This is a genomic window from Variovorax beijingensis (assembly GCF_007828835.1).
Taxonomy (GTDB): domain Bacteria; phylum Pseudomonadota; class Gammaproteobacteria; order Burkholderiales; family Burkholderiaceae_C; genus Variovorax; species Variovorax beijingensis_A.
This window is the reverse complement of sequence record NZ_VIVL01000021.1, coordinates 1-57,059: the sequence shown is the minus strand read 5'-3', so window position 1 is coordinate 57,059 and position 57,059 is coordinate 1. Positions and strand designations below refer to the sequence as shown.

Annotated in this window: 51 protein-coding genes and 1 pseudogene (1 of these 52 running past the window's edge); 16 read left to right on the top strand and 36 right to left on the bottom strand. The window is 64.7% G+C overall.

The features are described from left to right. Together FB547_RS32040 and FB547_RS32035 are read right to left on the bottom strand one after the other, a co-directional pair. Positions 1-717, bottom strand: the 5' portion of a protein-coding gene (locus FB547_RS32040) for an SDR family oxidoreductase (RefSeq protein ID WP_145747636.1). The gene continues 39 nt to the left of window position 1, outside the view; the window shows 717 of its 756 coding nt (coding positions 1-717); the start codon lies at positions 715-717; its stop codon lies beyond the left edge, outside the window. Between the two features lie 66 nt (positions 718-783). After that, positions 784-1,263, bottom strand: a complete 480-nt coding sequence (locus FB547_RS32035) for a carboxymuconolactone decarboxylase family protein (protein ID WP_145747635.1) — start codon at positions 1,261-1,263, stop codon at positions 784-786. A gap of 288 nt (positions 1,264-1,551) precedes the next feature. On the opposite strand from FB547_RS32035, the gene FB547_RS32030 reads away from it, so the two are divergent. Further along, positions 1,552-1,848 (top strand): hypothetical protein, encoded by a 297-nt coding sequence (locus FB547_RS32030; protein ID WP_145747634.1) that lies wholly within the window; start codon positions 1,552-1,554, stop codon positions 1,846-1,848. Between the two features lie 73 nt (positions 1,849-1,921). Here FB547_RS32030 and FB547_RS32025 read toward each other — a convergent pair whose 3' ends face one another. The 11 genes from FB547_RS32025 to FB547_RS31975 form a co-directional block, all read right to left on the bottom strand. After that, entirely contained in the window at positions 1,922-2,554 is a 633-nt protein-coding gene (locus FB547_RS32025) for a peroxiredoxin-like family protein (RefSeq protein WP_145747633.1), read from the bottom strand. Positions 2,555-2,617: 63 nt separating this feature from the next. Continuing rightward, a complete protein-coding gene (locus tag FB547_RS32020; protein WP_145747632.1) occupies positions 2,618-2,875 on the bottom strand; it encodes a ubiquitin carboxyl-terminal hydrolase 14 in 258 nt (85 codons plus the stop codon). A 98-nt stretch (positions 2,876-2,973) separates the two neighbouring features. After that, positions 2,974-4,656, bottom strand: coding sequence for an electron transfer flavoprotein-ubiquinone oxidoreductase (locus FB547_RS32015; RefSeq protein WP_145747631.1), 1,683 nt, complete (start codon positions 4,654-4,656; stop codon positions 2,974-2,976). 12 nt (positions 4,657-4,668) lie between these two features. Further along, positions 4,669-5,568: a glutathione S-transferase family protein gene (locus tag FB547_RS32010; protein WP_145747630.1), complete on the bottom strand. Its 900-nt coding sequence runs from the start codon at positions 5,566-5,568 to the stop codon at positions 4,669-4,671. A gap of 222 nt (positions 5,569-5,790) precedes the next feature. Beyond that, on the bottom strand, positions 5,791-6,210 hold the full coding sequence (locus FB547_RS32005) for a cupin domain-containing protein (protein ID WP_145747629.1): 420 nt from the start codon (positions 6,208-6,210) through the stop codon (positions 5,791-5,793). 137 nt (positions 6,211-6,347) lie between these two features. Beyond that, the gene (locus FB547_RS32000; protein WP_145747628.1) at positions 6,348-7,541 is read right to left on the bottom strand and encodes a bifunctional alpha/beta hydrolase/OsmC family protein; all 1,194 of its coding nucleotides are present in this window, start codon (positions 7,539-7,541) and stop codon (positions 6,348-6,350) included. 16 nt (positions 7,542-7,557) lie between these two features. Next, a complete protein-coding gene (locus tag FB547_RS31995; protein ID WP_145747627.1) occupies positions 7,558-7,944 on the bottom strand; it encodes an OsmC family protein in 387 nt (128 codons plus the stop codon). Between the two features lie 16 nt (positions 7,945-7,960). Next, the gene (locus tag FB547_RS31990) at positions 7,961-8,932 is read right to left on the bottom strand and encodes a pirin family protein (RefSeq protein ID WP_145747626.1); all 972 of its coding nucleotides are present in this window, start codon (positions 8,930-8,932) and stop codon (positions 7,961-7,963) included. Between the two features lie 40 nt (positions 8,933-8,972). Then, positions 8,973-9,332 carry a hypothetical protein gene (locus FB547_RS31985; RefSeq protein ID WP_145747625.1) on the bottom strand — a complete coding sequence of 120 codons (360 nt, stop codon included), beginning with the start codon at positions 9,330-9,332 and terminating at the stop codon, positions 8,973-8,975. A 14-nt stretch (positions 9,333-9,346) separates the two neighbouring features. Continuing rightward, positions 9,347-9,964, bottom strand: coding sequence for a glutathione S-transferase N-terminal domain-containing protein (locus FB547_RS31980; RefSeq protein WP_145747624.1), 618 nt, complete (start codon positions 9,962-9,964; stop codon positions 9,347-9,349). A gap of 319 nt (positions 9,965-10,283) precedes the next feature. Beyond that, positions 10,284-11,486, bottom strand: coding sequence for an MFS transporter (locus FB547_RS31975; protein ID WP_145747623.1), 1,203 nt, complete (start codon positions 11,484-11,486; stop codon positions 10,284-10,286). A gap of 152 nt (positions 11,487-11,638) precedes the next feature. On the opposite strand from FB547_RS31975, the gene FB547_RS31970 reads away from it, so the two are divergent. Further along, positions 11,639-12,379, top strand: a complete 741-nt coding sequence (locus tag FB547_RS31970) for an AraC family transcriptional regulator (protein WP_261380468.1) — start codon at positions 11,639-11,641, stop codon at positions 12,377-12,379. Here FB547_RS31970 and FB547_RS31965 read toward each other — a convergent pair. The 15 genes from FB547_RS31965 to FB547_RS31895 form a co-directional block, all read right to left on the bottom strand. Beyond that, entirely contained in the window at positions 12,376-12,975 is a 600-nt protein-coding gene (locus tag FB547_RS31965) for an acyloxyacyl hydrolase (RefSeq protein ID WP_145747621.1), read from the bottom strand. The two genes, FB547_RS31970 and FB547_RS31965, sit on opposite strands and share 4 nt — an antisense overlap. 87 nt (positions 12,976-13,062) lie before the next feature. Beyond that, positions 13,063-14,190: an iron-containing alcohol dehydrogenase gene (locus tag FB547_RS31960; protein WP_145747620.1), complete on the bottom strand. Its 1,128-nt coding sequence runs from the start codon at positions 14,188-14,190 to the stop codon at positions 13,063-13,065. Between the two features lie 123 nt (positions 14,191-14,313). Continuing rightward, complete coding sequence (locus tag FB547_RS31955; RefSeq protein ID WP_145747651.1) at positions 14,314-15,237, bottom strand: LysR substrate-binding domain-containing protein; 924 nt, start codon at positions 15,235-15,237, stop codon at positions 14,314-14,316. Positions 15,238-15,327: 90 nt separating this feature from the next. Further along, positions 15,328-15,957, bottom strand: coding sequence for an NAD(P)H:quinone oxidoreductase (gene wrbA / locus FB547_RS31950; RefSeq protein WP_145747619.1), 630 nt, complete (start codon positions 15,955-15,957; stop codon positions 15,328-15,330). 50 nt (positions 15,958-16,007) lie between these two features. After that, the gene (locus FB547_RS31945; protein WP_145747618.1) at positions 16,008-16,958 is read right to left on the bottom strand and encodes a ring-cleaving dioxygenase; all 951 of its coding nucleotides are present in this window, start codon (positions 16,956-16,958) and stop codon (positions 16,008-16,010) included. A 34-nt stretch (positions 16,959-16,992) separates the two neighbouring features. Continuing rightward, positions 16,993-17,844 (bottom strand): nitroreductase, encoded by an 852-nt coding sequence (locus FB547_RS31940; RefSeq protein WP_315899351.1) that lies wholly within the window; start codon positions 17,842-17,844, stop codon positions 16,993-16,995. Continuing rightward, positions 17,841-18,728: a tryptophan 2,3-dioxygenase gene (locus tag FB547_RS31935; RefSeq protein ID WP_145747617.1), complete on the bottom strand. Its 888-nt coding sequence runs from the start codon at positions 18,726-18,728 to the stop codon at positions 17,841-17,843. Before FB547_RS31935 ends, FB547_RS31940 begins: the two co-directional genes overlap by 4 nt. Positions 18,729-18,755: 27 nt before the next feature. Further along, positions 18,756-20,123, bottom strand: a complete 1,368-nt coding sequence (locus FB547_RS31930) for an amidase (RefSeq protein WP_186454315.1) — start codon at positions 20,121-20,123, stop codon at positions 18,756-18,758. Then, the gene (locus FB547_RS31925; RefSeq protein WP_261380467.1) at positions 20,120-21,127 is read right to left on the bottom strand and encodes a glutathione S-transferase family protein; all 1,008 of its coding nucleotides are present in this window, start codon (positions 21,125-21,127) and stop codon (positions 20,120-20,122) included. Before FB547_RS31925 ends, FB547_RS31930 begins: the two co-directional genes overlap by 4 nt. A gap of 268 nt (positions 21,128-21,395) precedes the next feature. Next, a complete protein-coding gene (locus FB547_RS31920; protein WP_145747616.1) occupies positions 21,396-22,019 on the bottom strand; it encodes a glutathione S-transferase family protein in 624 nt (207 codons plus the stop codon). A 141-nt stretch (positions 22,020-22,160) separates the two neighbouring features. Beyond that, positions 22,161-22,862 carry a dienelactone hydrolase family protein gene (locus tag FB547_RS31915; RefSeq protein WP_145747615.1) on the bottom strand — a complete coding sequence of 234 codons (702 nt, stop codon included), beginning with the start codon at positions 22,860-22,862 and terminating at the stop codon, positions 22,161-22,163. A gap of 19 nt (positions 22,863-22,881) precedes the next feature. Further along, on the bottom strand, positions 22,882-23,745 hold the full coding sequence (locus tag FB547_RS31910; RefSeq protein WP_145747614.1) for a hypothetical protein: 864 nt from the start codon (positions 23,743-23,745) through the stop codon (positions 22,882-22,884). A gap of 35 nt (positions 23,746-23,780) precedes the next feature. After that, entirely contained in the window at positions 23,781-24,749 is a 969-nt protein-coding gene (locus FB547_RS31905; RefSeq protein ID WP_145747613.1) for an alpha/beta fold hydrolase, read from the bottom strand. A gap of 121 nt (positions 24,750-24,870) precedes the next feature. Next, the gene (locus FB547_RS31900) at positions 24,871-25,914 is read right to left on the bottom strand and encodes a LysR family transcriptional regulator (RefSeq protein WP_145747612.1); all 1,044 of its coding nucleotides are present in this window, start codon (positions 25,912-25,914) and stop codon (positions 24,871-24,873) included. A 164-nt stretch (positions 25,915-26,078) separates the two neighbouring features. Next, positions 26,079-28,949 carry an ATP-binding protein gene (locus tag FB547_RS31895; RefSeq protein WP_145747611.1) on the bottom strand — a complete coding sequence of 957 codons (2,871 nt, stop codon included), beginning with the start codon at positions 28,947-28,949 and terminating at the stop codon, positions 26,079-26,081. 452 nt (positions 28,950-29,401) lie between these two features. On the opposite strand from FB547_RS31895, the gene FB547_RS31890 reads away from it, so the two are divergent. The 7 genes from FB547_RS31890 to FB547_RS31860 all read left to right on the top strand — a co-directional run bounded on the left by FB547_RS31890 (position 29,402) and on the right by FB547_RS31860 (position 35,841). Further along, a complete protein-coding gene (locus FB547_RS31890) occupies positions 29,402-30,175 on the top strand; it encodes a sensor histidine kinase (RefSeq protein ID WP_145747610.1) in 774 nt (257 codons plus the stop codon). A gap of 161 nt (positions 30,176-30,336) precedes the next feature. After that, entirely contained in the window at positions 30,337-30,711 is a 375-nt protein-coding gene (locus FB547_RS31885; RefSeq protein ID WP_145747609.1) for a hypothetical protein, read from the top strand. Continuing rightward, a complete protein-coding gene (locus FB547_RS31880) occupies positions 30,624-31,529 on the top strand; it encodes an alpha/beta fold hydrolase (RefSeq protein WP_261380466.1) in 906 nt (301 codons plus the stop codon). Before FB547_RS31885 ends, FB547_RS31880 begins: the two co-directional genes overlap by 88 nt. 36 nt (positions 31,530-31,565) lie before the next feature. Then, positions 31,566-31,814, top strand: coding sequence for a hypothetical protein (locus FB547_RS31875; protein ID WP_145747607.1), 249 nt, complete (start codon positions 31,566-31,568; stop codon positions 31,812-31,814). Positions 31,815-31,896: 82 nt separating this feature from the next. Further along, positions 31,897-32,526 (top strand): response regulator transcription factor, encoded by a 630-nt coding sequence (locus FB547_RS31870; RefSeq protein WP_145747606.1) that lies wholly within the window; start codon positions 31,897-31,899, stop codon positions 32,524-32,526. Next, the gene (locus tag FB547_RS31865) at positions 32,523-33,143 is read left to right on the top strand and encodes a response regulator transcription factor (RefSeq protein ID WP_145747605.1); all 621 of its coding nucleotides are present in this window, start codon (positions 32,523-32,525) and stop codon (positions 33,141-33,143) included. The genes FB547_RS31870 and FB547_RS31865 overlap by 4 nt, the downstream gene beginning before the upstream one ends. Beyond that, positions 33,136-35,841, top strand: a complete 2,706-nt coding sequence (locus FB547_RS31860; protein ID WP_145747604.1) for an ATP-binding protein — start codon at positions 33,136-33,138, stop codon at positions 35,839-35,841. The genes FB547_RS31865 and FB547_RS31860 overlap by 8 nt, the downstream gene beginning before the upstream one ends. Here FB547_RS31860 and FB547_RS31855 read toward each other — a convergent pair. The 7 genes from FB547_RS31855 to FB547_RS31825 form a co-directional block, all read right to left on the bottom strand. Beyond that, entirely contained in the window at positions 35,832-38,561 is a 2,730-nt protein-coding gene (locus FB547_RS31855; RefSeq protein WP_145747603.1) for an ATP-binding protein, read from the bottom strand. The genes FB547_RS31860 and FB547_RS31855 overlap by 10 nt on opposite strands. Positions 38,562-38,785: 224 nt before the next feature. Further along, entirely contained in the window at positions 38,786-39,142 is a 357-nt protein-coding gene (locus tag FB547_RS31850; RefSeq protein WP_261380465.1) for a c-type cytochrome, read from the bottom strand. Positions 39,143-39,152: 10 nt separating this feature from the next. Beyond that, positions 39,153-40,913 carry a GMC family oxidoreductase gene (locus tag FB547_RS31845; RefSeq protein WP_145747602.1) on the bottom strand — a complete coding sequence of 587 codons (1,761 nt, stop codon included), beginning with the start codon at positions 40,911-40,913 and terminating at the stop codon, positions 39,153-39,155. Positions 40,914-40,926: 13 nt separating this feature from the next. Further along, positions 40,927-41,676: a gluconate 2-dehydrogenase subunit 3 family protein gene (locus tag FB547_RS31840; RefSeq protein ID WP_145747601.1), complete on the bottom strand. Its 750-nt coding sequence runs from the start codon at positions 41,674-41,676 to the stop codon at positions 40,927-40,929. 71 nt (positions 41,677-41,747) lie between these two features. Then, positions 41,748-41,981 (bottom strand): hypothetical protein, encoded by a 234-nt coding sequence (locus FB547_RS31835; RefSeq protein ID WP_145747600.1) that lies wholly within the window; start codon positions 41,979-41,981, stop codon positions 41,748-41,750. A gap of 345 nt (positions 41,982-42,326) precedes the next feature. After that, the gene (locus FB547_RS31830) at positions 42,327-42,806 is read right to left on the bottom strand and encodes a carboxymuconolactone decarboxylase family protein (RefSeq protein WP_145747599.1); all 480 of its coding nucleotides are present in this window, start codon (positions 42,804-42,806) and stop codon (positions 42,327-42,329) included. Positions 42,807-42,931: 125 nt separating this feature from the next. Continuing rightward, positions 42,932-43,849 carry an MBL fold metallo-hydrolase gene (locus tag FB547_RS31825; RefSeq protein WP_145747598.1) on the bottom strand — a complete coding sequence of 306 codons (918 nt, stop codon included), beginning with the start codon at positions 43,847-43,849 and terminating at the stop codon, positions 42,932-42,934. A gap of 493 nt (positions 43,850-44,342) precedes the next feature. On the opposite strand from FB547_RS31825, the pseudogene FB547_RS33755 reads away from it, so the two are divergent. Then, positions 44,343-44,692, top strand: a pseudogene (locus tag FB547_RS33755) (metal-dependent hydrolase); the annotation flags it as partial. 113 nt (positions 44,693-44,805) lie between these two features. Here the strand turns inward: FB547_RS33755 and FB547_RS31815 are convergent. Then, positions 44,806-45,177, bottom strand: coding sequence for a hypothetical protein (locus FB547_RS31815; protein ID WP_145747647.1), 372 nt, complete (start codon positions 45,175-45,177; stop codon positions 44,806-44,808). 298 nt (positions 45,178-45,475) lie between these two features. Here FB547_RS31815 and FB547_RS31810 point away from each other — a divergent pair, with 298 nt between their 5' ends. The 6 genes from FB547_RS31810 to FB547_RS33885 all read left to right on the top strand — a co-directional run bounded on the left by FB547_RS31810 (position 45,476) and on the right by FB547_RS33885 (position 56,608). Continuing rightward, positions 45,476-49,816, top strand: a complete 4,341-nt coding sequence (locus FB547_RS31810) for an RHS repeat-associated core domain-containing protein (protein ID WP_145747597.1) — start codon at positions 45,476-45,478, stop codon at positions 49,814-49,816. Between the two features lie 4 nt (positions 49,817-49,820). After that, positions 49,821-50,393, top strand: a complete 573-nt coding sequence (locus tag FB547_RS31805) for a tetratricopeptide repeat protein (protein WP_145747596.1) — start codon at positions 49,821-49,823, stop codon at positions 50,391-50,393. A gap of 223 nt (positions 50,394-50,616) precedes the next feature. After that, on the top strand, positions 50,617-52,323 hold the full coding sequence (locus tag FB547_RS31800; protein WP_145747595.1) for a phage integrase family protein: 1,707 nt from the start codon (positions 50,617-50,619) through the stop codon (positions 52,321-52,323). Between the two features lie 491 nt (positions 52,324-52,814). Next, on the top strand, positions 52,815-54,830 hold the full coding sequence (gene fusA, locus FB547_RS31795) for an elongation factor G (RefSeq protein ID WP_145747594.1): 2,016 nt from the start codon (positions 52,815-52,817) through the stop codon (positions 54,828-54,830). Positions 54,831-55,029: 199 nt separating this feature from the next. Next, a complete protein-coding gene (locus FB547_RS31790) occupies positions 55,030-56,244 on the top strand; it encodes a DUF4236 domain-containing protein (protein WP_145747593.1) in 1,215 nt (404 codons plus the stop codon). Between the two features lie 238 nt (positions 56,245-56,482). Continuing rightward, positions 56,483-56,608 carry a YHYH domain-containing protein gene (locus tag FB547_RS33885; RefSeq protein WP_145747592.1) on the top strand — a complete coding sequence of 42 codons (126 nt, stop codon included), beginning with the start codon at positions 56,483-56,485 and terminating at the stop codon, positions 56,606-56,608. The last annotated feature ends 451 nt before the right edge of the window (positions 56,609-57,059 follow it).

Genomic DNA, 57,059 nt, shown 5'->3' with positions numbered 1-57,059 from the left:
GCTGAGGGCGCCGATGCGCGGGTTAGCGCCCGGCACCAGCGTGTCGTCCTTTAGCTCCGCTCCGAAATAGCGTGCGTGCACATCCTGGACGACCTTGCGCGGATCGTTGGTCTTGGCGAGAAAGCGCTGCACGAGATCGGAGAGGCGAACGCGCTCGGGTCCCGCAATTTCGACCACGCCGTTCACCGGGCTGCCTAGGGTGTAGTCCGCCACGGCGGCTGCGACATCGTCCGATGCGATCGGCTGTACGTAGGCCGGCGAAAGGTGCACGGTGTCACCGTCGGTGCCCGATTGCGCAATGCCGCCAAGGAACTCGAAGAACTGCGTCGAATGGACAATGGTGTACGGGATCTTCGATTCGCGGATCAGCTTTTCCTGCGCGATCTTGCCGCGGAAGTAGCCGCTTTCGAAAAGGCGGTCGGTGCCGACCACCGACAGTGCCACGTGGTGCTTCACGCCGGCTACGGCTTCCGCGGCCAGCAAGTTGCGCCCCGAGGTTTCGAAGAACTCGAGCACGGCCTTATCCTCAAACGAGGGCGAGTTGGCCACGTCCAGCACCACCTGCGTGCCCTGGAGGGCTTCGGCCAGGCCTTCGCCGGTGATGGTGTTGACGCCCGAGGCGGGGGATGCGGAAACGACCTCGTGGCCGGCGTCGCGCAGCTTGCTGACGACCTTCGAGCCGATGAGGCCCGAGCCGCCGATGACAACGATCTTCATGATGTTTTTTCCTTGTAGCCCGCAAGGGGCCGTGTGGATGACGGAGGGCGATTTGTGCAGCGTGGGTCAGGCGAGCTTGGCCTTGTCCAACCCGAAGACCTTGTCGGAGCTGCCGGGCACGCTCTTGAAAGCAATGTTCAGCCGGCTCCATGCATTGGTCGACATGACGAGGAACGTGAGGTCGGAGATTTCCTTTTCTGACAGCTGCGTGCGCACGCGCTCGTAGATGTCGTCGGGCACGCCTTGCTCGGGCAGCTTAGTCAGCGCTTCGGTCCAGGCCAGTGCCGCGCGCTCGCGCGGAATGAACAGCGTCGACTCGCGCCATGCAGCCAGGTGGTACAGGCGCAGCTCGCGCTCGCCCTGGATCTTGGCCTGCTTGACGTGCATGTCCAGGCAGAAGGTGCAGCCATTGAGCTGCGCCGTGCGGATCGACACGAGGTTGCGGATCGGCTCTTCGATTGCGCCTTCCTTGATGGCGTTAAGGAATTCGACGAACTTCTTGAAGAGTTCGGGCGATTGCTCGACATAGTTGACACGCTGGGTCATGACTAGCTCCTGGAATGGGTGGCGGATGCCTGGACTCAGAATCGGCTGAGTCGTCCGTTTGCGAAGATCGCGTAGACAGGACGTAGCGTAGATTCGGGGAGTCGAGCGCGGTAGCCATGCACGAGGCTTCACGGTGTTGCCCAACGCGCACCAATCGAATCGGGACTCGGCATGTTTCCGAAAGGGCACCAGTCGAAAGTGAAAACCGGCGAGGCCGGGTCCTAGAATTTTTTTGGCCGCCGGCGGCAACGCGGCGCCATCCCCTTCACTTTCGGAAAAGCCAATCCCATGTTCAAGCACATCACCGTCATGACCGCTGCCTTCCTGGCCGCGACCAGCGTCTTCGCACAATCGGCGGAGAACCAGGCCATCACCGACAGCAAGCCTCAGGTGCGAGCGCAGGCCAAGGTCGCGACGAAATCGCAAGGCAAGGTTGCCGCGCCCTCGGGCGATACGGTCAAGACCGCCGAGGGCGGCGCCATCGGAACCGACACGGCCGCTGTTGCCGGTGAAAAACGCCACGAGACGCGCGACGCGCGCAAGCCGAATCGCCGCAAGCCCGTTCCCGGCGGCACGCCCAACTGAGCAGCAAGCTCTCAAGGTCCAACACGAAGCCCGCCGCTCTGGCGGGCTTCGTCGCATGGAGCCAATGCAGGCGTCAGCCGCCTGGCGCCACAAGCGCACGGCCACGGACCAGGCCTTCGATCACGCGCAGCACATCGGCCGGGTCAGCGCGCTTTCGGATGTCTTCCTCGATGTGGGCGAAACGAATGCGGCCTTTCTCGTCGATCACATAAGTCGCCGGAACCGGCAACACCCACAGGCCGTTGCCATTCAGGACGGGAATGTCGGTGCCCACCGAACCATAGAAGCTCACGAGCTCGGGGGGAAGCGTGAAGGCCAGTTCGAAGCCGTTGGCCGCTTCGAGGTTGGAGTCGCTGAGTACGGTGAAAGTGAACTGGTTGTCCTCGGCCGTGCGCATCGAATGGTCCGGCGTCTGCGGCGAGATCGCCAGGAGCGTGGCACCGAGCCGTGCCAGGTCGTCCGCTCGCTGGTGCCAGGCTCGCAATTGGAGGCTGCAGTAGCCGCACCAGCCGCCACGGTAGAAAACCAGCACGAGCGGTCCCTTGCGCCACACGTCCGACAGACGAACCGGCTGGCCGAGACCGTCCGGCAACGTCGCGTCGGGCGCGAGGTCACCGACGCGCTTGGCCCGGGCAGCGATACCTGTGGCATCGAACACCGCATCGGCGACGTCGTTATGGTCGAAGGGGGAAAGTTGCAGGCTCATGGCAGGGCTTCGGAAAGTAGGAGGGCGATCGTCTGGTGCACGCCGCTGCGTCGCACCCGGCTCTCAAACGAGCGTCTTGTCGACATAGCACCAGCGCCAGGATTCACCGGGCTCCGCAGACTGCACGACCGGGTGGCCGGTCTCGTGGAAGTGGCCGGTCGCGTGCTTTCCCTGCGACGAGTCGCAACATCCGACGTGCCCGCAGGTGAGGCACATGCGCAGGTGAACCCAGCGGCCGCCGGACCGCAGGCATTCCTCGCAACCATTGGTGTTCGGCGTGACCGGGCGGACCTGGTCGAGGTGCGTGCAGTCGGCCGTCATGCGCGCACCTGTGCGTGGGCCGGTGACAGTGAAAGCGAGGGGATGGGAATCATCATGGCATGGGTTCCTTGGCGTCCGCCAGCGGCGAACAGGTCGATCTACATGGCTTCATAGGTGGGACCGTCGCCGCCTTCGGGTGCGATCCACACAATATTCTGGGTCGGATCCTTGATGTCGCAGGTCTTGCAATGGATGCAGTTTTGCGCATTGATCTGCAGCTTGTCTTCGCCCTTGTCGTTCCGGAGGAACTCGTACACGCCGGCGGGGCAGTAGCGGCTTTCGGGGCCCGCGTACACCCGCAGGTTGACGTCGACCGGCACCGCCGCATCGCGCAGCGTCAGGTGCACCGGCTGGTCTTCCGCGTGATGCGTGTTGCTCAGGTAGACCGAGCTCAGGCGGTCGAAGCTGCAAACGCCGTCCGGCTTCGGATAGGCGATGGGCTCGCAGCGGTCCGCGGGCCGCAGGCTCGCGTGGTCCGGGCGCGTGTTTTGCAGCGTCCAGGGCGGCGCGGCGATGCCCAGCTTGGGCATCAGCCATTGCTCGACGCCAGTCATGAGCGTGCCGGCAAGCGAGCCCTTCTTGAACCACAACTTGAAATTGCGGGATTGGTGCAGCTCCGTGTGCAACCAGCTGGCCTCGAAGGCGCGTGGATAGTCCGTGAGCTCGTCGCCCGAACGCCCTGCCTGCAGGGCCCCGCAGGCGGCTTCCGCGGCCAGCATGCCGGTCTTGATGGCCGCATGGCTGCCCTTGATGCGCGCGGCGTTCAGGTAGCCCGCCTCGCACCCGACCAGGGCCCCGCCGGGGAAAACGGTGCGCGGCAAACTCTGCGGCAAACCGTTGTTGATGGCCCGTGCACCGTAGCCAATGCGCTTGCCGCCATCGAGATGCCTGCGAATCGCGGGATGCGTTTTCCAGCGCTGAAACTCTTCGAACGGACTCAGCCAGGGATTGCGGTAGTCGAGCCCGACGACAAAGCCCAGCGCCACCTGGTCGCCGTCGAGGTGGTAGAGAAAGCCGCCGCCGAACGTCTCGCGGTCCATGGGCCAGCCCGCGGTGTGCACGACCAGGCCCGGTTCGGCCCGAGAGGGGTCGACGTTCCACAGCTCCTTGAGGCCGATGGCATAGCTGGCCGCATCTCGCCCGGCGTCGAGCCCAAACCTCGCGAGCAGTTGTCGCCCGAGCTGCCCGCGCGCGCCCTCGGCAAAAACCGTGTATTTGCCGCGAAGCTCGACACCGGGCTGGAACGCGGCCGTCGGCTTGCCGTTGCGGCCCACACCCACGTTGCCGGTCGCCACGCCCGAGACGCGTCCTTGCGGGTCGTAGAGGATTTCGGTCGCGGCAAAGCCCGCGAAGATCTCGACGCCAAGACTCTCCGCATACGCGCCCAGCCACTTGACCAGCAGGCCGAGGCGCACGACGTAGTTGCCTTTGTTGCGAAAGCACTGCGGCACCAGAAAGCCTGGCGTTCGCATCGCGCGCTGCTTGCCCAGAAACAGGAATTCATCCCGCGTGACGGGTTGGCTCAAGGGTGCCCCCAGCGTGCGCCAGTCAGGCAGCAGTTCGTCGATGGCACGAGGATCCATGACCGCGCCTGAGAGTGTGTGGGCGCCGGGCTCGCTGCCTTTCTCGAGCACCGCGACCGAGAGGTTCGCATCGATCTGCCTGATCCGGATGGCCGCCGCCATTCCAGCGGGGCCGCCGCCCACGATGACGACGTCGTAGTCCATCGACTCGCGCGGCCCGGGGAAGGGCGGCGCGGCTTGGGCGGGGGCAGCGCTCATGGGCGATGGCGCCTAAAGATCGATCCGGATCGCGCCGGTGCTGACATAGCGCGAGAAGTTCTGGAACGGAATGGCCGCCTGTGCGCGATAGTTCTCGTCTTTCCAGCTGAATATCGTGTCCATACGGGAGATCTCGATCTCCACGAGACCGCGGCGCACTTCGAGCTCGGCGCCGTCGCCTTCGCTGTATTCCACCGTCCCTACCACCTCGGCGTTCAGCGTGGTGGCGAGGTTGTCGCGGATCCGTTCGTTCAGGCGCATCAACTGATCGGAGACGCTGTGCGCACGTTCGGTACGCGGCGCCAGGTCTTCCTCCATCACGAGAGCCGCATGCACGCCTTCGTCGGCATGCATTCGGCGAACGAAGGCCGTCAGGTGGTCGAAGCCGTGCAGGCCGACCTTCGTTCCGATGGCCCAGCGCAGCATCACGAAGAGGTAGGCATCGGCGATGGAGCGCTGCCCCGTGAGCCATTCGCGTCCTTCGAGCTGGGCATTCAGCCGCCCGAGGTACTCGCGCACGTGGCCGCGCGCAATGGCCGCAAGTTGCGCTGCCAGGCCGTCGTCCGGCAGGTAGCGTTCGGGAAAGAAGATTGGCCTGAACGCCTTGTGCACATCGGAGTTCAGGAAGCCCAGCCAGCGCATCACCTCGGCCCGCGAGCGCGGCGAGCCGTCACCCGCCAATTGCAGATGCGGATGCAGGTCCGCGAGGTAACCGAGGATGGCGACATTCTCGGTCAGCGTGAAGTCGCCGTGCACCAGCAGCGGCACCACGCCGGTCGGGTTGAGCGCCAGGTACTCCGGCGCCTTGATGCTGCGGCGGTCCATGCGGACCGCCTCATACGGCTCGCTGGACCACTCGAGCACGATGTGGTCGGCCAGTGCGCTGGCACCGGGCATGTAGAAGAGTTTCATCGCAGAAGTCCTGTGTGCTTTTGCCGGCTTCCTGTCGTAGGAAGCAAGGAATGCCTTCCACCCGCCGCGTCGCCGTGTTGCTGGTCGGATTTACGCGGGGACACCGCGCCGACGTGAGTCTGTCCCGTGCACGAACGGGTGGAAAGTGCACGCCTCATTACAGCCGCCTCGGCGATCTGACACCCGTCATCTTCGTTGTGGCGGGTGGAATGCAACCGTGGGTTATTTCACTGGAATGAAGAACTCGGCACCCTTGTTCTTCACGAGCATGACCACGAACTTCGCGGGCTTGGTCTTGCTCGCGTTGCGACCGACGGTGTGGATGTCATCGGGGCCTTCATAGAAGGTGTCGCCGGCCTTGAGAGTTACTTCCTTGCCGCCTTTCACGCCCATCACGATTGAGCCTTCGAGCACGTACACGTAGCTGTGGGCGTCGTGGCGATGCACGGGGTCGGCGGCGCCCGGCGGATAGTCCACCGTAATCATCAGCACTTCCTTGCCGGGGATGTCCTTCATCTCCTGAGTCAGAAGCGGCGTCACCTTCGCGTCTTTTGGGGTGCCGTGCGCGGCGGCGTGTTGCGTCATCGCTGCGCCTCCGGCGAACAACAGCGCCAGCCCGATATTTCTTGCAGTTTTGATCATGGTCTTGCCTTCGTTGATGTGATGAATGGATCGTAGGAGTGGGCGGCGCGGTGGGGTAGGCCTGTGAGACGGATCACGGTGTTGTCTGCAAGGCACCAATACCGAAACGCATGCGCACGCGGGCCATCCCTGCGGGCTCATGCCGGTGGGTCTTCTTCCACAGGATCGAAACGCACGCCCCCTTCGAGGGTGCGGTGAACGGGGCATCGCTGCGCGACTTCCAGCAATTGCTCGCGTTGCACCTGCGTAATGGCTCCGTCTATCGATACCCGTCGACTGAAGACATCGGGCGGGGAAGCCGCCTTGTCCTTCCGGTGGTTCACCGCGGTGCGGATGCGTGCGACCGGCCAGCCCTTGCTGTCGGCGTAATGGCGCAGCGTCATGGTGGTGCAGGCGGCGAGCGCAGACGACAACAGGTCGTAGGGCGTGGGGCCCGAGCCGAGTCCTCCCACAGTCGCGGGTTCGTCCGCGAGCCAGCGCGAGCCGCCCGAGCGCAGCGCGAGCTGGAATTTTCCGAGGCCGGTTTCTTCCGCTTCTGCATCAGCTGCGACCGGGTGGCCGGCGGGCGGCTCAGGCAGGTAGCGGGCTGCCCAGGTTGCGATGAGGCGCGCGACGCGTTCGGCGTCTTCGCGCTTCGACAGCAGGTGGTCCGCGTCATCGAGCGAGACAAAGCTCTTGGGATGCCTCGCTGCCAGGAAGATGCGGGTGGCGTTCTCGATGTCGACTGTGCGGTCTTGCGGCGCATGAAGCAGCAGCAGTGGCCGGCGCAGAGCTGCGATGCGCGCCCCCGAATCGTGTTTGCGCAAGTCGTCCACGAAGGCCTTGCCGACCGACATCGGCCGTCCGACCACCTGGACCATCGCCTGTCCCTCTGTGTCGAGCCGCGCAAGACCAGCGGGATCCAGCAGATGCAGCACCTGTGCCACGTCGAAGGGCGCGGCAATGGTCGCGATCGCATGCGCGCTGGCGATCCGGCCCGCAGCAGCCAGCATCGCAGCGCCACCGAGGCTGTGGCCGACGAGCAAGCGGGGCGGCATTCCGGCAGCCTCCATGGCCTCGGCGGCAGACACCAGATCCTGCACGTTCAGCGAGAAACTCGCGTCGGCGAAGCTGCCCTCGCTGTCGCCCAGCCCTGTGAAGTCGAATCGAAGCACCCCGATGCCCACACTGGCCAGCTCCCGCGCGATGCGCACGGCGGCGAGGTTGTTCTTGCCACAGGTGAAGCAGTGCGCGAAGAGCGCCCAGCCCCGCTGGATGCCCTCTGGCATTTCGAGGCTGCCTGACAGGCGGAGTCCGTTCTGGTTGAGAAACGCGAAGGAGCGAGTGGGCACGGGCGTGTTCCTGTGTCTAGAGCAGATGCGTACGAATCGGGATGCCCGACTTCAGCGTCAGGGTCACCGGGGTTCGCTCGGCGACGTCGGCCAGGCGCGCCTTCTGCGCGTCGTCCAGGCCGAAAATGCGCAACGATCTTTCGATCACCATGGCGTTGTCTTCCCGCGCAAGATGAAGGTCGACCTGCACCGATTCGAGGGGCCAGCTTTTGAGGTCCGCATACATGCGGAGCGTGATGGCGGTGCACGCCCCCAGGCCGGCAATCACCAACTCGTAGGGCGTGGCCCCTGCGCCTTCGCCGCCGAGGACGGAGGGCTCGTCCGAGACGAGCGTGTGCCCGCTGGCGAGGTCAATGTGCGTGTGATAGTGGTCTCGTCCGATGCGGGCGGTGCCTTGGGCCATGGCCTGGACTCTTTCTTTATGCGGAAGCGGGGCGTGCGGCTGGCGTGTCCGCAGGCAGGGGAATGAACTCGCTGTCGCCGGGAACGCCCGCAAATCGCTGCGCGCGCCAGTCGTCCTTGGCCTGCGCGATACGCTCGGCGGACGATGAGACGAAGTTCCAATAGATATGCCGTGGCTCGGCAAGCGGTTCGCCACCGATCAGCATCAGGCGGGTCGCCCCGGCCCCGCGCAGCACGAGTTCGGCGCCGGGCTTGAACACCACGAGTTCGCCGGCTTCGAAGCGGCCGGCCTGGCCAAGCACCTCGAGCGCCCCAGACACCACGTAGACCGCACGTTCGACGTGCTCCGCCTTCACCTGGTAGCGCGCGGCGTCTTCGAGCACGATGTCTGCGTAGACCATGTCCGAGTACGTGCGCACTGGTGACACCAGTCCATCGCTTCGCCCCGCGATCAGCCTCAATGCAGCGCCGTCCGAATCGGTCTTGGGAATGGCCGCCGCGGCGTGATGGAAGAAGCCCGGTTCGGCCTCTTCATGCGTCTTCGGCAGCGCCACCCAGGCCTGAATGCCGAACAGCGACGCCCCGGGCCGGCGCTCGGCCTCGGGCGTTCGCTCGGAGTGCACGATGCCCGAACCGGCGGTCATCCAGTTGACCTCGCCGGGACGGATCGCCTGCACGTTGCCCAAGCCATCGCGATGCATGATCTCGCCAGCGATCAGGTAGGTGACCGTGGCCAGGCCGATGTGCGGATGCAGCCTCACGTCGAAAGCCTGGCCGGCCGTGAAGGTCGCGGGCCCTATGTGGTCGAAGAAGATGAACGGCCCGACCATCCGCCGGTGCGCAGACGGCAACGCCCTTCGAACCTTGAAGCCGTCTCCGAGGTCGCGCGTCGGAGGTAGGATGACGGTCTCGACACCAGCGACCCCGCTCTGGCGAATGGTCGTGGCGGGACTCAGTGCGCCGTGCGCCTGAACGAGGACTTTGCTCATGTGATGGTCAAGGGAGTTGGGAAGACGATCGCTGGTGCGCTCACGCTTGGGGCGCGGTCGAGTCGCGCCAGCACAGCGCGGAGAGCACGGTGCCTTCGCCGTCGATCTCGAACTCTTCGGGCAGGGGCCCATCGATGCGTTCCAGTTGCACGGTACCGGACAGCCGTTCGCGCAGATCGCGCGCCCATCGGCTGCCGTGCGCCATCCAGGCGGGACTGATCTCATCGCCGTCTAGCGAGGGTTCAAGCATCACGATGACCCGCAGCGCGGGCCCGTCCGTCGCCTGGATCGCCCACAGCCGCCGAACCGCGGGCTGTTCGGCGTACCAGCGGGCCAGTGCAGTCGACGTGGCGCAGATGGGTTCGAGGGCTTCGAGAGCAGAGGTTAAGGACAGTCTCATGGCATGCCCGGGGGTTACTGCGGCATGCCGCTCTCGGCACGAAGGGCGGCTTGCACTCCGGGGTCGCCGTCCATCATCCGTACGAATCGCGCGAGGTTGTCCAGGCCTTGCATGTCGACCTTCCTGGCTGCCGACCAGCGCGAGAGCACGAAGAGATACGGGTCCGCGATGGAGCGTTCGCCGGTCAGCCAGTCCCGGCCGTCGAGCTGGTCGTCCAGCCGCGCGAGGTACTCGCGCACATGGCCGCACGCGTTGTCCGCAAGGACCGGCGCCATCGCCGCGTCTTTCAGGAAGCGCTGCGGCACGAAGATCGGCTTGAACGCCTTGTGCACATCCGAGTTGAGGAAGCCGAGCCAGCGCATGACCTCGGCGCGAGCGCGCGGCGACCCGTCGCCCAGCAGGCGCGCTTCCGGGTACAGGTCGGCCAGGTAGCCGAGGATGGCGACGTTCTCGGTGAGCGACAGGTCGCCGTGAGCCAGCAGCGGCACCGTGCCGCCCGCATTGATGGCAAGGTAGTCGGGCGACTTGATGCTTTCCAGGCTCATGCGCACCGGTTCGTGGTCTGCGCCGATCCACTGGAGGACGATCAGGTCAGCGAGGGAGCATGCACCGGGCATGTGATAGAGCTTCATGGGGTATCCGTTGGGTTGAGGCGACCCGTTCGCTTTTTGGCGGACGGTCGGCATCGCGTTGTGCAGGAGAGGCTTTGCGAACGAATCAATGCTAGGCAGGCGTGCGCGGCGGCGGAAGGCATGTGTCGGGGTGCACCGTGTTGTCACCGGCGCACCAATCGCGGTGCCGGTGCATCGACGCATTGGTGCATTGGTGCGGACAGGGAAACACCGTGGTCACGCCGTGGCACCTACCGCCGCCCGCTGGGCGCGCCTACCATCCTCGCGAACCTGATACATGAAGCACGCATGCCTCGAGCCGCTCGGACATCTGCACCATTCATTTGCCAATGTGCACGGCGCGGCCCACCGACAGCCCAAGCGCACACATCGCCAGGCACAGGACCAGGCAGGCCGCCAGCGGCATCGTCCAGTTGCCTGCGGCCTCGTGCAGGTAGCCCACCAGCGTGGGACCGACAGCTGCCAGTAGGTAGCCGATGCATTGCGACATGCCGGAAAGCGACGCGGCGATCTGTTGGCTGCCCGCGCGCAGCCCGACGAAGGCCAGGCTCAGGATCAACGCCGACCCCATTCCCATGCCGAAGGCAAAGAGCCACAGCGGCGTCCACATGGGCAGGGCCAGCAGGCCTACCAGGCCACAGGCACTCAGCGCCGGCGAAGCGAAGGCAATCCAGCGCTGATCGGTCATGCGATGCAGGAGCGGCATCAGCAGCAGCGCGGGCACGGCCCCTGCGAGCTGCATCCACCCATGCAGTGTGCCGGCGCGTGCGCTCGAGAAGCCGGCCTCCTGGAGAATCGAAGGCAGCCATGCAATCGCCGCAAAGTAGATGAAGCAGGTGAGGCCCAGGTACCCGGCCACCTGCCAGGCCAGTGAGGCCTTCCACACCGAGGCCCCCACCGAGGCTCTGTCCGCACCCGCGACAAGGCCCGGTGCCGAGACGGTTCGAAAGCGCAGTTGCGGCAGCCACAGCAATGCAGCAGCGAGCGGCAGCACGGCGACGGCGCCCAGCGAGGCCGGCCATCCGGCGCCAAGCGCGTGGTCCAGCGGCACCGCCACGGCCGAAGCGAGGCCCGCGGCAGAGATCATCGCGAGTGCATACGCGGCCGTGAGCTTCGCCACATGATGAGGAAAGTCCCTTTTCAGCAAGCTCGGCAACAAGACGTTGGCAATGGCAATCGCGCCGCCGATCACGCAGGTTCCCGCATAGAGCGCCGAAGCTGTGCCGCCCGAGCGCACGGCGATGCCTGCGACGAGCAGGACCAGCGATGCAAAGAGCACGCGCTCCAGGCCGAATCGGTGTGCAATGGGTGCAGCAAGCGGAGACACCAAGGCGAACGCGAGAAGTGGCAGTGTCGTCAGCAGGCCGGCCTGCGAGGCGTTGAGCGCGAAGCTCTCGCGCACGGGTTCAAGCAAGGGCCCCAGCGCGGTGATGGGTGCCCTGAGGCTGGCCGCGATGAGCAGGATGCCAGCGATGAGAACCGCGGCGCGGGGCGAAGAATCTGCCGGTTGTGAAGAATGCATGGAGGTCCGAAGTGATGCGGGATGCCACGGAAGAATCTAGTGACGAAGCGCGGATTCGAATGCCTGCGGACGGGCTGAATATGAGCAAATCCGGTCAAGATGAACCGCGAGGAGCACGCCGCCTAGCTCCTTGGACTTTCGACTTCGAAAAGATGGATGCCCGCGTGGCCGCCGTGCGGATCCGCACCCAGGCGCTGGCCGAGGAATTGCCGACGCACCAGCATCCGCAAGGTCAGCTGGCGATGCTGCTGCGCGGCACCGTGACCTGTGAAGTGCCCGGTGCGCTGTGGATGGCGCCGTTGCACGGTGGTTTCTGGATTCCCGGGGGCGTGCCGCACAGCCTGCGCGTTTCGGCGGACGGAAATGCCTGTTTTCTTTTTGTGGATGACGCCGCCACCGTCATGCCGCAGACCTGCTGCTCGTTGAGCATCAGCCCCTTGCTGCGCGAACTCATTCTTCACGTGGCCGCTTTGTCAGAGGGCGCGCAGCGCGACCCGCAGGCGCAACGGCTGCACGCCGTGCTGCTCGACCAACTGGTGCGCATGCCAACCGAGGCCATGCACTTGCCGGTGTCGGAGGAGCCGCGTCTGCGCCGGCTGATCAATGCTCTGATGCGCGATCCGGCAGACCGGACTACGGCAGCGCAATGGGCGTCGCGCCTGGCCATGAGCGAGCGGACCCTGACCCGCCTCGTGCAACTCGAAACGGGCATGTCCTTCGGACGCTGGAGCCAGCGCCTGCGCCTGATCGTGGCGCTGCAAAGGCTGAACTCGGGCCTCTCGGTGCAACGGGTGGCCGATGAGCTGGGCTACGACTCGGTGAGCGCCTTCATCGCGATGTTCAGGAAGGCCATGGGCCAGCCACCGGCACGCTACCTTGCGCAGCGGCGCTAGAACCGGCGGGCGTATCGGATCTGGACGAAGTTCTCTCCGGGGTTCGGATGCTTGATGCCTGCGTTCGAGAAATGTTCGAGACGCAGCGCGATCTCGTGCCGGCGTTGCTCGCCGAAGCTTCGACCCACGGCCAGATGGGTGCTGAAGTTGAAGCTCGTCGAAAAGCTCTTCTGCCGGGTCTTGTAGACCGACGAAGTGGCGGTCACCCCCAGGCCCGTTTCGAAGAACCAAGGCGAGGCGCCATCTGCAGGGCGGTAGCGCAGCACCGGAACCAACGCGAGCTGCGAGAGGTGCGAAAGCCCGGAACGGTCGGCCGACTGGATCTGCCAGTACGCGTAAGAAGCCTCCAGGTAGCTGCTCAGCTCGCCCGGTCCCAGCTGCCATCGATAGGGCAGGTCCCAGCTGAGTCCGACGGTCAGCGTTCGTGTGCCATGGGAAGAGCCGGCTTGCACGAACGCGGAATCAGGAGGGGCAAATGCCTGCGCGGCGGTATCGCCTGCATGAGAGAGGCAGAGTCCGAGGCAGAGCCATGTGGCGGCTTTGAGGCTGCGGCGCCAAGGCGCGGAAAAGTTCGGGGAAGAAAGGGCGTTTGACATCGCCCAAGCGTAGGGAGACGGGGGCGCGATTGCATGCCCCAAAAGAGAGAGCTGGCGTCCTCCCTTTGGTCTTGCCGGGCGTGTGGGTCACCAGACGCTGTCTAGCAAGGCGTCGAGCTTGATGCTTGCGTTGTTGCCCAGGTCGGCCACTTCGTTGGGGTAGTTCTTCTTTAGCAGCTTGGCCACTTCCGGCAGCTTTGCCTTGTCGAGGTCGAAGGCACCGATGCGATTCGGCAGGCCGAGTGAGGTAACCACGGCTTCGATCCGGCCGGCCAGTTGGGCGGCGGCATCGGCGTGCGCGGCAAGCGCGGAAGGGGCGCCGAAGATCTCGAGCTTGTCGCCATAGAAATCCGCGCAGGCGCGAATGACGGGCGCGAGGGTGATGCAGGAGGTCGCGCTGTGCGGCAAGCCGAAGGTGCCGCCCAGGATATGGCCGATGCGGTGGCTCAGGCCATAGATGACAGATGCAGGCGAGAAGTAGCACTGCCAGGCCGCCAGCTGCAGTTGCAGCAGATCGTCGGGTGTCACCAGTCCCTTGTCCATCGCTTCGCGCGTCGGCATGGCCTGCGGCCACTTCTGCAGGACTGTCAGGAACCGCTCCAACCCGCTCGCCGCCATGATCGCGTGCGGGTGTTCCTTCGTCACCTTGCGCATGCCCTCTACCGCGTGGTCCATGCCCTTGATGGCCGATGACAGGAGCAGCGCACGCGGCGTGTCGAACACCAGTACCGGGTCGATCACGACCACCTTGGGCACCGTCTCGCGCACCGCGTAGCTGCGCTTGAATTTTTCGGAACCATCCGTCTCGGTGATGCCGAAATAGTGGGAGAACTCGGAACCCGAAAGCGTCGTAGGCAATGCCGCGATGGTAAGGTAGCGTCCCGTCTTTTCGTGATGCAGATGGGATACGGCCTTGGCCGCGTCGAGCACCGAACCGCCTCCCAGCGCCACGATCGACTGGGCCCGGGCGTGGAGGCAGGCTTCGAGTCCGGCCTGCACTGCCACGTCCGGCACATGCGGCGGCAGCGCCATGAAGCTGCCCACGGCCTGCTTCAGGTTGGGCCGCACGCAATCTTCATAGAGCTTTGTCAGCGGTTCGACGGTGAACACCATCGGCCGATGGATGCCGTGCTCGCCGAGCCGTGCCACCGCGGCTTGCAAGATGTGCTGGCCCCAAAAAATGCCGTCTTGCGGCAAGCAATTCAAATGATTCATCTCGATCGGCCTCGTGAAAGTCAAGGCCGAAAAGATAGGTCCTTCACCCGGAGCTCACAAGCCGCTCTTTGCCGGACGCAGCGTTCGTATTCGTGGACGACAGGGCTTTGCCGCCCGGTCGGTTCACTCGAAGCTGCGGGGGTGGTCGAAAGCCGTGACCACCGGCATTTCCACGGCGAGGAAGTCGACCAGTGAACGCACCGCGGGAAGCAGTCCGGTGCGGAACGGGATCAGCGCCGAGATTCGGGCATCCGCCGCCGACCAGTCGGGCAGGAGTTGCCGCAAGGTTCCGTCCCTCAGCTCCGACCTGCAGATATAGCCCGGGAGCGCAACGATGCCCAGGCTGGCGCATGCCGCCTCCTTGAGCGCGACCATGTTGTTGCTCTGAAAGCACGGGTCGATGGGCATGACGAGTTCTTCGTCGTCCGGCCCCTTCAGCTGCCACTGCTGCGGCCCGTTGCGCACCATCGCGACCGTGGCGTGCTGCGCAAGGTCCGCGGGGCTTTCAGGCACCCCCCTTTGCGCGAGGTAGCCGGGGCTGGCGAACAGGTACCAGGGAACGTTGGCAAGGGCGCGCTGCACCAGCGTGGAGTTCTGCAGCGACGCCGTGTGCCCGCGTATCGCAAGATCGAAGCCTTCGCCCACGATGTCCACATACCGATCGGTCGCAATCTCCACGACGCGCACCTTCGGATACCGGTTCATGAAGACGGGAAGAATCTCGCGAAGAGCGAACTGCGCGATCTCGACCGCCGTGGTCAGCCGGATCACGCCGCTGGGTTCGGCCAGGCGCTGGCGCACTGCTTCTTCGGCAACGTCGGAGCTGTGCAGCATCGCGACCGCGTATTGGTAGAACTCCTTGCCGATGTCGGTCATGCCGAACTGGCGCGACGTTCGGTTGAGGAGCCGTACCCCGAGGTAACCCTCGAGCTCCTGGACGCGGTGGCTCAGTGTCGACTTGGGAAGGCGAAGCGCGGACCCGGCGGCGGTGAAACCTCCGCGGTCGACGACTTGCACGAAATAGAAGACATCCTTCAGGTCCAGCATCGCAATCCTGGTGAGAGAGCAGGGAGGCCGCGCAGCAGCGGCGGCCGCCACCGAGGATAGCGCTGCAACTCCCCGCCCGCTATCCCTGCCTCAGGCCGCTTCGGCCACGGGCTGCGCTGCGCGCAGCGACCGAGCTACCGAGGCGACGCGGCGGCCCTGGTAGGTCGCGACGGCGAGGTCTTCGGCACCGGGCATCACCGAGTCACGGTTGGAGACATGGGTCGCGCCATAGGGCGTACCTGCCGCGAACATTGCCGGATCGGCATAGCCGAGCGGCACGATGATCAAGCCCAGGTGCGCCATTGGGCCGTAGAGCGACAGCAGCGTCGCCTCGTTGCCGCCATGCCTGGAAGAGGTCGAGCCGAAAACCGAGCCGGCCTTGCCGTTCAGCTTGCCCTGGAACCAGAGGCCGCCGAGCGAGTCGATGTAGGCCTTGAGTTCGGCGGAAACGGAACCGAAGCGCGTCGGCGTGCCGAAGACGATCGCGTCTGCCCAGTCGGCGTCCGCCTCCGTGGGGGCCTCGTACTTGGCGTTCATTTCGCTGGCCCGCTCGGACCAATCGGGCACCTGGCGCATAACCTCCGGTGCAACGAATTCCCGCGCGCGGCGGAGCCGGACTTCCGCGCCTTCCGCCATTGCGCCCTGTGCGACAGCCTTGGCTAGAAGCTCGGTCGAGCTGTTGCGGGAATAAAAAGCGATGAGGACCTTGGGTTTGGACATGGGTTACCTGTGTTGGAAAGCAAAGAAAAAAGTGGATGCCCTGCGCGCTCTCAGACGGCAATAGGCTCCAGTCGCGCAAGGAGTTCGTCCTTGCGCTCGCGCAGCCACGGCGGCAGCTGGAACTCGGCGCCGAAATGGCCGGGTTCTTCGTCGATGGCAAAGCCGATGTCGGTGGTGGCAGCCTCGAACATCACGCCGCCCGGCATCTTGAAATACATTGAACGGAAGTAGTTGCGGTTGACTGATTCAGACGTATCGATGTGGCCCATCGACATCAACTTTTCCTTGATCTGCATCTGCTGCTCGACGTTGTCCACCGCAAAGGCGACGTGGTGGATCGTGCCTTCGCCGTAGATCGACGAGCCCTGCAGGCGGTCCGGCTCGTGCACGAATTCGACGATGGTGCCAGGCTTGCCGTCGGCGGTTTCGAAGCGGTGGTGGGGGCCGGATTGGCCGACGTAGTAGAAGTCCAGCGCTTCCTTCATGAAGATGATCGACTCATCGACCTCGCGCAAAGACAGCGTGATGCTGTGAACGCCGCGAATCGCGAATTGCGCCGGGATGTCGTCAGCAGTGCAGGGCGGGCGCGTGTCCTTCCCGGAGGCCACCAGGTCGAACTCGATGCCGCAGGGGTGCTGGAAGCGCTGGCGCTGCTCTCCGAAGCGTTCGACGACGGCATCGTCGAAGATTACGCCGCGGGCACTGAAGCGTTCGCGCCAGAAATCCAGTGAACCCGCCGGCACCGAGTAGTTGATGACCTTGATCTGCCCGGAGCCGCGGCGTCCCTTCACCCCTTTCTGCTTGAAGGGGAACGAGGTGACCAGCGTACCGGCATCGCCCTGTGCGTTGCCATAGTAGAGGTGATAGACCGGCTCCTCGCCATCGAGTAGTACCGTTTTTTTGACAAGGCTCTGTCCGAGCAGCTTGACATAGAAGTCCACGTCTTCCTGTGCGCCGCTGACGCACGCGGTCAGGTGATGAAAGCCCTTGATGATCGACATATAAGTGCCCTTGTGTAACTGCGGTTGTTGGTGGCTAGTGAGTGAAGGTGGCGAATTGTTCGACCGGCGTTTTGTGCAGGGTCATGCAGTTTTCCGGTAAGCCGTTGTTCGCCCAGCCCAGCGACATGCCTGCAATCACCATCTCGTCTTGTGGAATGCCCAATTCCGCGCGCAGCACGTGGTGTTGCAGCGACCAAATTTGCTGCGGGCAGGTGTCCAGGCCCCTGCCCTTTGCGGCCAGCATGATGTTCTGAAGAAAGCAGCCGTAGCAGAGAAAGCTGGCCCATTCGAGGCGGCGATCCATCGTGAAGATGATCCCGACTGGCGCATCGAAGAACAGGAACTGCCGCTCCACGTCGCGCAGGCGCCCGGTCTTGTCGCTGCGATGCACGCCTTGCGCATCGCCGAGCTGGCCGCGAAAGGTGTTGAAGCGGCTCGCGTACGGGTCATGCAGCGGCTGCGGAAAGAAGGGGTATTCCGGAGCCAGCGTCGCATGATTGGCGCGAAACTCCGCAACTGCTGCTTTGGTCACGCGGTCGCGCGCTTCGCCGGTCACGACATAGCAGCGCCAGGGCTGTGTGTTGCTGGAGCTAGGGGCATGGCTCGCGGTCGACAGGATGTCCTTCACCGTGTCGAGGGGAACAGGCCGCTCCAGAAAGCCGCGCTTGCTGCGCCGCTCGCGGATGACGTCGTCGATGGCCGGTGTTGCATTCATTTCCAGAATCTCCATCAGTAGGTTGGCTGACAAGGTTGTCTCCGATAGTTTGGTTTGTTGTGAACTGGATGCTGCGAGGTCAAGGGAAATCGTAGGTGCGCCCCGTGCGCCTGAGAAGACCTTGCTTCTTGCACGCTCGGTCCGGGAATCGCGAACGATCGGGGTCTTCATGTCACTTGCCGGCTCATGTGGGGGCACACGGGCGGCGGGTTTCCGATGAAGGTGCGCGCCGACCAAAGTTCGGGAAACGGAATCTCTTCCATCGTTGGTGCGAGCCACGCGACGCCCTCGGTGCCAAAGTAGGCAGGTCGCGCGCCGAAGGTCCGTCGCGTAGCCATCAGGTGCCGGAATTTCCAGTTGCAGAAGCCCTGGGCAATGTCGGCCAGGGTCTCGCCGAGCTGCTGGAGTTCGATGTTTGCGTCGGGGTCGGCGTAGATCTGTCGCCAAACCTGCTCGACTTCCTTGCTGGGGTTGTAGGGAGCGCTTAAATCGCGTGCGAGCACCTCCGCGGGCACGTTCATCCCCTTGCGCCGGAGGAACGCAAGCACGTCGTCATAGAGGCTGGGCTCGGCGAGCGCTTTGCCGAGTTGTTCCCGGCGATGGGGCTGTGGCTCGAAGTGCTGCAGGTGCTCGGCCTGCTTGATCCCGAGCAGGTAGACCATGTGCCGATAGGTCCACCCCTGAAGTGCTGTGTCCTTGCCGTGCGTGGCGACGGCGCGCGAAAGTATCGCGAGCAGGTCGTTCGGCGTCATCCAGTCGATCGAACGCCAGATGGCGTCCAGCGGCGCGTGGTGCGCAACGACCCGCAGCAGCGTGCGCCACGCCTGCGGCAGGTTGTCCGCACGCAGGAATGCCTGGGCCGACTGGATTTCCTTGATGATGAGCATCCAGTAGAGTTCCGACACCTGCACGTGAACGATCCAGGCGTGCTCTCCGGGATGGTCGCTGACGGTGCGCTGCAGCGAGTGCAGCGTGTCGGTCTGCATCCACGCGCTGTAGGGCGTCTGGCCGGTTGGAGGACGTTCGATGGTGCCGAGGGTTGGGGTGTCGCTCATGGTGTGCTCCTGGTGGTGGGGATATGTCTATGCGCCGTCGCGCAGCAGGCGTTCAATTTGCCGCGCAACCTGCAGAAGTGCGCCGTCGCAGCCCGGCTTCGCCACGATCTGCAGCCCGGTGGGAAGTCGGTCGTCGCGTATGGCAAGGGGAATCGAGATGGCGGGGAATCCCGCGACGTTGAATGGCGCCGTGTAGGTCATCAGCGCCTCGCGCACCGTTCCCGACCAGTGGCTGATGTCGATCGATAGCTGGCCTACCCGCGGCGCGGTACAGGGGCAGGTCGGCAGCACGAGATAGTCGAGATCCGACATCGCGCGATGCAGCCGCGCAGTGAAGTCGCGCCGCGTCTGCTGTGCGCGTGCGTAGTCGCCCAGCGTCATGGTCCTGGCGCGTTCGAGCCTGTCGATGGTCTCCGGGCCGTAGGCCGCGATGCGGACGGCGTTGTTGCGCCGGAAGTGCTCGACACCGCCTTCGGTGAGAACGATGTGCGCAAAGGCTTCGAAGACGCCGTCGAACAGTTCAGGCTCGTCGAGCGTCGTGCTGGCAAAGAACTTTGCGAGTGTCGTGATGGCGACGTCGAACGCGACTGCGACTTCGGCGTCCAGCGGTACGGGTGCAATCTCGCGGATAATGCCCAGGCGTGCGTGCGAAAGCGCACTGTCTTGCGGCACCTCGATGCGTAAGGCGCCCGCGAGCATCGCGACGTCGTCAACCGTTTTACCAAGGATGCCGGGATGGTCCAGCGTCGGCGCCAGTGGAAAGATGCCGCGCGTGGGAAATGCCCCGAACGTCGGCTTGAATCCGACAACTCCGCACAACGCGGCCGGTATCCGCACCGATCCGCCGGTGTCGGTGCCAAGGCCGGCCGCCACGGCTCCGCAGGCGATGGCCGCGGCGGCTCCGCCGCTGGAGCCGCCGGGAATGCGCGTGCGGTCCAGCGGGTTCAACGCGTCGCCGAAGGTGGCGCTGGCCGTAGTCACGCCCCATGCAAATTCATGCGTCGTGGTCTTGCCGATGGGAATGGCGCCTTGCTCGATTAACGCGCTCACGACGTCGGCGTCGACGGTTGGAAGGTGCCCCAGATAGGCGGCCGAGCCGTAGCTGGTCTCGACGCCTCGGGTGTCGATCAGGTCCTTGACGCCGATGGCCAGCCCCTCCAGCGCGCGTTGCCGGCCTTGCGCATAGCGTCGTTCGCTTTCCGCCGCGGCGCTGAGCGCGCCGTTGCGGTCGATGGCGGCGAAGGCGTGCAACTCTCGCTTGCTGGCTTCTGCTGCGTCAAGCGCCTGCCCGATCAGGTCGGAGACCGTGACGCGTCCCTCGGCCAGGGCTTCGTGCGCGAGGCGAAGACCGGATGCGCGAGGAACCGCGCTGGGTGGGTGGCGGACGATGTTCAAGGGCAGCTCGCCACGGCATTCATGTAGCGGGAGTGCGGCAACGAGTCGAGCGACGCCTTGATGGCTTCCTTGCACAAGGAGGGCCGCCTCGCCAGCACGTCGAAATAGTTGGTGACGCGAGGCAGCGCCTCCCACATCGATGCCAACCCGAGATAATTCAGGCGCACGAGGTTCACGCCCCAGAACACGTCCGCGAGTGAGAAGGCGTGGCCGTTCGTGCAGGCGAACGAACCCGCAGCCAGGTCACGCTCCAGGTCGTTCAGCAGTTGCCCTGTCTTCTGGCGCGCGGCACGCTGAAACTCCGGATCGCGGCACACGTTCTTGCCGCCGCTTTCTTTCACGATCTTGGCGCGATAGGCCGCCACCAGCTCGGGCTCCCCGGCGTTGTCGGACACCAGGCGCTGAAGCACCATGACCTTGTAGTCATAGACGGTCTGCATCGATGCCTTAAGCGCTTCGGGTCGCAGGTCCGCATCCGGATGAAAGCCGTAGAGCAGGGCGCCGTTGGGAATCCTATCGACGACGTCGACCTGGCGCATTACCTCGGCGCGTGCATCGGGCACCTCGGGAATGAGTTGGATCGGCTCGCGCGACAAGCCATCGAGGTAGATGCAGATGCGCTTTGAATCGGCAATCACACGGCCGGCCTCGTGGTCGACGAGCAGTGGCACGACGCACGGGTCGAAGCCCTCCGTCTCGACCGAGGTCCGTCCGCTGTAACCGCTGATGAATTTGGGGTTCAACTCTCGCGCGGCGACCAGGCGCAAGCGGATGTAGGCGGGGCTGTAGTGTTCGGCCGGAACCAATCCGTCGCCTCCCATGGTGCTCAGGATCAGCATGTCGTTGGAGCGATATGAAAACGCTTTCTCATGCAGCACCGTGCGCACCTTCTGCGAGCACAGCGAGCTTGCCGCATGGAAGAGTTCGAACCTGGGTTGCGCCCGTCCGCCCACGATGGCGATGCGGGTGGGGTCCGCAATGGCGGCGCGCGCGGCGGCGGCCATCTCGATCAGGGAAGCACGACTCGTCATCACATTCCTCATCAGCCTGCATGGCAGGCACACCAACCAACAATCAATGAGCGGATTTGCGTCCGGTCCGGTTCAGGATGAACGCAGGCAAATCGTAGGGAGCCCACTGGGGGTTGAGAAGGCGTCGGAGCTCGGACGCACGGTCCCGGAATTTCGAACGATCGATGGCGTGGCGATCGCGGGCGCCGCAGCCATGGCGGTTGCCACGGCCGTCACACTCGAAGCTCGACGAAGGCGCGTCTCAGGCGTCGGCCGCAGGGCCGTCTTCGGGAATCAGGCGCACCCAGCCGCGCTGCTCCTGCACGCGCACCAGCCAATCGCGGATGCCTGCGAAGCGCGCCATGTCGTAGCCGCCTTGCCCGGCCAACGCAACATAGGCCGAGAGTGCGAGGTCTGCGATGGTGTAGCCCTCGCCAACGAGCCATGTGTGCGAGAGCAGCCAATGGTCCAGCTTTTCGAGTCCTGGGTATCCCTCGGCATGCAGCCGTTCGATGTCTTGCTTCTTCGCATGGGCAAGGCCGCGCAAGTGGAGCACGCGCGGGATGGCGATGGCTTTCTGGAGGTCGGCCTGCTCAAAGAAAAGCCAACCCATGACCTCGGCACGGAGGTACGGGTCGTCGGGCAAATAGGGCGTGCCCTCGGCGAGATGCAGCAGGATTGCGCCCGACTCGACAATCGGACGACCGTCTTCCAGCACGAGAACCGGCACGCGAGCGAATCGGCTGATCTGGAGAAAAGAAGGTTCGCGGGTCTCGCCTTTCTGCAGGTCCAGCGTGATGCGTTCGTAGTCCAACCCCAACTGGCTCAGGAGGATGCGGATCTTCCATGAGTTGCCCGATAGACGACTGTCATAGAGACGCAGCATGGTTGACTCCATCAAGTGAGACCCGCAGGGCCGGAATGTCGGCTCCGGCCCTGCAGACTTGCCGCTTCGGCGATGCCGCCTTCGGGCCGTCCGCCGATTTTCCCCGTAGAAAGCAGTTGCTGTCGACGGCGCGCGGGAGCCTCAACCGCCGTGCAGATGTCGTGCCAGGAAGCCGGCGGTCCTGCCGTTGGCCAGCGCGGCTGCTTCGGCGTCGTAGCTCATGCCGCCATGGCGTGCAAAGGCGTGGCCGCAACCGGGGTAGCTGTAAGCTTGCACCTTGGGATGGTCCGCCAGGGCGGCCGAAATTTTCCGCTGGGCATCGACCGGGATGTATTCGTCTTTTTCCGCGAGATGAACGATGAGAGGGCTTGCGATGCGGCTCGCCTCCTCGGCGTACTTTTCCGCGTTGCCCGGGTAGTAGGCCACCACCGCATCGGCGCCGGCACGCGCGGCGGTGAGGAAAGCCAGCAGGCCACCGAGGCAGTAGCCGATGACACCGACCCTGCCCGTCGCACCGGCCATGCCGCGGGCGGCCTCGACGGCAGCGGCGATGTCGTGCAGACCGGCATCGATGTCGAAGGCGTTGTAAAGCGTCAAGGCGCGCGCGCGTTCAGCCTCCGTCCGCTCGGAGAGTTCGAGGTCCGGTGCGATCCGCCAGAACAGGTCGGGGCAGACAGCCAGGTAGCCCTGCGCAGCGAGTTCATCGCATGACTGGCGCATGTCGGCATTGACGCCGAAGACTTCGTGGACGACGACGATGGCCGGCGCGGGGAGCTTCTGCGGACGTGCGACGTACGCGGGGAAGCTCCCACCGGAGGTCGTGATTTGAAGTGGGTCGTGCATTTTTTCCTTGCGAACCTGCTCAGGCGTTGAGCCAGAAGGCAATGTTGCGAACGTACTGTTTGGTCGAGCGAAGCGCCTCCGAAAACCGGACGATTCCGTCCCCTGCGGGCTCCGTCACGAAGGAAGGACAGCCCGCCGACGGGTCCCAGTTGTAGTCCGCGAAGTGATGAAAGGTCGATTGCGCGATGGCCCTGCCGCCCTGTTCGGAGCGCTCGAACGCAACCGCGATGTTGTAGCGCCTGCCGGAGATCGAGCTCTGCCCTTCCATCACGACCCGGCAGCTCGAATCCCCCGGAGGTACGCTGACCGTGCCTTCATGTGGATGCGCAGGCAGGTACTGGATCACGCCGGTCGCCGAGCGCCTGTCGCGCATTACCGGGTGGATGCTGCCGACCGAGCGGATGCGCTGGTAGTCGCCGTTGGCGCCCGAGTGGTAGTTGGGCCACGAGATGTGTCCCGAGAAGGGGTTGTCGACGCACTGGCGGGCCGCATCGGGCTCGCAATTGCGGCTGTGGAAGTGATGCGCGGCGCCGATCCCGCTCAGGTTGCAGATCGAACTGCCCAGGTCCATGTGGTCGCGCGTGACCATGAGGCCGCCGCCGCGGTGCCGGAACCGGCTGATGCTCGCGCAATCCTCCGGTGTCAGGCCATCGCCGGTGTCGACGGCAAAGAGCCAGAGCTGGTCGAAGTCAGATTCGTCCAGCGTCGACAGCACGGGGTCGGGGTTCGCACGCGGGGCGCGGTCGCGCGCCGTTACGCGGAACGCAGGCCGACCCTCGTCGTCCTGCAGCTGCGAGAGAAACGAACCGAGTTGACTGAAGCGTGAAATGTTCCAGTCGTCCGGGTCTCCTTCGATCGTGGTTTGCAGCAATAGATTGAGCATGGTGCAAGGTCGGGGTCGGTCGTCCTGTTTGCGGTTCAGCTTTTCAGGAATGCGAGCAGGTCCGCATTGATCTTGTCTTGCAACGTGGTGGTGAGCCCGTGCGGCGCGCCGGGGTAGTAGATCGCCTTGGCGCCCTTGACGAGCTGCGCGGATTTTTTTCCCGAATGCTGGATGGGCACGATCTGGTCATCCTCGCCGTGCATGATCAGGGTGGGCACGCTGATCTTCTTTAGGTCTTCAGTGAAGTCGGTCTCAGAGAAAGCCTTGATGCATTCGTAGGCGTTCTTCTGGCCGCTCTGCATACCCCAGAGCCAGAACTGGTCGAGCACGCCTTGCGAAACTTTCGCCCCCTGGCGGTTGGCGCCGTAAAACGGAATGGCGAAGTCCTTGTAGAACTGCGAGCGGTCGCCGGCCAAGCTGGCGCGGAGGCCATCGAACACTTCGATCGGCAGGCCTTCCGGATTCGCAGCAGACTTCACCATGATGGGCGGCACCGCGCCAATGAGCACGGCCTTGGCCACGCGCTGGCTGCCGTGACGGGCGATGTAGCGCACCACCTCCCCGCCGCCGGTCGAGTGGCCGACCATCGTGACCTTCTTCAGGTCTAGTGCGTTGAAGAGCACCGCAAGGTCGTCGGCGTAGCCGTTCATGTCGTTGCCCGACGACGACTGGGTCGAGCGGCCATGTCCGCGCCGGTCGTGTGCGATGACGCGGAAGCCGTTGCGGGCCAGGAAATGCATCTGTCCGTCCCATGCGTCGGCGTTGAGCGGCCAGCCGTGGGAGAAGGTCACAACGGGGCCCTCACCCCAGTCCTTGTAGTAGATCTGCGTGCCATCCGGGGTGGTGATGGTGCTGCTTGTCATGGAAGGGCTCCGCGATGCGGTCGAACGGTTGCGGGTCGCTGCGCCAGCGGCGTCCTGCATGCCGAACGCGAGGGTTCCGGTGGCCACGGCGGCGCCTGTTGCAATCAGGTGTCGGCGAGAAGGGTTCTGTGTGGTGTTCATGGTTTCTTGCGGTTGAAAATAAAAACGGCGCTCCACGGGTGCGCGGATGCTGTGGAAGAGGCCGTGGAACCGTTTAAATGCTAGGTTCGGCCAGGCCACGGCGGTAGGCCCGCGCAGGGACTCACGCTGTTGTCGCGTCGGCACCAATGCCGGTGGCGGCCTGCGGCTTCGAGCCGAGATCGGAGAGGCAGTCCAGGTCTGCGGCGCGAATCTTCAGCGTCATGAAGTCGATGAACACGCGCATTCGCGAAGGTAGGTGCTGCCGACTCAGGTAGCAGATGTAGTGCCCGCCGTCGTCGGGTGCGTACTGGGTCATGCATGGGACCAGCGCGCCGGCTTTCAGCGACTCGCAGGCCATGTAACCAGGCAACTGGGCGATGCCATGGCCGTCGAGCACAGCCTGCAGCACCAGGTCCACGTCGTTGTAGGTGAGCTTGGCCTGTGGCACGAGCTTGCGCGGCTGGCCTGCGACCTTGAACTCCCACTCGAAGATGCGACCGGATGAGAAGCGGAAGTTGATGCACTCGTGCTGGGCCAGCGCTTCCACCGTGGCGGGCAGCCCGTGGGCTTCCCGGTAGGCGGGGGAGGCGCACAGCAGTAATTGCATGGGGATGATCTGCTTGGCGATGATCTGGGCGTCTTCCATGCGGCCATTGCGAAACGCGATGTCCACCCGGTCCGAGGTGAAGTCGGTCGGCTTGTCGTTCAGCAACAGGTCGATGGTGACGTCCGGGTAGGCGGCGCGAAATTCGCCGAGCAGGGGCGCGACAACCCGGCGGCCGAATCCGACTGCCGCGCTGATGCGCAGATGTCCGCGCGGCGGACCCTGGCGCAGGTCGCGCATTTCTTCCACGGCCTGGACGATCCGGTCGACCCCGGTGTGGCAGTTGGCATAGAAGAGGTCGCCTTCGCGTGTGAGCGTGGTGCTTCGGGTAGTGCGCAGGAAGAGCCGGACGTTCAACTGGTCTTCCAGCTTCTGGACGCTGCGGCTCACGGCGGAGCGGCCAATACCCAGGCGGTCGGCGGCCCGGGCGAAGCTGCCCTCCGTGACCACGGCAATGAAGGCGACCACCCCCGCATAGCTGGTGGCGAAGCTGGAGGCCAGCGGGTCTGCGCGTGGCGCGAGAGGGGTGGAGGGGGGCGTAGGGAGGGCGGAGGTTGTCATGAGTCGGCTTCTCTGTTCGAGGAATCAGGAGTACTGAATCCCCATGAAAGCGAAGCGGCCACTCTGCGCGAAAAGCCCTGCCGAGGCCAGTTAAGCCCTGTCAAGGTTTGTTATGGGCCGGCCATCGGGCGCTGTACGGCGCGCCTGATGCCGCGCGGAGTCTTTCAGTTCCGAGAGATCTCGTTGCGCAGCGCGCGCGCTTGCGCAAAGCCGGGGTGCTCGCCGCGAGGTGCCGCGCGCCCGCAGACTTCGTCCAGCAGTTCGATGGCGTCCTTCGCCTTGCCCAGGCGAGCCCAAAGCCTGGCGGTGCTGACCGCCGCACGAAACTCCCACCCCAACGCGCCTTGCTGCCTGGCGGTGTCGATGGCACGCCGGTAGAACGCCTTGGCTTCGTCGTCGAGGCCGCGCTGCTCGCAACGCCGGCCCGCAGCGCGCCAGGTCTCCGCCGCGCTCCATTGCCCGTGCCCGGCGCTGGCCCGCGCGATCGTCTCGTCGTCGATCCAGTCGGCGCAGAAGGTCACGAGCATCTCCTTGCGTGGCGCGTCGAAGTCGTCGAGTTGCTGCGCGACCTGGCGGATATGGCGGCCCGGGTCGTCCGCGGTGCGCGCCTGCAGGCCCAGCGCATAGCAGTGCGCCCACTGGTGCCAGTACACCAGGCCTCTGCGCTGGGCCTCGTCCAGCAGCATGCGAACCCATTTGCGTGCCAGTTCGAGCTCGCCTGACCACAGGGCGACGGGGCATGTGCCGAAGAGTGCGAAGCACAGCGACAGCGCATTGCCTCCGGCCTCGGCAAGAGCCACCGCGCGGGTGGCGGTGGCCATGGCCTTCGCCGCATCGCCCTGGAGCCAGAGCGTTCGGGCCAGCAAGGCGTTCGATGCGACGGCGGCATCGACCTGGAACAGGTTGACCGGCGTCTGGCGCACGCTGCCGCCGACAAGGATCGCCGCCTGGGCGCCGGCACTCGCCGCGGAAAAATCGCCGCAGAAGTGGCTCGCCAGCGCGGTCATTCGATAGGCCAGGTTGAGAGCGGCGGGGTCCGCCGTCGATTGCGCGAACTCGAACAGCACTTGCGAGTGGTGCAGCGCGGCCGCGTACTCGCCGCGAATCGCATGCAGCACGCAAATACCCCAGCGGGCCTGAAGCTCCAGCACGACCGACCCGGCTGAAATGGCGACAGCAAGCGCCCGATCGTAGGCGGCGGCCATTTCGGGCACCGGTCCCCGGGTGTGCCATAGCGCGTTGCCCAGTGCGATCTGCAGCCAGGCCTCTGTGTCTGTGTCTGTGCCCGGCTGTTGCGCGAGGCAGGCGAGTGCGGCGATGACCCGATCGCGGTACTCCTCGACCTGGGAGACGTGAAACCACAGCGGCGCCGAGGCGATGGTGAGCGCGGCGCCGGTCTCCCAGTCGTCCGACTGCGCCAGGCAGGCGTCCAGCGCGCTGCGCACGTCGTCCAACCGGTGCGCGTAGCGCGCGTTCCAGGCCTGCACGGTGAGTTCACCTGAATCCGTGGCCGCGGTGCCCATCAGTTCGCGCATGAAGTGCGCGTGGCGTCGCCGTAGCGCGGGGCCTTCATCGGTTTGCGCCAAGCGTGCGGCGGCGTAGCTTCGCGTCGTTTCGAGCAGCCGGTAGGGCGCGATGGCATCGCTGTTGTCGAACGACACCAGCGACTTGTTGGCCAGCGAGATCAGTGCATCGAACGCTACTTCGGGGTCCATGTCCGCCTGGGTGACGCTCAGCGCCGACTCGACATCGAAACGCCCGCGGAACACGGAGAGCCGGCGAAAGAGTCGCAGTTCCGCGTCGTCCAGCAGCGCGATGCTCCAGTCCAGCGCCGCCGCGAGCGTGCTGTGTCGAGGCACAGCAGCCCTGCTGCCTGCGGAGTAAAGCCGCATGTGGTCATTCAGCCTGAATGCAAGGTCGCCGACCGGCTGCACGCCCAGGCGTGCTGCCACCAGTTCAATGGCCAGGGGGACGCCGTCCACCTGCCGGGCGATGGCGGCGAGCAATGGGCCGTCGGAGTCTTCGAACGCGCGAGCTCCCACGGCCTTTGCACGCTCGACCATGAGTTCGACCGCGGGCGACGCCATGGCTTCGGCCAGGTTGGCGCAATCCGCGCCGGGCACCGCGAGCGGCGCCAACCGCTCGACGTGTTCTCCCTCGATTCGAATGGCCTCCCGACTGGTTGCCAAGATGCGCAAGCCGGGCAGGGCGGCGAGCAGATCGGTGACCAGCAGTGCCAACGCGTCCAGCATGTGCTCGCAGTTGTCGATCAGCAGGAGCACATCGCGGTCCGCCAGCCGCTGGAGGATGGCCTGCGTCGTGTCGGTGGTGTCCGCCGGTGCGCCGAGCGAGCGCGCGACCGTGCTTGCCACATGAGCCGGCGAGACCAGAGGCGAGAGGTCGGCGAAGGCCAACTGCATGGCCGTGCGCTCTGCATGGTATTCGGCCGCGCGGATCGCGGCACGGGTCTTCCCGATGCCGCCGGTGCCGACGATGGTGACCAGCCGGCATGTGGCGAGCGCCGCCAGCACGCGCTCCATGTCGGCGTCGCGGCCGACGAGCCGGGTCAGGCGCTCCGGCAGCTTGGCGAAAGAGGGCGCGGGCAGGGCCAACGCGAGGGGTCGGTCTTCGGTCGGCATGCCGACCTGCTCGCGGAAAACCGTTCCGTTAAACCGGTAGCCGCGCAGGGGGATGTTCGAGATCCATTCCTTGCAGTTGTCCCCGTCTTGCGGCTCGCCCAGGGCCTTCCGTAGCGCGGAAATGTGGACCCTGACACTGGACTCCTCGACCACCACGCCGGCCCAGACCGTGGCGAGCAGCTCGTCCTTGCCCACGACTTCGCCCACGCGCCTGAGCAGTTGCAACAGCAGCTCGAACGAGCGGGAGCCCAGGCGCACGCTTTGCCCGAGCCTTTCCAGGCGGCGCTGGGCCTCCCAGAGGATGAACGCGCCGAATCGCCAGCGGACCTCGCCGGGTCCCTGTGCGGCGCCGGCATGCGCTTCCGATGAAATCAGGCGAGCTGTGATGTCGTACATGTCACCCACTCGACGGGTCCAGTAAAAATGAAGGCCGCAACCATTCGGGTTGCGCGATGCGGGGGAAGAACTGCCTGCCGGTAAGGAGAATCGCCCCTTTGAGATGCAAGACGGCCCGACCTGGGGTTTTGTGACAGGGATCGCGATCTGCGCCTTGCATGCGCAGCGCCGCCGCTGTCGGCGATGCCGGTTATTGGATGCGATACAGGGCCATTCAGGAACCCGGCTCGCTTGAACGAAGAGTCCGCAGATCGCGAACGATGCTTCGCCGGTGGCGCTCGGCGATTGGTGTTTGTGCGGCAACACCGTGCGCTACCGCAGCGGGCTTCTGGCGCGGAATGCGGCTGCCTACGATCGGTTGCGTCGCGAGAGCCAAAGAACAACTTCGTTCATCACCGGGCCCCCTGTCGCGATGAATCCGGGGTGGCCGCATCAAGAAGCACGGATTCCTCGTGGAGCTTTATCACACCGGGGTGGCGCAAGCAGCCCTTCAGACCCCGCGCGACATTCGCGCTGCAACGAACTTGCGCTGCGCGACCCGAGACAGGGCACTGGCCGTCATCTCGCACGAACTCAGGCAGCCCCTGAGCATCATTCAGATGAATATCAGCTTGCTCCAGCGCCTGCCCGCGTCCGCGGTGCCCTTGCAACTGCAAGGCATCGCCGAGGCGATGCAGCGCGCCATCGAAAGCCAGAAGCGGCTTATTGACGACCTGCTCGATTTCTCGCGCGTACGAACCGGCAAGCTGGCGCTACGCCGCACCGAGGTCGACTTTGGCGCGCTTGCGCTCGGCCTTGTCGCCGCGTTCGATGCGCGCTGGCCTTCGGGGCGCATCCGTGCGCAGATGCAGGCGGACTATCCGTTGATCTGCCATGCCGACGCGGTGCGGCTGGAACAGATCGTCGGCAACCTGCTGGACAACGCAATCAAGTTCTCGCCGGCCGGCGCGGAGATTCGGGTGCGCCTTTCCTCGGAGGACGGCTTTGCACGGTTCGAGGTGGCTGACAGCGGCTGCGGCATAGCGCACGAGTTTCTGCCGCATGTCTTCGGCCTGTTCAGCCAGGGCGGCAGCGGGGAGGGCGGCTCGCGCGGTGGGCTGGGCATCGGCCTCGCGCTGGTCCACGGTCTTGCGGTGGCTCACGGCGGTTTCGTGAAGGCGACCTCGGCCGGACCGGGCCGCGGCGCCGAGTTCAACGTATGGCTTCCTCTTCATCGTCGCGCCTGAGGGTGCGCTGCGCATTGATGTCGGGCATGCAACACGGAAGTACCTGCTGCATGCCTACCGCAACCGAGATGCGAAACCTAGCATTCGAACCGTACCGCGATGTTCGCGAACCGGAGCCCAGCCGTCCTGAGGCCGGGCCTTGGCGCCCTGGAGGAATCACCATGACGCAGCGCATTCAACCCCCCGCACCACGCCGCACCCTCAAGGGACGTGAGCAGGCCCTGCAGGCGGCCGCCGACGCCGCGCCGCGAGGTGCGATGGACCGCGTCTTTAGCGCGGGATACATGACCGTCTCGCTGCTGGCCATTGCGGCGGCCGGTGCGATTGCAGGCGGTGAAGCGGCCAACGCAGAGCTCCGCTTTGCCACCGTGGCCACCGGTGCGACGCCGCTTGCGCAAGACACCTGCTCTGCAGGCGGTGTTCCGCGTGCTCGACCGATGGCGCAGGCGTGCGCGAGCACCCCTTTGCGATGCATCCCGCACGGGGTGCGAAATTTTCAAGTCAGACCATTTATTCATCAAAGGAAATCAGCATGAAAAATCTTTCCAGTCTCGTACGCGCACTCACCGCTCTCGGCATCGTGGCGCTGCACCTCTCGGCACCTGCAAGCGCGGCCACTTCGGGCGAGCCGCCGGCAAGGCCCACTGTCGTGCTGGTTCACGGTGCGTTCGCCGAATCGGCCAGTTGGAACGACGTGGCGCGCGACCTTCGTGCGCGCAGCTTTTCCGTTGTCGCGGCCGCCAATCCGTTGCGCGGCGTGAAGTCCGACGCGGACTATGTGGCGGCCATCGTGGGTTCGATCCCGGGGCCGGTCGTGCTGGTCGGGCATTCGTACGGAGGCTCGGTGATTTCCGCCGCAGCGGCCGGAAAGCCCAATGTCCGGGCGCTGGTCTTCGTTGCAGCGTTCGCTCCTGAGGTGGGCGAATCGGCCGCCGACCTGTCGGGCAAGTTTCCCGGCAGCACGCTCGGGCCTGCGTTGGCCGCGCCGGTGCTCCTTCCGGAAGGCGCCAAGGACCTCTACATCCAACAGGACAAGTTCGCCAAGCAATTCGCCGACGATGTTGCACCGGCGCTTGCCCACCTGATGGCCGTGTCGCAGCGCCCCATCACCGAGGGCGCCCTGGGCGAGCCGGCGCCTGCCGCAGCGTGGAAGAACCTTCCCTCCTGGTTCATTTACGGCGATCGCGACAAGAACATCCCGCCTGCCGTGCAGGCCTTCATGGCCGAGCGCGCGAAGTCGATGAAGACGGTCGTGGTCAAGGGCGCCTCGCACGTGGTCATGATCTCGCGGCCGAAGCTCGTGGCCCGGATGATCGCGGAGGCCGCTGACGCGGTCGCGACGGCAAAGCCCTGAGTTGCGCCTCCACGCGTTTTGACGGGCCCGCACCCCATGAAGATCTCGCTGTCTCCTCTCGGCGTCTGGCTGAAATGGATCAAGAACCTTGCCTGCGCCGTGGCCGTGGCAGGCGCGGCCGGTGCCGGCGCGGTGATTGCCGCCTCCGAGTCGCTGCAGCCCATGCCAGGGAACGCCATCGTCGTGCTCTGCGGCGCCGTCGGACGTTGCAGGGGCGCGGTGAATCCAGCGACACCCATTGCCGAGGGAGCGGTAGTGCAGTCCCTGGCGCATCCAGCACCTTAACAAGGCTTGACACGGCTTAACTGGCAACGGTTTTGCCAACTGAGCAGACTTCCACCCATGACTCCCAGAAGGACTTGAGCCCATGACCGCGCCGACCCAGGCCAGGCAGATCCATGTGGCAGTCGCACATCGCGACCCCTACGTAGCCGCCGGCATCGCATCGCTGCTGCGCTCCCGCGCCGACTTCGTCGTTCGATCCGGACTTGCCGACATTGAAGGCGACGGCGATAGCGTCGACGTGCTCGTGACGGACTACGCAACCGGCGTTCACAAGGCAACGAATGGTCCGCCCGGCCGGGGCGGCCCCGCATCTAAATCTTTCCTCGTGGTCACAGACCAGAGCACTGGGTGGCAGATACGCCGAGCCGTGGATGCCGGCGTGCGCGGCTACCTTCTGCACGATTGCTCGGCCGAGGAACTTTCGGATGCGGTGCGCTGCGTTGCAGAGGGCCGCAGGTACCTGTCTTCTCCCGTGGCCGACCAGTTGCTGGACAACCTCTCGTCTGCCGCGCCAACCGCCCGCGAACTCGAAGTTCTCCAGCTCATGGCGGAGGGCTTGGCCAACAAGGATATCGGTCGGCGACTCGACATAGGCGAAGGCACTGTCAAGGCCCATGTGAAGGCGATTTTGCGCAAGCTCCGGAAGCCGACGCGAATTGCCGCGATCAGCGAAGCCTTTCGCCGCGGACTGCTTTTGGAGGCATCGCCGTGACTGGTGTCCTTGATCTGCACGTGCGTGTGTGCCACGGCGATCCGCTCGCCATGGCCGGCCTTGTCTCTCTCCTCGGCCAGGAACCCGGCTTCCACGTGCGGGCTGGGGGCGGGCCCGACGAGGCCATCGTAGACGTGGTTGTGGCGGATCACGCCTGCGCGCTGAGCTTGCTCGCTTCGGCTCAGGCATTGGGTCTGCCGGGCGGGGCCGGCGGCTTTCGCGTGCCGCGCATCGTCGTATTGACCCGGCGGCCCAAGGAGGGGGAGGTCATGCAGGCTATTGCTAGAGGGGCGCATGGCTATGTGTGCCAGGACGCGAATCCGGACGAGCTGATGGATGCGATCCGCTGCGTGGCTCGAGGAGGCACTCTCTATCTCTGCAAGCGCACGAAGGCGCTTTTCAGGCATAGCACGCCGCGCACCGCCTTCACCGCCCGCGAGGAGGACGTGCTGCGTTTCCTGGTGAAAGGCGAGTGCAACAAGGGCATCGCTCACAAGCTCGACATTTCCGCCAGTACCGTTAAGACACACGTCTCCAGGATCTGCGAGAAGCTGCACGTCGGCTCAAGGGCGCAAGCGGCGGTCACGGCGAAGCAGCGCGGGCTGGTCCGTGTCTGAGATTCGCCGGTGGCGCTTCGGCGCCTTCGCGCTGTGGGACGCCGAGCCCAGGCTCGAGCGCGAAGGGCAGCCCGTGCGGCTCGGATCGCGCGCGCTCGGCCTGCTTGCTGCGCTTGTGGGCCGCGCCGGCGAAGTGATCAGCAAAGACGAGCTGCTCGCGGCGGTCTGGCCGGACACGGTGGTCGAGGAGGCGAGCGTTCGGGTCCATATGTCGATACTGCGCAAGGCGCTCGGGCCACCTGGAGCGCAGGACGGGTGCCTGGAATGGATCGCCAATATTCCGCTGCGAGGCTATCGCTTTCTGGGGCGGGTGCACTGCGAGTTCGTGCCATCTGCAGTCGCTGCACATGTAGCGCATGCTTCACTCGGGGATGCTTCCTGCGGCCTGCCCGCGCGCTTCTCCAGTCTTGTGGGGCGCGAAATGGAAGTCGAACGGCTTCTAGAAATGCTTGCGGAGAACCGGTTGGTCACGGTCGCGGGCCCCGGCGGCGTGGGAAAGACCAGCGTTGCCATCTGCGTCGCCGGGCGATACCGCGCACTGCAGCAAGCCCAGGTCTGCTTCGTCGATCTTGCTCCCCTGACCTCGCAAGACCACGTGTTGACGACAATGGCGCGTGCCATCGGCGTGCAAGGCGGCGTAACGGACATTGAAGAAACCATCGTCCAGCGCCTCGAAGGCCGGGCGATGCTGCTGCTTGTGGACAACTGCGAGCATGTCATTGAGAGGCTTTCGCCGCTCCTGGGCAGGCTCCTGGCGGCATTGCCCAGGCTGCAGGTTCTTGCAACCAGCCGCGAGGTGCTGCGCGTGGGCGGCGAGCATGTCTTTCGCTTGGCGCCGCTGGCGGTTCAGCAGTCCGAGCCCGGCTCGCTGACGTATGCGTTGCGCTCTCCGGCGGTGCAACTGCTCGTCGAGAGAGCTTTGGCCGCGGGCGCCGGCGCATTCGACGACGCGAGCAGCGGCCCGCTCACCAGTATTTGCAAGCAGGTCGACGGAATCCCGCTGGCGATCGAGCTGGTCGCAGCGCGCCTGGGAGCGCAACCCGCGAGCGACCTGGCCTTCCGGCTCGACGATCACATGCGCTTGCATTCCACCGCCAGGCGGGCGGCGCTGCCAAGACATCGCACGCTCGCTGCGACGCTGGACTGGAGCATCGGTCTGCTGGGCGACGCCGAGCTGCTGCTGTTCCGCAGGTTGTCTGTGTTCCGCGCTTATTTCGGTATCGAGGCGGCGCTCAGCGTGGCAGCCAGCGCGCTGGACCCGGACGTGGCCGCCGACGCCTTGCTGAACCTTGCCAGAAAGTCGCTCGTTGTCTATGACACGGAGCAGGTTGCGGGATCGCCATACCGCCTTCTCGATACCACCCGCAGCTACGCGCATGCCCTGCTCGAGCGGGCGGGCGAGCAAGACGGGGTATCGAAAAGCCATGCGCTTTTCATGCTGGATCTTATGGGCGTTGCCACCAAGGACCTGGCCCTGCTGGACGCAGACGCCTGGACGCAGCGCTACCGTGGTTACCTGGACGACGTTCGCGCGGCATTGGATGCCCGCATCGGCCACCGCGACGACATGACTATCGCGGGCGCGCTCACCGTCGCGTCGGCGCCGCTCTGGTTCCGCTTGTCCGAAGTCAGCGAATACCGGGATCGCGTCCGCGCGGCGCTGGAGCACCTCGACGCGCTGAAGGTACCCGACCGCCTGACGGCCGGACGGCTGGAAATCGCTCTCTACAACGCGTTGTGGCACACAGGCGGCACGGTGCCGGAGATGACACTGGCGTGTGAGCGTGCATTGGCGTGTGCGCTGGAGTTCAAGGTGAAGACGCTCGAATTTCAGGCTCGGTGGGGCCTTTGCGCGCTGAACATTACGCGCGGCGCGTACACGCCGGCGTTGCAACATGCCGCAATTCTGAGCGAGTTCGCAAGTCACTCGACTAGCGCCGTCACGCGCAACCTATCGCACCGGATGCTCGCGCTTGCCAGCCACTTCTGCGGCGCGTTCGTCGAAGCCAGGGCGCACGCCGAAGCGGCGGCGGACGTGGACGACGCGACCCGTCGCAATCATGTCAACGCGTTCCAGCCCGACGCGCGCACCACCGCAATGGCCATTCTTGCAAGGACGCTGTGGATCCAGGGCGAGAGCGAACTTGCCATGGCCACTGCCGTTCGGTGCATGGAGGAGGCGGAGGCGCTGGGGCACGCGCTGTCCCTTTGCGTTGCGCTCTTCTGGATCTGTCCCATGGCCATCTGGGCCAGCGAACAGAAGGCCGCCCGCGCCTGGGTTGACACGATGCTGCAGCAAACACGGTCGAAGGGCTTTACCTACTGGCATGACTGGGCCCTTTGCTACGACGACGCAATTAAGCTCGGCGAGGTCGACGACGTTGGTGCGCACACCGATGCCGTCACGGCAAAAGTCCTAGCCATGGATGAGCCGCGCAGGGAGATGATGGTCACATTCTGCGACCTGTGGGTGGACGATGATTTGATTGCCCGCGCCATGCGGGGCGAAGGACAGTGGAGTGCCGCCGAGGTTTGCCGTGCTGCCGGTCGGCGCAAGGAACTGCGAGGCGATGACGCCGAAGCCGAGACACTTTATCGACGGGCCCATGCGCTTGCGCGCTCGCAAGGCGCGGTCGCCTGGGAGCTGAGGGCAGCGAATGCGCTGAAAGGACTGCGCGCCGGCGCGAGTCAGTTATGAACGGGCTGCGCGCCCGGCCGGCGGGCGCGTGCCAGTGCGGCGCGCTTCTCCCAGGCGACAGCCCCCTGTTGCGTGGCCGCCTCGATTGCCCGAAGGTAAAAGGCGTCTGCCTCTTCGATGGCAGCATTTTGCTCCGCGCGCCAGCCGGCGGCGCGCCAGACCTCCGCGGCGACCCACGGACTTCCGCCGCGAGAGACGTGCTCGATCATCTCGTCGTCAACCCAGTCGATGCAGAAGGTTGCGAGCATCTCCCTGTGGGGTGCGTCATAGGTTGCGATCTGGCTAGCCACCTCACGGACGTAGAGGTCCCGGTCCGGCACGATGCTTAATTTCAGGCCTTGGGAGAACCACTCGGCATAGCGCAGCCATCCCACCAGCCCCTTGCGCTGTGCTTCGTCTGTCATCAAGTGAATCCATCGGGCGGCAAGCTCCAGCTCGCCGGCCCACAGCGCGACCGGGCAGGCGCCATACAGCGCGGAGCAAAGCGACACGGATTTTCCGGCTGCTTGCGCTCGGCCCACTGCATCGCTCGCTTCGTCCAGAGCCTTGGCCGTCTCACCTTGCACCCAGAGAGTTCGGCTAAGCATGGCCTTGGCCGCGACGATGGCGTTGACCCCCACCATATTGGCCCGGGCATGGCCGAGGCCACCGCCGATGCGCACCGAAGCTTCGCTGTGCATCCTCGCAACTTGGAAGTGGCCACAAAAATGGTTGGCCATTGCCATTACCCGGTGAGCAAGGTTAAGCGCAGCAGGGTCTGACCAGGATTGCGCGGCAGCCATCAGCGTGTGCGCCTGATCCAAGGCCGCCGCATACTCGCCGCGGAACATGTCGTGCGTGCACCGCCCCCAACGGGCTTGCAGTTCCAGCACGGGGATCTTGACGGCAAGCGCGCCGGCTAGTGCCTGGTCCGCGGCGGCGCCCAACTCGGGTGTGGACCTGCCAGTATGGAGCAGGGCGCTCACCAGCGCCGTGTTCAGCCACGTCGCCGTTTCGATGTCGCGCGCAGGTTGCCGATCGACCAGCGCCAGCGCTGCGGAGACCCGATCGCGGTATTCGACAACCTGGGCCAGGTGGAACCACAATGGCGCGGAGGCCGTCAGCAGCGAGGCGGCCATCTTAGCGTCCGACTGCTGCTCGAGGCACACTTCGAGTGCAAAGCGCACGTCGTCCAGGCGGTGTGCGTAACGGTCGGCCCAGGCCTGCTCGGTTAGATCGGAGAGTTCTGCTGCCGCTCCCTTCATGAGATCGCACATGAGCATCGCATGGCGCCGCAGCAATGTCGGTCGTTCATCGCTGTGTGCGAGAAGCGCAGCGGCATAGCTCCGCGTCGTATCCAGCAGCCTGTAAGGCGCAACTGCGTCGTTGCTGTCGAAGAAGACAAGCGACTTGTTGACCAGCGAGATCAGCGCGTCGAATGCCACCTCGTTGTCCATGCTGCCGGCGCTCAGGCCCAGCGCAGATTCCACATCGAAGCGCCCCCGAAATACCGACAGCCAGCGAAACAGCTGCAGTTCCGCATCGCTCAGCAGCGCGATGCTCCAGTCGAGTGCAGCAGCCAGCGTTCGGTGCCGTGCGAGCGCGGCCCGGCTGAACGCGTAGAGGCGCATATGGTCGTCCAGCCTGCGCGCCAGATCGACGACCGGCTGCACACCCAGTCGCGCGGCCACCAGTTCGATCGCCAAAGGGATGCCGTCTACCTGCCTTGTGATCTGTGCCAGCAGGGCGCCATGCGATTCGTCGAACGCACCCGCGCCGGCGGCTTTGGCCCGCTCGACCAGCAATTCCACGGAGGGCCAGTGCAGCGCCTGCGTGAGCGAGAGCTGCTCGGCCTCGGGGATGGCGAGCGCCTGTAACCGGAAGACATACTCGCCCGTCATCCGAAGCGCCTCGCGGCTGGTTGCCAGGATGCGCAGGTTGGGCAGCAGGGAAAGTAAACCAGCGATCGGCGGCGCCAAGGAATCTACCAAGTGCTCACAGTTGTCGATCAACAGGAGCACGGTGCGGCCTATTAGGCGTTGCGTGATGGCCCCGATGGTGTCGGGCAGGTCGGCGGGTACCCCTACGGCGCGTGCCAGGGTGCCGAGCACGTGAGCCTGGGAGATCAGCGACGACAGATCGACGAAGGCGATCTCTGTCCCGCGCGTGTGCTGATGGCTCTCGGCGGCGTGGATCGCGAGACGGGTCTTGCCGATGCCACCCGTGCCTACGATCGTGACAAGTCGGTGGGATTCGAGCGCTTCGAGAACGCTTGCCACATCGGCCTCGCGGCCGACGAGTTCCGTCAGCCGAACCGGCAGCGGGTTGAATCCGGGATCGCGCAGCGGTGCCACGGCCTTCGACGGGATGCCGGTCGCCTCGCGCCGGACACGTCCATTGAACCGGTACCCGCGTAGAGGAATGTTGGAGATCCACTCCTTGCATTCGTCGCTGTCGCCGGGTTCGCCCAGCGCCTTGCGAAGCGTCGACATGTGAACGCGCACGCTGGCCTCTTCGACCACAACGCCAGCCCAGACCGCGGCCAGCAAGTCGCTTTTGCTCACGACTTCACCGGCCCGCTTGATCAGTTGCAGCAGCAGATCGAAAGAACGAGGCCCCAGCCGCACGGCTTCGCCGGATCGCTCGAACCGGCGCTGTGCCTCCCAGACAACGAAATCGCCGAAGTACCACCGGACTTCCGTCGACGCCAGGTCTGATGGTTCCTCGGACTGCGCTTGCATGATGAGTCTGCGTATCGGCGGTCTCACGTCGCCGGGAACTGGGCACGGGCCATGCAAGGCTGTTGACCGGATAGGCAAATCGGGCTGGTGGTGTCCATGCGTTGAGACTTAAGTTTCTGTTCGAGATCGTAGCGCGGCATCGCGCGACCTCGGGCTCTAGTCCCTGAAATCCGTAAGTCATAGGGGCATGCGGCCCGAGGCCATCAGTGAACGAAGGTAGCCTGCTATCGCAGCGTCTTCAGGTACTTGACGAGTTCCGCAACTTCACCGGGATCGGTAACGCCCGCAAAAGGCATTCTGTTGCCCGGCACGGCTTGCTGTGGATCGCTCAGGAAGGCTGCAAGGGATTTGTCATCCCAGGTGATCTGTGCATTCTTCATGGCTCGGCTGTAGCCAAACCCCGGCGATGAGCCGGCCTTTCGGCCCACTACGCTGGCGAGCGGTGGCCCGATGGAGGCTGCGCCTTGCGCCGCGTGGCATGCCGCGCAGGTCGTCCATGTCTTGGGCGGCTGCACGACCGCCTGACCGTGTGCCAGGTTCACGAAAGCCGCGGCGCAGGCTGAAAGAAGGAGTGTTCGCATGTCGGGCTCCTCAAAGCATGCGCGGTTGCTTGGCATAGCGCACCAGGTCGTCGCCAAGCCGCAGTGCCAATGCCGCGAGCGGACCAGTGGGGTTGTAGCCGGCGTTATGCGCGTACACGGATGCACCGACCACGAAGAGGTTCTGCGCGTCCCAGTGCTGCAGTCGGGGTGACACCACGCTCGTCGACGGGTCGGCGCCCATGACGGTGCCGCCGGTGGTGTGCGTCGTCTGATACTGCCGCGCGTCGAAGTCGCCGCGTCGGGGTTGCGGTGCGCCGACTGCCGTGGCACCCATGGCGCGCGCGATATCGGCGGCCTTGTTCGTGACGTACTCGCTCATCCGATGGTCGTTGTCGTGGAAATTGAACGTCATGCGCAGCAGCGGCGAGCCGTAGGCATCGCGGTACGTCGGATCGAGGTCGAGGTAGTTCTGGCTGTGCGGGTAGTTGCTGCCATGCACCGCGACGGTGAAGGCGTGCGCATACCAGTCGGCGTTGGCCTGTTTCCACGCGGATCCCCAGCGAGGCGTTCCGGCCGGATGAAGGCGGGCATTGATGGGGCGGCCGTTCGTCACGTTCGAGTAGATGTAGCCGCCGCCGAAGAAGCCGAGCCCTGCATGGTCGAAGTTGTCGCCGTTGAATTCGTCCACCACAATCTGAGAGGCGCCCGACGCCATGAAGGGGTTGATCAAGCGGTCCTTGAAGAACACCGGCACCGACGACATCACCTGGTAGCAGAAGTTCTTGCCCACCACGCCCTTGCCGGTCTTCGGGTCGTAGGGACGCCCGATCCCGCTCGTGAGCAGCAGCTTGGTGTTTGTCATGGTGAAACCGGACAGCACGACGACATCGGCCGGTTGCTCGTACGTTTGCGCGGTCTGCAGATCGATGAACCGCACCGCCGTCACGCGCCTGGCTTGCTTGTCATAGACGAGGCCGGTCACCTGCGAGTGAAGACGGATCTCGAAATTCCGCTGTTTCAGCAGTTGGGGGTACAGCAGCACCGCCGGACTGGCCTTGGCATTGGCTTCGCAGATGAAGCGCTCGCAGTGGCCACAGTACTGGCAAGGCGCGAGGCTCGCGCCATCGGGGTTGGTGTAGGCGCGCGGAGAGTTGGCCGCGGGCAGCGGGAACGGTTTGTAGCCGAGGCTTTGCGCAGCGGCCTTGAAGATCCGCCCCGACTCGAGGATTTCGAGCGGCGGCTGCGGAAAGCCGCGCTTTCGGGGCGCTTCGAAGGGGTTGCCGCCTTCGATGAGCTGCCCGCCGATATTGCCGGCCTGCCCCGCGATGCCGAAGAGCCGTTCGAACAGATCGTGGTACGGCTCCATCTCTGCGTAGCTGATGCCCCAGTCCTGTACCGTCATTTCGCGGGGGATCGCGGCCTTGCCGTAGCGGGACTCGAGGCGAGTGCGCAAAGCCGGGTCGTACTCGGCCCACCGCCAGGTCTGGCCGTTCCAGTGATTGGCCGCGCCGCCCATGCCTTCGCCTGGAAGGAAGGCTTCCATTCGGCGCACGGGCAGTGCGCTTTCGCTGGCGGAATGGCGCAGCGCGTATGTTTCGTTGGCCCAGTTTTGCACCAAACTGTTGCGCACGCCCCAACGCAATTCGTCACGTTGGTTGGGCAGTGTGGCAGCCGCACTGCCGGCCAGATCGCCACCGCGCTCGAGCACCAGCACGTCGATGCCGGAGTTCATCATCTGCCGCACGGCCAGACCGGCGGTGAGGCCGCCACCGACGAAAACGACGGAGCGTTTGGGAAGTTTGTGAGTCATGGTTGTTGAGCTTTCAGCTGAAGTCCTCGATTGACTGCGGATTGGCCGCACCGGGAAAGGGCAGGCCGCGGTACTGGACCACGTTGCGGCCGTGAAAGGCGGGCAGGCCAGGGAAGCCCACAGCGCGCCAGAAGGCCTTGTCGCGATTGCCGCCGTACATCGGATCGGCAAAGCAGGCTTGAACGAACAACGGATAGAAAAAGTCGTTGAACCACGCACCGAGCGCAAAGCGCTCGTCGTCCATCCGGCCGGCAGCGACTTCCTGCAGCAGGGCGTCGAGCGGGCCAGCCTCGAGTTGCTCGATTGCCTTGCCCATGCGTTGTTGAGCCTCGCGGCGCAGCACTGCAAGGCCAGCCTTGAAGTGCTGCTCGGGTGTGAGGGGTGACTGGTAGCCGTGTTGCGGTTTGCCAGGACGCCAGGGGCCCTGTCGATAGAGCTGGTCGCCGCGCCCCCAGGCGCCGGCCAGCTGACGATCGATGTACAGGTGCAAGCCGCAATCCACACCGTTCGGTGTCATTGCATCGGCCGGGCACATGACGTTGACGATGGCCTCGACGCAGGCAGCCTCCTGCGGGCCCAGCGACAGGTAGCCCGAAGAGTGAGCGTTGTTGGCAGGGCGGGTACCCGCGTCCTGCGCCGAAGCAAGCGGACTGGCGAGGCCACCCAGCAGCGAGGGCGTAGCGAGCGCTGCAGCACCCGAGGCGCTGCCGATCTGGCGCAGGAAGAGACGCCGGGCGGGCGACTCTCGATCATTGAGGGGCATGGGGATCTTTCTTCGAGGGCAAGAATCGCGCAGGGAGGTTGCGCAAAGGACGCGTGCGTTTTCAACTTCGATCAGAAGGGCTCGTATTTCGCGGCGCCCACTGTTTCGGTCGGGGTGATCTGCGTGAGGTCCAACGGCTCCTGGGGCGCCGGATAGGAAAGGTCGGGCGAGGGGAAGGGGATCGCGACCGAGGCATCGCTCGTTGCTTGGGGGTTGGCAACTGCACCGGCAGGCTGGATCGCATAGATCGAGACCGAGGCCGTGAGACTGACCAGCAGAGCGGCAAGGAAGACTCTTTTCGTCATCAACTACTCCTGAAAATTTGAGCGAACCCCTCGAACGGAAAAACCGCTGAAGGCGGGCCGACAATCAATGCATGCGTCGACGAAAAGTGGTCCGCGCGTTATGCATCTGTCGCACTCAAATCTAGGATTGGGCAGGTAGTTGCGGTAGACCTTTCGAGCGAAACGCCGCAGTGAGCCAACGGAATCAATAGGGGGCGCGAGGGCGCTGGTCTGCGAAGCGCAGTCTCCGATTGCAAGTCGAGATGCGCCCGCAGATGGCCGTCGAAGCTCGGAGTGAAAATCGCGAGCGGGTATGCAGCAGGCGAAGGCACCGCCGGAGGCGGTGGTGCTTGCTGCTGCGAGGGCTCAGGAGAGGTTTGCCTTGTCCAGGCCAAAGGCCTTGTCGGACGAACCCGGCACGGTCTGGAACGCGACGTTCACGCGGTTCCATGCATTAATGGCCATGACGCTGAACGTCAGGTCCGAAAGCTCTTTTTCCGACAACTGCGTGCGCACGCGCTCGTAGATCTCGTCGGGTACGCCTTGCTCGGGCAACTTGGTCAGCACTTCGGTCCAAGCCAGGGCCGCACGCTCGCGCGGAACGAACAGCGTCGATTCGCGCCAAGCGGCCAGATGGTGAATGCGAAGTTCGCGCTCGCCATGGATCTTGGCCTCCTTGATGTGCATGTCGAGACAGAACGCGCAGCCATTGAGCTGCGACGCGCGGATCGCGACCAGGTCGCGAACCGTTTGCTCAATGGCGCCGTGGTCCACGAGCGTGCTGAACTCGATCAGCTTCTTGAAGAGTTCGGGCGATTGCTTGATGTAGTTGAGACGATGGTTCATGTGTGCTCCGTCCTCAGTGCGGCTGAGGTACCCGTTTGCGAAGAGTGCGAGAGAGCTGAAAAAATCTAGTGATCGACATGCGGCGCTGCGAACTGGAGGCCTGCTTGCACGTCGCCTAATCGCGTTCAGTAGTCCCAGATGATCGGAACCCAGCGAAAGATGTCACCGTCGATTGCCACCCGACCAAGGGAGGGAAAGGGTAGGTGAGCGGCTACCAGCAGTCCGCGGGTCTGCGCCAGTTCGCGCAAGAGGCCAATGCGAACTTCGGCCGCTTTCTCGGGGTCGTGCTCGAAGCCGTTCTGCCAGTCGGGATGGTCGAACGCGACCGGAAACATGGCATCGCCGGCGAACGTCAGGCGCTCACCGCCCGACACCAGATCGACCACACTGTGCCCTGGGGTGTGGCCACCGGTACGGCGGACCACCACGCCCGGCGCCACTTCGCGTCGCTCCTCGAAGGTCTGCAGCCGGTCCCGGTATGCGTTATAGAAGCTCTTGGCCGTCGAGCGGAGCACCTCTGGCACCGGGTTGGGCATCACGGTGTGAGAGAAGTCCGGCGAAATCCAGAAATCGACTTCGGCCTTGGCCACATGGATACGCACGTCCGGGCGGAGGCGTTCCTTGATGCCGGGTACGAGCAGTCCGCCGACGTGGTCCATGTGCATGTGGGTGAAGATAACGTCGGTGACGGACTCGAGCTCGATGCCTGCCGCGGCTAGGCGTTGTGGAAACTGCCCGGCGCGTGGAAAGCCTGGGAACTGGCCCCCCAGTCCGGCGTCGATGAGGATGGTCTGGTCGCCGCTGCGGGCCACCATCACATTCAGCGGCCAGTCGTACTTGTCAGGCGGCATGAACATCTGGTCCAGCCAGCTCGCCAGGTCGGCTGGGTCGGCATTGGTGGCCATCGTCGAGGTGGGCAGCGGCAGCACGCCGTCGCTGACCACCAGCGCCTGGATATCGCCGATGCGCAGGGCGTAACGGGAGGGCACAGGATCTTTGGGCTTCTCGCTAGTAGGTTGCAGGATTTCTTCTGTGGGGGGCATGGCGGAATCTCCAAAAGGGCGGCCCGATTTCGCGGACCGAATCTGCCAGGGGACTGGCAGCAAGTTGCCGTTCAACTCCCAAGGAGTTGTCAGGCACGGATCACGGCCCAAGGCCGTCTGCCATTGATCGTAGGTAGGGGGGACGCGCGCCGGTAGGCTCGTAGACGGACGCACAGTGGTGCCTGATACGCACCAAACGCGTGGACAAGATCGAGTCCCCCGGCAGTAAAGAGACAGTTGTGCCTTAGGGTGTGCGGCAACACGGCACAGTTGAATCTCGGCTCAGGGACGCTTCAACGGAGAACGTCTGATAGACCGCGCCGCCAGTGTTTGCGGACATGGGCAGAAATCGTAGGGCCTATGCGCACTTGTGTGATTGATGATGATCCGCCGAGCCGATTTGAAGCCGAGTCGTCCTCACCTTGGGTTTAGCCTTGGCCCGTGGGCTCCGTTTTCTCAATTTGTATTGGGCGCATCGGTCGGCCTGGCAGCCATGGGCCGTCGCACGGCCGCGTGGAAGGCCGCTCTCTGGGGCGGGTTGGCCGGCACATTGCCCGACCTGGATGTGTTGATCGACCAGGGCGATGCCTTGCGAAACATGGTGCTTCACCGTGCAGAGCCGCATTCCCTGTTCTGGCTGACGCTCGCATCGCCGGTTCTTGCCAGGTTGCCGGCAATGCTGCACGGCGAGCGAGCCGGATTCCGGCGTTGGTCGCTCGCGATGCGGCTGGCCCTTGTGAAGCACCCGATGCTGGACGCAGGACGGTTTATGGCACGCAGTTGCTGCTGCCGTTCACCAACTACCCCTTCGGCGTGGGTAGCATTTTCATCATTGACCCGCTGGAGATGCCCGAATGCTCTTCATTGAGGCAGTTTCTGCAACTTAATTCGGACTGGCCTGGATCGACACACCGAAGGACTTCTCGGAAGACTTGCATGGATCGACATCACCAACATCAATCGCGATCCTCGTAGTAGCGGCGGTACTGCTCGCGCTCCCATTGCTGGCGACGCCATTCACGACGCTCCGCACGGCGCTCTTCCCAGCGTTGCGCGCGGCGCTCCTCCCAACGAGAGCCAGGTTCGTAGTAGACAGGTGCGGGTACGGAGTAAACCGGCTGCGCAGGCTGGTAGTAGGTCGGGGCCGGCCTCGAGTAGACAGGCGCCGGCTCGTAATAGACCGGCGCGGGCTCACTCACGACCACGCCGGGCAAGTTGATCCCAATGGACCAGCTGGTGCCCGCATTGGCCGATGCGACGGTGAACAAGGCTGCGGCAGCAACGAGACTTCCAGCACCCAACTTGAGAGCGGCTCGGGGAAAAGTCATTTCAACTCCTGAGGGCAAGACATAGCCCTGATGCTTGACCAACGCCTTGCGACGCGGTGCCGCGTACATCGCGACGGTGAAGAACGTTGGCAAATGTCACAGTGCCAATGAAGTCAAAACTTTTAAGTAGGCGGCTGAATTTGGGTGGCTGCAGTTCTGCATTAATCCTTTCGCTCAGTAATCTTGGGAATTAAAAAGGGACATTCAATTACATGTGAAGACATGTAGTTACGCTCGCTTCCAGCAATTGCCAATTCCGGCGTGCAATTAATTCAAACGAATTAACGAGGGAGTCCGTATGCGTCTCGACATGGATGCCGTGCACGGCAGCCGCCTGCGTACCCGAATCCAACGGCTGGCGCTCTACAACGCCACAGCGCTTGTGCTGCTCGGCGCATCGGGATGGGCCCAGGCCGGCTGCTCCCTGAACTTCACTTCGCCCAGCAAGGGCGCGAAGGTCACCTCGCCCAACATCACGGTCTACGGCACGGGAGGAGGGGATGCGACCACCGGCGATGCCGGCACCGTCACTGCGACGCTCAACGGCTCGGCGTTCTTCAGCTACTCGGGCTCCTTCACCGCCGTGGTCTCGTTCCTCGAAGGTCGTGGCGTTCCCGTCACGCTGCGCGAGGGCCCCAATTACCTGTCGGTGTCCGGCAGCGTCGGCGGGTGCGGTGCATCGGACTACATGACGGTGTACTACGACACCACCGATCTGGCGCCGCGCAAGAACAAGGGAGACGGCACCGAACGCAACGGCCCGCAGTCGTGCACCGGCAACCCGATCAACTTCGCGATGGGCAACAAGGTGCAGGAAGAGGAAGACTTCCGCAGCGCCTCCGCGCATTTCCCGCTCAGGTTCGCCCGCATCTTCAACAGCGCCGATGGCTACTGGCGGTACACCTACGCCACGCGGCTGCGGATCAGCGCGACCGAAGTCGTGCTCCTGCACGCCAACGGCCGCGAGTCGCCCTTCGCGCGCAGCGGCTCGACCGTGACCCCCGATGCGGACGAACTCGGCACGCTCTCGCAGATTGGCACCAGCTGGCGCTATGTCGACCAGGACAACATCCAGTACGACTTCAATGCCGCGGGTCGCCTGACCAAGCAGACCCATCCTTACGGCTGGCAGCACATCCTGACCTACGGCACCAATGGCGCGGTGACCGTGGCGGATGGCTTCGGCAACAGCCTGAGCTACACCGAGGATGCCCACTTCCAGCCGCGCACGCTGACCACCCCCAACTTCAGCGTCGCCTACAACTACGACACCGCCAACCGGCTCGTGTCCGCCGTCAAGACCGCCGGCGCGGACGTGACGACCCGCACCTATCACTACGAGAACCCGACCCATACGCGCTTTCTCACGGGCGTGACCGACGAGTCGGGCGTGCGATTCGCTACCTACACCTATGACACGCTGGGCCGCGCGACGAGCACCACGCACGCCGGCAATGCCGGGCTCACGCAGGTGGCCTACAACGCCAACGGCACCACCACCGTCACCGACCCGGTGGGCCGGGCCACCACCTACCACTACGTCATCGTCAACGGCGTCAAGCGCATCTCGCAGATCCAAGGCGAGCCGGCGCCCGGGTGCCCCGCCAGCAACTCCTCGTTCACCTACGACACCCGAGGCCTGCTGGCCAGCCAGACCAGCGCCACCGGCAGCGTCACCGGCTTCACCTACAACACCCGGGGCCTGGAGGCCTCGCGCACCGAAGCACTCGGCACGCCCGAGCAAAGAGCCATCGCCACGACCTGGGACGCCACGCTGCCCGTGCCCACGCTGGTCGCCCAGGCAGGCCGGGACACGGCGTATACCTACGACACCAACGGCCGGCTGCTCACGGAAACGGTCGCCGACACCGGTGGCACCTCGGGCACAGCGCGCACGAGCCAGCGGACCTACACCCCCGAAGGCCTGGTTCACACGCACACCGAACCGAACGGCGCCGTCACCACCTATGCGTACGACACCCGCGGCAATGTGCAGAGTGCAACCAATGCGCTGGGCCATGTCACCGCGTACACCTACGACACGGCCAATCGCCTCATGAGCCAGACCGACCCGAACGGGCTGGTCACCACCTTCGCGTGGGATGCACGTGACCGCCTGCTCTCGCGCACCGTGGGCACGGGCCCTGGCCAGACGACGGCCTTCACCTACAACGCCACCGGCACGATCGCGACCACCTCGCTGCCGACCGGGCTGGTCACCACTTATGCCTACGATGCCGCGCAACGCCTGACGGGCTGGAGCAACAACCGCGGCGAGAGCGGCTCCTACACGCTGGATCCGGCCGGCAACCGGCTGACGGAGCAGATCCTCAACAGCGCCGGCTCGATCGCGTGGACGACCGCGCGCACGATCAACAAGCTGAACCGCATTGCAACGCAGGTCGAGGGCGGCAGCCAGAGCGAGAGCTTCAGCTACGACGCCAACGGCGACCGCATCGCGCAGACCAATGGACTGAACCAGAGCACCAGCTGGGGCCTGGACGCACTGCGGCGGGTCAAGACCGTCACCGATGCGGCGAACGCCAGTGCCAGCCTTGGCTACAACGCGCTCGATGCCGTGACCCAGGCCAGCGACTTCAACGCCGTGGCCACCAGCTACAACCGCGATGCGCTGGGCAGCGCCACGGCCGAGTCAAGCGCCGACATCGGCCCGCGCGGCACGCAGTACGACAGCCTCGGCCTGCCCAGCCAGATCACGGACGCGCTTGGCCAAGCCACGACCGTCAGCCGTGACGCCTTGGGCCGGCCCACCGGCCTCGTGTTTGCCGATGGCAAGACCACCACGCTGCGCTACGACCTGAGCGCCAACAGCAAGGGCTACCTGTCGGAGATCCTCGATCGCAGCGGCACCACCGAGTACACGCGTGATATCCACGGCCGCGTCACGCTCAAGAAGCAGACCCTGGCCAACGGCAGCGTGCAGCAAGTCGCCTACAGCTACAACAGCGCCACCGGCCAACTCGCGAGCATCACCTACCCGTTGAGCGGCGTGCTGAACCACGTCTACGACACGACCGGCCGCCTCGTGCAACTCGACTGGAATGGCGCGCCGCTCCTGGCGGCCGTCACCTGGAACGCCTTGGGCCAACCCACCGGTTGGAACTGGGCCTTCACCGGCATCACGCCGAAGCTTGCTGCCAGCCGCAGCTACGACGGTGCCGCGCGGCTGACCCAGACCGAATTCAGCAGCTACACCTACGATGGGGCAGGGCGCATCGGCAGCCTCACGCAGAACCTGTTTGGCCCAGCCGACAGCGATCCGAGCCAAAGCACCATCGCGGCGGCCGACATCACCTGGAGCATCGGCTACAGCCCCACCGGCCGCATCACCAGTTTCGCAACCACCGCCGACAGCGCCAGCTTCGACTACGACACGAACGGCAACCGCACGGCCAGCACCCGCATCCTGGCGGGCCAGACCACCAGCCGCAGCTACACCCTGCTGCCCGGGGCCAACCGCCTGGCCGGTTTCAGCCAGACCATCAACGGCAGCAGCGGCACGAGCGTGGCCTATGGCTACAACGCCAACGGTGATCTCGTGAGCGATGGCCTTCGGAGCTATGGCTACGACGCCGAAGGCCGCCTGGCCACGGCCACCACCGGCGCCACCGACGTGAGCCCGACCACGCGCTACGCGCACAACGCGCTGGGCCAGCGTGTATTCAAGACCGAGCCGCTATACCCGCCGAGCCAGGGGGACGAGAACGATCCCGGCTTCTGGAGCAGCCTGGTGGCGTTCTTCACCAAGCTGTGGAGCCCGGCGATGGTCGAGGCGGAGCACCTGGGGTATGCCTATGTGTACGACGAGAACGGCACCCTGATCGCGGAGGTGGGAAGCGGCGGCGCGAACAGTGCCGGGCAGGCGCAGTACATCTATCTGCCGACGGCGAACGGGCCGGTGCCGGTTGCCGCGGTGATCGACGGTGCCACCTATGCAGTGCACAGCGATCACCTGAACACACCCCGGAAGCTCAGCAATGCCGATGGCCAGGCGGTCTGGCAGTGGAGCTACAGCGCTTTCGGGGAGGACAAGCCGACCATTGCGAAGAATAGGTTCGCGAACCTGGAGACGACGCCGAACCCGGGCACCACGAACATCTCGGAGGTGAAGTTCAACCTGCGGTATCCGGGGCAGTACGCGGATGAGGAGAGCGGGCTCTTCTACAACTACTACAGGAGCTATGACGCCAAGACGGGGCGGTATAGCCAGCCGGATCCGATCGGACTTGATGGAGGATGGAACCGGTTTGGCTATGTGGATGCGAATCCGCTGAGCTTCATCGATCCGGATGGCTTGCTGATCATGTCTACGCTGGGGGGCGTTCAGCGCGGTACATCATTGAGCCAGGCGGCGACCTTGGGCGCGCCGGGCAATGCTGCGTTGGCGTCGGGACTCTTGGGGGCGGGTGGCGGAGCGGCGGCTGTGGGTGGCGCCATGTGCTACTCGATGTTGCCGGCGCCGGGCAAGAGAGCGATTGGATTGTTGAGAGCGCTGGGCGATGATGCGATAGCGCCTCCCACGGCACCTCCACTGCCCATCCGAAATCCCCCTGGAATAATCCGGCCTGGCGAAGTCAAGCCACCGCCGCCACCGCCCGGCATCTTTCCAAAGCCCTGAACGCATGCACGCAGACCGCACCGAGAAATTGGTTGCCGCCCAGAAGGCATACAAGGACGGTCTGCTTTATCTGGCCTTCGATCTCTATCGGCTACTCGCAGATGATGGACACGTTGAAAGTCAGGTGTTTGTTGCTTGGATGCTGAGTCAGGGGATCGGCTGTCAGAAAGACGGAAGCCAAGCCGCTGCTTATTACGAACGAGCCGCCGCTCATGGGCATCCACTGGGCTGCTTTTATTTTGGTCGCTGGCTGACGAGAGCTGGTGACCATGCGCGGGCGTATCGCTTTTACGCGATGGGCGCAGAGCGGCGGCATCTGCCTTCCATGTTTCGCGTTGGCTATTCGCTAGCGCATGGCAAAGGTGTTCCAGTCGACGTGAATCGCTCCTACATCGTCTTGAAAGAGGCAGCGCTGCGCGGTCACGCATTCGCGTTGCGAGAACTAGGCCTCCAAGACCTGCGCGGCAAACGCGGCGTTGCTTGGCAGCTCATCGGGGTCGTGGAGATCATTGCCGCAGTCTGCTGGGGCTTCATGGTCTCGATGGTGAATGACGACTCCGAGCTTCTGATCTCCTAAACCACGACTGCCGCCAAAGAAAGGCGCAAGTCGCCTCACTTTCTTTCGCTTGGCACGTCCTAACGGGCGAGGAGTTGTGCAGAAGCTTCATTCTTGCAGCATCCAACTGCAAATGGCTGCAATCGATCGGCGACTGCAGATAGATCAAGTGGTTCTAACATGGATGCTATCGTGATAAGTCTTCTTATCACAATAGCAAGTTCATCAGGCTAAACTGGTAGACATGAAAGTAGGCACCGCGAACAGGGCAGGGGCCGGAGATGGCGATTTCCCCGGCGCCTCGCAGCTGGCGGCGCTGCGCGCCTGGTATGCGGGTCTGTCGGCGCGCGCTGCGGTCGTGCAATATCTCGGCGAGAGCAAGGCCACGGGACAGTCCTCCCGCGCCATGCTGGGCGATATCCGTCGCCAGCTGGCGAGCTATGCGCGGTTGCGGCACCGCGACGACCTGGCCTCGCTGATCGCACACCCGGCGGCCGAACGGGAGCAACGCGCCCGCGCGGTCAGGGATGCCATCGAGAAGCTGCAGGGTTTGCCTCTGCCTGCGCCAATGGTGACTGACTCCATCGATCGGTGGCTGCCGACGCGCGCCGCGCGTGCCCTGCAAAACGCCGGCATCCGGACACTCGCCGATCTGACGGTGCGGGTGCCGCGCCGGCGCCGCTGGTGGGCCGCCGTGCCCGGCCTGGGGGCACGCAGCGCGCGCCAGATCGAAGAGTTCTTTGCCGCCCACCCGGCCCTGACCGAACGGGCGAGGGCGCTGGTGGTCGTGCCGAGGACCGAGACCGCGCCGTGGGAGCACCTGGTCGTGCCGCAGGAGGTCGATGGCACCCGGGGCACCTTCCGGGCACCGCAGGCCACCTGCACCCTGTCGGCCAGCAATGACTACGAGGCCGTCCAGGCCTGGCTGGGCCTGCAGGACGCTGCGGCGACCCAGCGCGCCTACCGCAAGGAGGCGGAGCGGCTCATGCTCTGGGCGATCCTGGAGCGCGGCAAGGCGCTGTCGTCGCTGACGACCGAGGATGCCGTCGCGTACCGCGCCTTCTTGCGTCGCCCATCGCCGCGGGAGCGCTGGGTCGGACCCGCAAGGCCGCGCACGTCCGCGGAATGGCGGCCCTTCCAGGGACCGCTGGCGCCGCGCTCCGTGGCGTACGCGCTGTCCGTGATCGGCGCGCTGTATCGCTGGCTGATCGAGCAGCGCTATGTGCTGGCCAATCCGTTTGCCGGCGTGAAGGTCAAGGGAACGGGCCGTGGCGGCGCTCTCGATGCATCCCGGGTGTTCACGGAGCACGAATGGTCGCTGATTCGCTCCACGGCCGACGGCATCGAGTGGATCGGCGGATGGAGCGAGGAGGGCGCCCAGCGCCTGCGCTTCGTGCTGGATTTCTGGTACGCGACGGGCCTGCGGCCCAGCGAGATGGTCGATGCCCGTCTGGGCGGCATCGAGCACGATGCGCAGGGCGACGACTGGCTGAACGTGGTCGGCAAGGGCAGCAAGCACGGCAAGGTCGCCTTGCCACTGCTGGCACGGGGCGCGCTCGATCAGTATCTGGCGCAACGGAAGCTGCCCGTGACGCGGTCGCGCTGGAATCCGAAAACCGCGCTGGTGCCCGGCCTGGCAGAGGATGGGACCGGGATCAGCGCGTCACGCCTGTGGTCGGTCATGCGTCGCTTCTTCCTCCATGCCGCGCAAACGCTGGAGAGCGTGAGTCCGTCCACGGCGGAAAAGCTCAAGCGCGCCACGCCGCACTGGATGCGGCACACCCATGCCACCCATGCGCTCGTGCGCGGCGTCGAGTTGACGACCGTGCGGGACAACCTGCGGCATGCCTCCGTGGCGACGACCTCGGTCTACCTCCATACCGACGAGGTCAGACGCGCGAGGCAGATCGGGGGCGCTTTTCCGGCTCGACCTGCCACGAGAGCAACGTAGCCAGAGGCGTTCAACCATGTGAGCGCCAGGAGAGGCAAAGGGTTTTGCGCAATACGGAGCCGCGCGCCAGCACGGGACTCCGGCGAGCTCGTGGCGTCCCGTGTCATTGGCCCAACGCTCGACTTGCGCGGAAATCGCCGCTCCTTCACAATCCGCCCACCATGAAATTCACTCAAGCCATCGAGGCGTTCATCGCCACCTGACATCGCCCTCGATTGCGTTCGGACGGCGTTGCGCCTTCCGGTCTCCAAGAACCCCGGCAGGCTCGTCCCTCCGGGGTTTTGTTTTTTCATCGTTCCATCCCCTCTTCACACCATGCGTACCTACGACAAGCTGATCGCCACGATTCCCGCTCGCCGGAGCGTGGACACCGTGCGCCCGGGCTCCGGCCGCAGCACCCCTTTGCACGACAGCGTTCGTCGCTAGCCCTCAGGCGAATCTTTGCCTGGGGCCAGCGGCAGCCTCAAGCATTCAAAGAAGAAAGATTCGTCATGAACCCGAACCCCAGGAACATCCGCAACATCGGCATCATTGCCCACGTCGACGCGGGCAAGACCACCACCACCGAACGCATCCTGTTCTATGCCGGCGAGAGCCACCGTATGGGCGACGTCAGCGCGGGCACGACCCGCATGGACTTCGATCCGCAGGAACGCGCACGCGGCATCACCATCAGCAGCGCGGCCATCACGGTCCACTGGAACGGCGCGCAGATCAATCTGATCGATACGCCTGGCCACATCGACTTCAATATTGAAGTGAACCGCTCGTTGCGCGTGCTCGACGGTGCCGTGGTCGTGTTCGACGGCGTGGCCGGTGTGGAGCCGCAGACCGAAACCAATTGGCGCCTGGCGGACAAGTACCGCGTGCCGCGCATCGCCTTCGTCAACAAGCTCGATCGGCTCGGTGCTGACTTTCTGCGCGTGGCCGCGATGATGGAAGAGCGCCTTGGCGTGAAGGCCGTGGTGGTGCAACTGCCCATTGGCGCGGAAGGTGACTTCCGCGGCGTGATCGACCTCATCGGCATGCGCGCGCTCGTCTGGAACAGGGACGATGCAAGCGAGCCGTACCGTGAGTGCGAAGTGCCGGCCAGCATGCGCGAAGCCGCGCAGCAACATCGCGCGCGTCTCGTGGCGCTGGCGGTGGAGCACGATGAAGCCGCGACAGACGCCTACCTGAATGGCGAAGAGATCGGTATCGATGTGCTGCACGCTTGCATCCGAAAGGGCGTGCTGGCCAATGCTTTCGTGCCTGTGCTGGCCGGTTCAGCGTTCAGGAATCGCGGCGTGGAGCCTCTGCTCGATGCGGTCGTGAACTGGCTGCCCGAACCGGGCGACGCCGCCGACTGCGATGCGCGTGCGCCGTTCGCGGCGCTCGCGTTCAAGGTGGCCAGCGACGATCACGGCTCGATGGTGTTCGTGCGTGTCTACAGCGGCAGGCTGCGGCGCGGCGACGCCGTGCTGAACGCCACGACGGGTCGCATGGAGCGCGCGTCCCGGCTGTACGAAGTGCATGCGGATGACCGCATCGAGCGCGATGAACTCGTGGCGGGCGACATTGCCGCGATCGTCGGACTGAAGGACACGCTGACCGGTCACACGCTGTGTGATCGTGAGTATCCGGTGCAGCTGGAGCAGATCAGCGTGCCCGAGCCTGTCATTCACGTTGCGATCGAAGTCAAGGCACGCGCGGACCAGCACGCGCTGGCGAAGGCGCTGCACACGATGCTGCGCGAGGATCCGAGCTTGCAGCTTCGGCAGGATGCCGAATCGGGCCAGACCATCCTCTCGGGCATGGGCGAACTGCAACTCGATGTCTCCATCGAGAAGCTGCGCGCGAAGTACGGCGTCGAAGTTTCGGTGGGGCGGCCGCAGGTCGCCTACCGAGAGACGATTTCAAGGGAAGTGGAGGTGAACCATGTTCACAAGAAGCAGACCGGCGGGCCCGGTCAGTTCGCGGCGCTGACGCTGCGACTCGCGCCGCTGGCGCGCGGCGAAGGCATCGTCTTCGACAACCAGGTGGTGGGTGGCGCGATTCCGCGCGAGTTCATTCCTGCCGTCGAAGCGGGTATTCGCCGTGCGGCGCAAGCGGGCGTGGTTGCTGGCTATCCCTGCGTGGACTTCGTGGCCACGTTGCTGGATGGCAGCTATCACGAGAGTGATTCGTCGGCGATGGCGTTTGAGTCGGCCGCAGCCGCGGCGTTTCGGGATGCGGCGGCCAAGGCTGCGCCGCAGGTGCTCGAGCCGGTGATGGCCGTGGAGGTCATCACGCCGGCCGACTACCTCGGCGATTGCATCGGTGACCTGCACCGCCGGCGCGGCATGGTGCGCGGACAGGCGATGCGCGGCAACGCGATCACGATTGAAGCGCATGTGCCGCTGAAGGAGATGTTCGGCTACGTCGGCAGCCTGCGTGCGCTGTCGTCTGGCCGGGCGCAGTATGCGATGCAGTTCGACCACTATGAAGTGGCGTCCGCTCGTGAGATGGCAACGCTCTTGCAGAGCTAGTTTTGGAGGGCGCGGTCCGCAGGGATCGCGCCTTTTTTTACGGTCCGCTTTGCAAGCGCTGGCGGTCGCTCGGCGCGATAGATGCGAATAATCGCAAGCTGCCGCTCTACGGCCACTCCCAGCTAGGCTGGATCTTGTACCCTTCGCTCCGCTTACCGCGTGCACGAATCGCGGCTCCACAAAATGAGGCGGAAGTGCCATGGCCCTACGGTTTCGTAAGTCAATCAAGCTCGCGCCCGGCATCCGGATGAATCTCTCGGGCAGTGGTACCAGTTGGACGCTCGGACCGCGCGGAGCCTCCATCGGCATCGGAAAGCGCGGCACGTTCTTGAACACCGGAATCCCCGGTACTGGCCTTTCTTCTCGAACCCGACTGTCAAGTAGCAGCGCCACCTCTCGGGCTCAGCTGGTCCGTACCGCTGCAACGACTCAGACGCAGCAGCAGACCGTCTCGCTGCGGGTGTCCGTGTCCGATGATGGCGAAGTGACGTTCACCGATATGACTGGTGCACCGGCTAGCGAGCAACAAATGGCCTTGGCCAAGCTCCAAGCCAAAGGAGAAATTCGTGATCTCCTTGAAGAATGCTGTTCGAAAATCAATGAGCAGGTGGAAGCCTTGGAGCACCTTCACGAGAAAACACCAAGCCCGTACAAGAAGCCCACGTTCGAGGTCCCCGACTACCCGCAACCGCGACCTAGCCCGCCCGTTCCACTACAGGCCAAGTGGTGGGAGCATGCGCTGCCAGGCCGTCGCCGGCGCGTGGCAGAGGCCAACGCGGAAGCCTTTGCCGAGCACAAGCAAACGCTCCTGGACTGGCAAGGTGCCAAGCAACAGTTTGCAGTCGAGGCAGAGCAGCAGCGCCAGTTGGTAGAAGTCGGCATCTACCGCGACAAGGCGGCTATGGATTCCTATCTGGAGATGGCCCTTCAGGCCGTCGAGTGGCCCAGGGAGACCAACGTGGCGTTTGATCTGCTGGACCAAGGGCGGCTTGCCTGTCTGGACGTGGACCTACCCGAGATCGAGGACATGCCCAAACGCACAGCCTCCGTGCCGCAGCGCGGCATGCGTTTGTCCGTCAAGGATCTCTCGCCCACCAAGGTGCAGCGGATGTACGCCGCGCATGTGCATGGTGTGGCCTTTCTCCTGATTGGCAAGACTTTCGCGGCCCTGCCTCTGGTGCGGCAGGTGGTTCTGTCGGGCTACACGCAAAGGCGCAGCACAGCCACCGGCCAAGTTGCCGACGAATACTTGCTCTCTGTGCATGTGAACCGAGACGAGTGGTCGCGCATCGACTTTGCGCATCTGCAGGCTATCGATGTGGTCGAAGCGCTTGCTCAGTTCGAGATGCGGCGGACGATGAGCAAGACTGGGATCTTTAAGGCCATTGAGCCGTTCGAACCACCTGCGGCGTAGCACCGAAGAGCTTCGGGGTGCGCATTGCAGCGATAGGGCCAATTCGCCCGGACGCACCGAGGGTCGGCAGCCGGGCCTGAATCAGACTTTCAACAACGGCTCCAGCTATCAATAATCGTCACATTCGACGCTCGATGCTCGCGCTCATCCCATGTTCATGGGAGAACGCTCGTAAACCCCTGCCCGACAACAGAAGGGGAGGTACACACTCCAGCGCTCATTGGAACGAGGAGGTGTCATGAAGAAGGTTGCAATACTGATCGCTGCGCTTTGCTTAAGCTGTGGAGCACTGGCGCACTCGGGAGGTGCCGATAAGAACGGCTGTCATCGCGACCACAAGAATGGGGGCTCCCACTGCCACTAACGAGCCCCGAAGAACTCCAAACTCTCAGAGCAACATTCGATTTGTGATCTGGTTTTGCCAGCCCGAACCCGCTTCGCAGCGGTTTCTGCCGTTCGACTCGAGGGTGCGAAAGGGAGCTACTCTGCGGCAAGCAGTCGCTGGCCCTGGCGAGGGCGCTTGGTCCGAATGAAGGCTACATGCGGTAGTTGGGTCGCGCGAATCAATGCAGCTCGGCCAATGCGCCCTTAGCGACCGTCTGGGTGGAAGATGCGGTCCGCCGAGGTTTACCTGGCTGGCACCCCGGGGATGCTGCGGATGAGGCTTTCGATGGGTTCCCGGGGTGCGTGCACTCCAGCCGCTGCGGCGATCCGTACTTTGTAAGCGCGCGGTGATCCCGTCTTGACTGCAGTCGCAGATCAGGCTGGCTGCCAGCGATGCGGCAATAGTTCCGCGACGCGACTGGCCGGCTGCG

Bases quoted from the DNA above. Each gene is read 5' to 3' on its own strand.
- FB547_RS32035 (WP_145747635.1), bottom strand. From the start codon at position 1,263: ATGACCCAGCGTGTCAACTATGTCGAGCAATCGCCCGAACTCTTCAAG.
- FB547_RS32030 (WP_145747634.1), top strand. From the start codon at position 1,552: ATGTTCAAGCACATCACCGTCATGACCGCTGCCTTCCTGGCCGCGACC.
- FB547_RS32025 (WP_145747633.1), bottom strand. From the start codon at position 2,554: ATGAGCCTGCAACTTTCCCCCTTCGACCATAACGACGTCGCCGATGCG.
- FB547_RS32020 (WP_145747632.1), bottom strand. From the start codon at position 2,875: ATGACGGCCGACTGCACGCACCTCGACCAGGTCCGCCCGGTCACGCCG.
- FB547_RS32015 (WP_145747631.1), bottom strand. From the start codon at position 4,656: ATGAGCGCTGCCCCCGCCCAAGCCGCGCCGCCCTTCCCCGGGCCGCGC.
- FB547_RS32010 (WP_145747630.1), bottom strand. From the start codon at position 5,568: ATGAAACTCTTCTACATGCCCGGTGCCAGCGCACTGGCCGACCACATC.
- FB547_RS32005 (WP_145747629.1), bottom strand. From the start codon at position 6,210: ATGATCAAAACTGCAAGAAATATCGGGCTGGCGCTGTTGTTCGCCGGA.
- FB547_RS31995 (WP_145747627.1), bottom strand. From the start codon at position 7,944: ATGGCCCAAGGCACCGCCCGCATCGGACGAGACCACTATCACACGCAC.
- FB547_RS31990 (WP_145747626.1), bottom strand. From the start codon at position 8,932: ATGAGCAAAGTCCTCGTTCAGGCGCACGGCGCACTGAGTCCCGCCACG.
- FB547_RS31985 (WP_145747625.1), bottom strand. From the start codon at position 9,332: ATGAGACTGTCCTTAACCTCTGCTCTCGAAGCCCTCGAACCCATCTGC.
- FB547_RS31980 (WP_145747624.1), bottom strand. From the start codon at position 9,964: ATGAAGCTCTATCACATGCCCGGTGCATGCTCCCTCGCTGACCTGATC.
- FB547_RS31975 (WP_145747623.1), bottom strand. From the start codon at position 11,486: ATGCATTCTTCACAACCGGCAGATTCTTCGCCCCGCGCCGCGGTTCTC.
- FB547_RS31970 (WP_261380468.1), top strand. From the start codon at position 11,639: ATGGATGCCCGCGTGGCCGCCGTGCGGATCCGCACCCAGGCGCTGGCC.
- FB547_RS31965 (WP_145747621.1), bottom strand. From the start codon at position 12,975: ATGTCAAACGCCCTTTCTTCCCCGAACTTTTCCGCGCCTTGGCGCCGC.
- FB547_RS31960 (WP_145747620.1), bottom strand. From the start codon at position 14,190: ATGAATCATTTGAATTGCTTGCCGCAAGACGGCATTTTTTGGGGCCAG.
- FB547_RS31955 (WP_145747651.1), bottom strand. From the start codon at position 15,237: ATGCTGGACCTGAAGGATGTCTTCTATTTCGTGCAAGTCGTCGACCGC.
- wrbA (WP_145747619.1), bottom strand. From the start codon at position 15,957: ATGTCCAAACCCAAGGTCCTCATCGCTTTTTATTCCCGCAACAGCTCG.
- FB547_RS31945 (WP_145747618.1), bottom strand. From the start codon at position 16,958: ATGTCGATCATCAAGGGCTTTCATCACCTGACCGCGTGCGTCAGCGGC.
- FB547_RS31940 (WP_315899351.1), bottom strand. From the start codon at position 17,844: ATGAAGACCCCGATCGTTCGCGATTCCCGGACCGAGCGTGCAAGAAGC.
- FB547_RS31935 (WP_145747617.1), bottom strand. From the start codon at position 18,728: ATGAGCGACACCCCAACCCTCGGCACCATCGAACGTCCTCCAACCGGC.
- FB547_RS31925 (WP_261380467.1), bottom strand. From the start codon at position 21,127: ATGGCCGCCGCCGCGCGCGCCGCCATTGCGGACCCCACCCGCATCGCC.
- FB547_RS31920 (WP_145747616.1), bottom strand. From the start codon at position 22,019: ATGCTGCGTCTCTATGACAGTCGTCTATCGGGCAACTCATGGAAGATC.
- FB547_RS31915 (WP_145747615.1), bottom strand. From the start codon at position 22,862: ATGCACGACCCACTTCAAATCACGACCTCCGGTGGGAGCTTCCCCGCG.
- FB547_RS31910 (WP_145747614.1), bottom strand. From the start codon at position 23,745: ATGCTCAATCTATTGCTGCAAACCACGATCGAAGGAGACCCGGACGAC.
- FB547_RS31905 (WP_145747613.1), bottom strand. From the start codon at position 24,749: ATGAACACCACACAGAACCCTTCTCGCCGACACCTGATTGCAACAGGC.
- FB547_RS31900 (WP_145747612.1), bottom strand. From the start codon at position 25,914: ATGACAACCTCCGCCCTCCCTACGCCCCCCTCCACCCCTCTCGCGCCA.
- FB547_RS31895 (WP_145747611.1), bottom strand. From the start codon at position 28,949: ATGTACGACATCACAGCTCGCCTGATTTCATCGGAAGCGCATGCCGGC.
- FB547_RS31885 (WP_145747609.1), top strand. From the start codon at position 30,337: ATGACGCAGCGCATTCAACCCCCCGCACCACGCCGCACCCTCAAGGGA.
- FB547_RS31875 (WP_145747607.1), top strand. From the start codon at position 31,566: ATGAAGATCTCGCTGTCTCCTCTCGGCGTCTGGCTGAAATGGATCAAG.
- FB547_RS31870 (WP_145747606.1), top strand. From the start codon at position 31,897: ATGACCGCGCCGACCCAGGCCAGGCAGATCCATGTGGCAGTCGCACAT.
- FB547_RS31855 (WP_145747603.1), bottom strand. From the start codon at position 38,561: ATGCAAGCGCAGTCCGAGGAACCATCAGACCTGGCGTCGACGGAAGTC.
- FB547_RS31850 (WP_261380465.1), bottom strand. From the start codon at position 39,142: ATGCGAACACTCCTTCTTTCAGCCTGCGCCGCGGCTTTCGTGAACCTG.
- FB547_RS31845 (WP_145747602.1), bottom strand. From the start codon at position 40,913: ATGACTCACAAACTTCCCAAACGCTCCGTCGTTTTCGTCGGTGGCGGC.
- FB547_RS31840 (WP_145747601.1), bottom strand. From the start codon at position 41,676: ATGCCCCTCAATGATCGAGAGTCGCCCGCCCGGCGTCTCTTCCTGCGC.
- FB547_RS31835 (WP_145747600.1), bottom strand. From the start codon at position 41,981: ATGACGAAAAGAGTCTTCCTTGCCGCTCTGCTGGTCAGTCTCACGGCC.
- FB547_RS31830 (WP_145747599.1), bottom strand. From the start codon at position 42,806: ATGAACCATCGTCTCAACTACATCAAGCAATCGCCCGAACTCTTCAAG.
- FB547_RS31825 (WP_145747598.1), bottom strand. From the start codon at position 43,849: ATGCCCCCCACAGAAGAAATCCTGCAACCTACTAGCGAGAAGCCCAAA.
- FB547_RS31815 (WP_145747647.1), bottom strand. From the start codon at position 45,177: ATGACTTTTCCCCGAGCCGCTCTCAAGTTGGGTGCTGGAAGTCTCGTT.
- FB547_RS31810 (WP_145747597.1), top strand. From the start codon at position 45,476: ATGCGTCTCGACATGGATGCCGTGCACGGCAGCCGCCTGCGTACCCGA.
- FB547_RS31805 (WP_145747596.1), top strand. From the start codon at position 49,821: ATGCACGCAGACCGCACCGAGAAATTGGTTGCCGCCCAGAAGGCATAC.
- FB547_RS31800 (WP_145747595.1), top strand. From the start codon at position 50,617: ATGAAAGTAGGCACCGCGAACAGGGCAGGGGCCGGAGATGGCGATTTC.
- fusA (WP_145747594.1), top strand. From the start codon at position 52,815: ATGAACCCGAACCCCAGGAACATCCGCAACATCGGCATCATTGCCCAC.
- FB547_RS31790 (WP_145747593.1), top strand. From the start codon at position 55,030: ATGGCCCTACGGTTTCGTAAGTCAATCAAGCTCGCGCCCGGCATCCGG.
- FB547_RS33885 (WP_145747592.1), top strand. From the start codon at position 56,483: ATGAAGAAGGTTGCAATACTGATCGCTGCGCTTTGCTTAAGCTGTGGA.